At 34.9% G+C, this 57,671-nt stretch carries 40 protein-coding genes, 2 tRNA genes, 3 rRNA genes and 11 pseudogenes (1 of these 56 running past the window's edge); 44 read left to right on the top strand and 12 right to left on the bottom strand.

Translation table 11 applies throughout. The annotated features are described in order from the left end of the window. The 8 genes and pseudogenes from ACQ9BO_RS00280 to ACQ9BO_RS00245 form a co-directional block, all read left to right on the top strand. A pseudogene (locus tag ACQ9BO_RS00280) lies at window positions 1-476 on the top strand (ribonucleoside-diphosphate reductase subunit alpha) (it extends 1,918 nt beyond the left edge of the window). Between the two features lie 154 nt (window positions 477-630). After that, window positions 631-924, top strand: coding sequence for a hypothetical protein (locus ACQ9BO_RS00275; protein ID WP_431243200.1), 294 nt, complete (start codon window positions 631-633; stop codon window positions 922-924). Between the two features lie 323 nt (window positions 925-1,247). After that, window positions 1,248-2,615, top strand: a complete 1,368-nt coding sequence (locus ACQ9BO_RS00270) for a DUF1800 domain-containing protein (protein WP_431243199.1) — start codon at window positions 1,248-1,250, stop codon at window positions 2,613-2,615. Window positions 2,616-2,696: 81 nt separating this feature from the next. Beyond that, entirely contained in the window at window positions 2,697-3,794 is a 1,098-nt protein-coding gene (locus ACQ9BO_RS00265) for a DUF1501 domain-containing protein (protein ID WP_431243198.1), read from the top strand. Between the two features lie 508 nt (window positions 3,795-4,302). Beyond that, window positions 4,303-5,143: pseudogene (locus ACQ9BO_RS00260) on the top strand (prephenate dehydratase). A gap of 176 nt (window positions 5,144-5,319) precedes the next feature. After that, window positions 5,320-6,467 (top strand): annotated as a pseudogene (locus tag ACQ9BO_RS00255) (pyridoxal phosphate-dependent aminotransferase). Between the two features lie 120 nt (window positions 6,468-6,587). Then, the gene (locus tag ACQ9BO_RS00250; protein WP_431243197.1) at window positions 6,588-7,448 is read left to right on the top strand and encodes a prephenate dehydrogenase; all 861 of its coding nucleotides are present in this window, start codon (window positions 6,588-6,590) and stop codon (window positions 7,446-7,448) included. Between the two features lie 12 nt (window positions 7,449-7,460). Next, window positions 7,461-8,544 (top strand): annotated as a pseudogene (locus ACQ9BO_RS00245) (chorismate mutase). 264 nt (window positions 8,545-8,808) lie between these two features. Here ACQ9BO_RS00245 and ACQ9BO_RS00240 read toward each other — a convergent pair. Then, window positions 8,809-9,858 carry a sialidase family protein gene (locus tag ACQ9BO_RS00240; RefSeq protein ID WP_431243196.1) on the bottom strand — a complete coding sequence of 350 codons (1,050 nt, stop codon included), beginning with the start codon at window positions 9,856-9,858 and terminating at the stop codon, window positions 8,809-8,811. 480 nt (window positions 9,859-10,338) lie between these two features. Here ACQ9BO_RS00240 and ACQ9BO_RS00235 point away from each other — a divergent pair, with 480 nt between their 5' ends. The 17 genes and pseudogenes from ACQ9BO_RS00235 (at window position 10,339) to ACQ9BO_RS00155 (ending at window position 26,909) form a co-directional block, all read left to right on the top strand. Next, on the top strand, window positions 10,339-12,021 hold the full coding sequence (locus ACQ9BO_RS00235) for a VIT domain-containing protein (protein ID WP_431243195.1): 1,683 nt from the start codon (window positions 10,339-10,341) through the stop codon (window positions 12,019-12,021). Next, on the top strand, window positions 11,976-12,521 hold the full coding sequence (locus ACQ9BO_RS00230; RefSeq protein ID WP_431243194.1) for a carboxypeptidase-like regulatory domain-containing protein: 546 nt from the start codon (window positions 11,976-11,978) through the stop codon (window positions 12,519-12,521). The genes ACQ9BO_RS00235 and ACQ9BO_RS00230 overlap by 46 nt, the downstream gene beginning before the upstream one ends. A 125-nt stretch (window positions 12,522-12,646) precedes the next feature. Next, window positions 12,647-13,687, top strand: coding sequence for a hypothetical protein (locus ACQ9BO_RS00225; RefSeq protein WP_431243193.1), 1,041 nt, complete (start codon window positions 12,647-12,649; stop codon window positions 13,685-13,687). Between the two features lie 138 nt (window positions 13,688-13,825). After that, window positions 13,826-14,803, top strand: coding sequence for a ribosome small subunit-dependent GTPase A (gene rsgA, locus ACQ9BO_RS00220; RefSeq protein WP_431243192.1), 978 nt, complete (start codon window positions 13,826-13,828; stop codon window positions 14,801-14,803). A gap of 179 nt (window positions 14,804-14,982) precedes the next feature. Further along, a pseudogene (gene dtd / locus ACQ9BO_RS00215) lies at window positions 14,983-15,434 on the top strand (D-aminoacyl-tRNA deacylase). 63 nt (window positions 15,435-15,497) lie between these two features. Further along, the gene (locus tag ACQ9BO_RS00210) at window positions 15,498-16,112 is read left to right on the top strand and encodes a DUF3857 domain-containing protein (RefSeq protein ID WP_431243191.1); all 615 of its coding nucleotides are present in this window, start codon (window positions 15,498-15,500) and stop codon (window positions 16,110-16,112) included. Between the two features lie 20 nt (window positions 16,113-16,132). Then, entirely contained in the window at window positions 16,133-16,408 is a 276-nt protein-coding gene (locus ACQ9BO_RS00205) for a hypothetical protein (RefSeq protein WP_431243190.1), read from the top strand. A gap of 32 nt (window positions 16,409-16,440) precedes the next feature. Further along, a complete protein-coding gene (locus ACQ9BO_RS00200; RefSeq protein ID WP_431243189.1) occupies window positions 16,441-17,403 on the top strand; it encodes a DUF3858 domain-containing protein in 963 nt (320 codons plus the stop codon). Window positions 17,404-17,430: 27 nt separating this feature from the next. Continuing rightward, window positions 17,431-19,443, top strand: coding sequence for a DUF3857 domain-containing protein (locus ACQ9BO_RS00195; protein WP_431243188.1), 2,013 nt, complete (start codon window positions 17,431-17,433; stop codon window positions 19,441-19,443). A 3-nt stretch (window positions 19,444-19,446) separates the two neighbouring features. Further along, window positions 19,447-21,438 (top strand): DUF3857 domain-containing protein, encoded by a 1,992-nt coding sequence (locus ACQ9BO_RS00190; protein ID WP_431243187.1) that lies wholly within the window; start codon window positions 19,447-19,449, stop codon window positions 21,436-21,438. 2 nt (window positions 21,439-21,440) lie between these two features. Continuing rightward, a complete protein-coding gene (locus ACQ9BO_RS00185) occupies window positions 21,441-21,767 on the top strand; it encodes a nucleotide pyrophosphohydrolase (protein WP_268847921.1) in 327 nt (108 codons plus the stop codon). Between the two features lie 98 nt (window positions 21,768-21,865). Then, window positions 21,866-23,094 (top strand): annotated as a pseudogene (locus ACQ9BO_RS00180) (3-phosphoshikimate 1-carboxyvinyltransferase). Window positions 23,095-23,439: 345 nt separating this feature from the next. Beyond that, a pseudogene (locus ACQ9BO_RS00175) lies at window positions 23,440-23,801 on the top strand (S-adenosylmethionine:tRNA ribosyltransferase-isomerase). Beyond that, window positions 23,776-24,489 carry a tRNA preQ1(34) S-adenosylmethionine ribosyltransferase-isomerase QueA gene (gene queA, locus ACQ9BO_RS00170; protein WP_431243186.1) on the top strand — a complete coding sequence of 238 codons (714 nt, stop codon included), beginning with the start codon at window positions 23,776-23,778 and terminating at the stop codon, window positions 24,487-24,489. The pseudogene ACQ9BO_RS00175 and the gene queA overlap by 26 nt, the downstream one beginning before the upstream one ends. Window positions 24,490-24,796: 307 nt before the next feature. Further along, the gene (gene kynU, locus ACQ9BO_RS00165; RefSeq protein WP_431243185.1) at window positions 24,797-26,062 is read left to right on the top strand and encodes a kynureninase; all 1,266 of its coding nucleotides are present in this window, start codon (window positions 24,797-24,799) and stop codon (window positions 26,060-26,062) included. A gap of 422 nt (window positions 26,063-26,484) precedes the next feature. Then, window positions 26,485-26,766 (top strand): hypothetical protein, encoded by a 282-nt coding sequence (locus ACQ9BO_RS00160; RefSeq protein WP_431243184.1) that lies wholly within the window; start codon window positions 26,485-26,487, stop codon window positions 26,764-26,766. Continuing rightward, window positions 26,766-26,909 carry a hypothetical protein gene (locus tag ACQ9BO_RS00155; RefSeq protein ID WP_431245042.1) on the top strand — a complete coding sequence of 48 codons (144 nt, stop codon included), beginning with the start codon at window positions 26,766-26,768 and terminating at the stop codon, window positions 26,907-26,909. Before ACQ9BO_RS00160 ends, ACQ9BO_RS00155 begins: the two co-directional genes overlap by 1 nt. 50 nt (window positions 26,910-26,959) lie before the next feature. Here the strand turns inward: ACQ9BO_RS00155 and ACQ9BO_RS00150 are convergent, their stop codons facing one another. From ACQ9BO_RS00150 to ACQ9BO_RS00140, 3 genes are all read right to left on the bottom strand, one after another. Next, a complete protein-coding gene (locus tag ACQ9BO_RS00150; RefSeq protein WP_431243183.1) occupies window positions 26,960-28,768 on the bottom strand; it encodes a hypothetical protein in 1,809 nt (602 codons plus the stop codon). Window positions 28,769-29,171: 403 nt separating this feature from the next. Beyond that, complete coding sequence (locus ACQ9BO_RS00145) at window positions 29,172-30,131, bottom strand: hypothetical protein (RefSeq protein ID WP_431243182.1); 960 nt, start codon at window positions 30,129-30,131, stop codon at window positions 29,172-29,174. A gap of 10 nt (window positions 30,132-30,141) precedes the next feature. Continuing rightward, the gene (locus ACQ9BO_RS00140) at window positions 30,142-30,729 is read right to left on the bottom strand and encodes a hypothetical protein (RefSeq protein WP_431243181.1); all 588 of its coding nucleotides are present in this window, start codon (window positions 30,727-30,729) and stop codon (window positions 30,142-30,144) included. Window positions 30,730-30,846: 117 nt separating this feature from the next. On the opposite strand from ACQ9BO_RS00140, the pseudogene ACQ9BO_RS00135 reads away from it, so the two are divergent. Then, window positions 30,847-33,233: pseudogene (locus ACQ9BO_RS00135) on the top strand (penicillin acylase family protein). 107 nt (window positions 33,234-33,340) lie between these two features. Here the strand turns inward: ACQ9BO_RS00135 and ACQ9BO_RS00130 are convergent. The 5 genes from ACQ9BO_RS00130 to ACQ9BO_RS00110 all read right to left on the bottom strand — a co-directional run bounded on the left by ACQ9BO_RS00130 (window position 33,341) and on the right by ACQ9BO_RS00110 (window position 38,144). After that, entirely contained in the window at window positions 33,341-33,790 is a 450-nt protein-coding gene (locus tag ACQ9BO_RS00130) for a hypothetical protein (protein WP_431243180.1), read from the bottom strand. Between the two features lie 167 nt (window positions 33,791-33,957). Next, the gene (locus ACQ9BO_RS00125) at window positions 33,958-35,388 is read right to left on the bottom strand and encodes a serine hydrolase (RefSeq protein WP_431243179.1); all 1,431 of its coding nucleotides are present in this window, start codon (window positions 35,386-35,388) and stop codon (window positions 33,958-33,960) included. A 142-nt stretch (window positions 35,389-35,530) separates the two neighbouring features. After that, complete coding sequence (locus ACQ9BO_RS00120) at window positions 35,531-36,607, bottom strand: serine hydrolase domain-containing protein (protein WP_431243178.1); 1,077 nt, start codon at window positions 36,605-36,607, stop codon at window positions 35,531-35,533. Window positions 36,608-36,685: 78 nt separating this feature from the next. Next, window positions 36,686-37,480 carry a helix-turn-helix domain-containing protein gene (locus tag ACQ9BO_RS00115; protein ID WP_431243177.1) on the bottom strand — a complete coding sequence of 265 codons (795 nt, stop codon included), beginning with the start codon at window positions 37,478-37,480 and terminating at the stop codon, window positions 36,686-36,688. A gap of 70 nt (window positions 37,481-37,550) precedes the next feature. Beyond that, window positions 37,551-38,144, bottom strand: coding sequence for a GNAT family N-acetyltransferase (locus tag ACQ9BO_RS00110; protein WP_431243176.1), 594 nt, complete (start codon window positions 38,142-38,144; stop codon window positions 37,551-37,553). 276 nt (window positions 38,145-38,420) lie between these two features. Between ACQ9BO_RS00110 and ACQ9BO_RS00105 the strand changes: the two genes are divergently transcribed. Next, complete coding sequence (locus ACQ9BO_RS00105; protein ID WP_431243175.1) at window positions 38,421-39,764, top strand: FAD-dependent oxidoreductase; 1,344 nt, start codon at window positions 38,421-38,423, stop codon at window positions 39,762-39,764. A 70-nt stretch (window positions 39,765-39,834) separates the two neighbouring features. On the opposite strand, the gene ACQ9BO_RS00100 is transcribed toward ACQ9BO_RS00105, so the two are convergent. Then, window positions 39,835-41,352 (bottom strand): helicase HerA-like domain-containing protein, encoded by a 1,518-nt coding sequence (locus ACQ9BO_RS00100; RefSeq protein WP_431243174.1) that lies wholly within the window; start codon window positions 41,350-41,352, stop codon window positions 39,835-39,837. 377 nt (window positions 41,353-41,729) lie between these two features. Here ACQ9BO_RS00100 and ACQ9BO_RS00095 point away from each other — a divergent pair. The 9 genes and pseudogenes from ACQ9BO_RS00095 to ACQ9BO_RS00055 all read left to right on the top strand — a co-directional run bounded on the left by ACQ9BO_RS00095 (window position 41,730) and on the right by ACQ9BO_RS00055 (window position 48,232). Next, window positions 41,730-42,555 (top strand): annotated as a pseudogene (locus tag ACQ9BO_RS00095) (MotA/TolQ/ExbB proton channel family protein). A gap of 62 nt (window positions 42,556-42,617) precedes the next feature. Next, complete coding sequence (locus ACQ9BO_RS00090) at window positions 42,618-43,244, top strand: ExbD/TolR family protein (protein WP_431243173.1); 627 nt, start codon at window positions 42,618-42,620, stop codon at window positions 43,242-43,244. A 19-nt stretch (window positions 43,245-43,263) separates the two neighbouring features. Then, entirely contained in the window at window positions 43,264-43,824 is a 561-nt protein-coding gene (locus ACQ9BO_RS00085) for an ExbD/TolR family protein (protein ID WP_132987600.1), read from the top strand. A 38-nt stretch (window positions 43,825-43,862) separates the two neighbouring features. After that, window positions 43,863-44,662, top strand: a pseudogene (locus ACQ9BO_RS00080) (energy transducer TonB). Continuing rightward, window positions 44,662-44,892: a hypothetical protein gene (locus ACQ9BO_RS00075; protein WP_053472547.1), complete on the top strand. Its 231-nt coding sequence runs from the start codon at window positions 44,662-44,664 to the stop codon at window positions 44,890-44,892. The pseudogene ACQ9BO_RS00080 and the gene ACQ9BO_RS00075 overlap by 1 nt, the downstream one beginning before the upstream one ends. A 97-nt stretch (window positions 44,893-44,989) precedes the next feature. After that, window positions 44,990-45,814 carry a PstS family phosphate ABC transporter substrate-binding protein gene (locus ACQ9BO_RS00070; RefSeq protein ID WP_431243172.1) on the top strand — a complete coding sequence of 275 codons (825 nt, stop codon included), beginning with the start codon at window positions 44,990-44,992 and terminating at the stop codon, window positions 45,812-45,814. A 16-nt stretch (window positions 45,815-45,830) separates the two neighbouring features. Beyond that, window positions 45,831-47,042, top strand: coding sequence for a tetratricopeptide repeat protein (locus ACQ9BO_RS00065; protein ID WP_431243171.1), 1,212 nt, complete (start codon window positions 45,831-45,833; stop codon window positions 47,040-47,042). A gap of 138 nt (window positions 47,043-47,180) precedes the next feature. Then, window positions 47,181-47,501: a hypothetical protein gene (locus ACQ9BO_RS00060; RefSeq protein WP_431243170.1), complete on the top strand. Its 321-nt coding sequence runs from the start codon at window positions 47,181-47,183 to the stop codon at window positions 47,499-47,501. Window positions 47,502-47,601: 100 nt separating this feature from the next. Beyond that, window positions 47,602-48,232 (top strand): annotated as a pseudogene (locus tag ACQ9BO_RS00055) (7-carboxy-7-deazaguanine synthase QueE). A gap of 76 nt (window positions 48,233-48,308) precedes the next feature. Here ACQ9BO_RS00055 and ACQ9BO_RS00050 read toward each other — a convergent pair. Continuing rightward, window positions 48,309-48,854, bottom strand: coding sequence for a YfiT family bacillithiol transferase (locus ACQ9BO_RS00050; protein WP_431243169.1), 546 nt, complete (start codon window positions 48,852-48,854; stop codon window positions 48,309-48,311). Between the two features lie 4 nt (window positions 48,855-48,858). Then, complete coding sequence (locus ACQ9BO_RS00045) at window positions 48,859-49,566, bottom strand: class I SAM-dependent methyltransferase (RefSeq protein ID WP_431243168.1); 708 nt, start codon at window positions 49,564-49,566, stop codon at window positions 48,859-48,861. A gap of 74 nt (window positions 49,567-49,640) precedes the next feature. Here ACQ9BO_RS00045 and ACQ9BO_RS00040 point away from each other — a divergent pair, with 74 nt between their 5' ends. The 8 genes from ACQ9BO_RS00040 (at window position 49,641) to rrf (ending at window position 57,657) form a co-directional block, all read left to right on the top strand. Continuing rightward, window positions 49,641-50,135 carry a YkgJ family cysteine cluster protein gene (locus ACQ9BO_RS00040; protein WP_431243167.1) on the top strand — a complete coding sequence of 165 codons (495 nt, stop codon included), beginning with the start codon at window positions 49,641-49,643 and terminating at the stop codon, window positions 50,133-50,135. A gap of 111 nt (window positions 50,136-50,246) precedes the next feature. Then, the gene (locus tag ACQ9BO_RS00035) at window positions 50,247-51,482 is read left to right on the top strand and encodes an ABC transporter permease (RefSeq protein ID WP_431243166.1); all 1,236 of its coding nucleotides are present in this window, start codon (window positions 50,247-50,249) and stop codon (window positions 51,480-51,482) included. A 115-nt stretch (window positions 51,483-51,597) separates the two neighbouring features. After that, entirely contained in the window at window positions 51,598-51,894 is a 297-nt protein-coding gene (locus tag ACQ9BO_RS00030; RefSeq protein ID WP_431243165.1) for a hypothetical protein, read from the top strand. 601 nt (window positions 51,895-52,495) lie between these two features. Beyond that, window positions 52,496-54,010 (top strand): 16S ribosomal RNA (locus ACQ9BO_RS00025). A gap of 126 nt (window positions 54,011-54,136) precedes the next feature. Continuing rightward, window positions 54,137-54,210: transfer RNA gene (locus tag ACQ9BO_RS00020), tRNA-Ile, on the top strand. 81 nt (window positions 54,211-54,291) lie between these two features. After that, a tRNA-Ala gene (locus tag ACQ9BO_RS00015) sits at window positions 54,292-54,365 on the top strand. A 127-nt stretch (window positions 54,366-54,492) separates the two neighbouring features. Further along, window positions 54,493-57,374: ribosomal RNA gene (locus ACQ9BO_RS00010) — 23S ribosomal RNA — on the top strand. Between the two features lie 172 nt (window positions 57,375-57,546). Further along, window positions 57,547-57,657, top strand: a 5S ribosomal RNA gene (gene rrf, locus ACQ9BO_RS00005). The 16S, 23S and 5S rRNA genes sit together here with 2 tRNA genes alongside, the layout of an rRNA operon. The last annotated feature ends 14 nt before the right edge of the window (window positions 57,658-57,671 follow it).

The following is a 57,671-nucleotide window of genomic DNA, read 5'->3' as shown; positions in this document are numbered from 1 at the left end:
AACATTTACTAGAAGACTTAGTAAAACTAGGTTTATGGAACGAGTCATTGAAACAAGAAATTATGCGTCATAACGGATCTGTTCAAAATATTGATATTATTCCGCAAGACTTAAAAGATCTTTACAAAACAGTTTGGGAAATGTCGATGAAAGATATTATTGATATGTCTCGTCAGAGAGGATATTTCATAGACCAATCTCAATCATTGAACTTGTTCATGCAAGATGCAAACTATTCTAAATTGACTTCAATGCATTTCTATGCTTGGCAGTCTGGTTTAAAAACAGGAATGTACTACTTAAGAACAAAAGCGGCTGTAGATGCGATTAAATTCACATTAAACAACGATAAAAAAGAAGAAACGGCTCCGTCATTAGTTCAGGAAACTGAATCAATCAGTGTTGAGGATTATAAAGCGATGCTTTTAAAAGCACAAGCGGCAGATCCTGAGGATTGTGAGATGTGTGGGTCTTAGTTCCTTTTTTAGAAGAAAGAAAATAGAATAAAGAAACAAGATTTGTTTCTACGTTATAGAAAGCAGTTATTGTAATGGTAACTGCTTTTTTTTTTCAAAAAGAAATGTTTTTTAATTGGGATTATAAAATAAATAATAAAAGGATAAATTATAAATGAAAGAAATAAATAAATCGCCTTTGCCTTATTTAGGATTTGATGAAGAGTTTAATAGTTATAAAGTTTTTTTTGAGTCAATATTTAAGGAAAAGTGTGAAAATATAATTCAAAAAAAGAATCTTGAAAATTTTACTATTGAATGTAAATTAAGTAACGTAAATGAGCCTTTCATAATAAAAGCAGAGAAAGAGTTTTGTGTAATTGTTTTGAATTTTAAACAATTTCCTAATGAGGATGATTTTGTAGAAGTAGTTAGTAATGTTTTAAACAAGGCATTCTCGTACGATTAAGTGCGGTTACATAAAAGAAAGAATTCGCATATGAATTTCTTATAATATAGCCCGTGGTTTCAACCACGGGAACACAATGCATTTCCCCAATCCGTTTCCCGTGGTTGAAACCACTGGTTATATTCGATTATGATTATTCAATATTGTGAAAATAATATTTCCAAAAAAATCACGTTTAGATTATTACCAAAGATTTTTAAAACTTAGTATTCCACTTAACTAAGTAATATAGAGACTTTCTCTAAATTAAACCTTTACGAGAAAGCAAAGTCTTATTGTAATAATTTCTGAATTATGAAAAAAGCAATCTTTGGTCACTGCGATTGGGTTTTTCTGGAAAAGAATCTGATAAAATTGAAAAACTAGGATTAGAGAAATTTCTAAAACATTCCTATGATTCAAAATTTGATAAACAACTTCCTGCTTTTTTAGAAGACGATCCCAAAACACTTATCGAATTAAAAGAATTTAAGCAAGCCATAAAAGATGCTGATTCTGACGCAAAAAAGAAAATTCTCAAAAAAGAAATTTATTCGGCCATTGAATTAAGAAGATGGTGGATTAATAAAATGCGAACAGATGAATTTCCGCTTCGCGAAAATATGGTTGTTTTTTGGCACAATCACTTTGTTTCAACTTCGCAAAAAGTAAAAGTCAATTATTGGATTTATCAGCACAATATGATTTTGCGTGAGCATGCTTTTGGCAATTTTAAAGAATTGACCAAACAAATCATCAAATCAAATGCGATGATAAAGTATTTAGACAATGTCGACAATAAAAAAGGCAAATACAACGAAAATTTAAGCAGGGAATTATTAGAATTATTTACTATCGGAATTGGAAACTATTCTGAAAGCGATATCAAAAACGGTGCAAAAGCTTTAGCTGGATTAAATTATGGAGATGAAGGTGGCGTTTATAGAAAACTTCCAGAAGATAACAGCGATAAAACCTATTTCGGAAAAACAGGAAACTGGAAAGCAGACGATCTTGTTGATATTATTTTCGAACAGAAAAATACGCCTTATCTCATTACTAGGAAAATTCTAAAATGGTTTATTTATGATAATCCGCCCGAAGATTTAGTGACGTATTATGGAGATTATTTCCGAAAGAAAAACTTCGAAATCCAACCTTTGCTGACAAAAATTTTTACCGAAGAATATGCCAAAGAGAATTCAGGAAACAAAATCAAAGATCCATTAGTGTATATTATTCAGTTGATTGATGAATTGGAAGTAAAAGATTTTGACGATGCGATGATAGCGCTTTTTCTACGCCAACAAGGCATGGATTTGTACAATCAAGTAAATGTAAAAGGATGGGACGGTGGAAACTCTTGGCTGACTTCGCAAATTTATTTACAGCGAAATAATACATCTGATTTGCTTTGCGACGGAAGAAGTATTTCAAAGAAAGTATTAAACACAATGTCGGGAGAAGATGAGAAGCTAAAAGTAGAATTCGACAAAATTGATGTGAAAATTGATTTTGATTCTAATGGAAATAATAAAACAATCATTACTGAATTGTCAAACCGATTATTATTTGAGGTAAACGAGTCGATGCAAAAAGACATGGAAAATTTACTCAAATACGATTTTGACCCAAAAGAAGAACACGCCAATTTCGCCGTAATCCGATTGTTTAATTACATTACCAAATTGCCCGAATATCAATTAATTTAGAAAATAAGGAATCATGAATAGAAGAAGTTTTCTAACATTGACAGGAACTTTTACAGGCGGAATGCTTGTATTGCCTGATTTTTGCACGCTTTTGGTTCGCAAACCAATTTAGTTGTTGGCGAACAATGCATCGTTTTTGTACAATTGAACGGAGGTAATGACGGACTCAATACTTTTATTCCGTATGATGATCCTTTGTATTATGATTACCGAACGAAAATTGCATTAAATAAAGATTTGGTTATCGGAAAAAATAAAGGAATGGCGTTTCATCCTTCCTTAAAAGATTTTGCCCAAATGCAACAAAACGGAGATTTAACCGTAATTCAGAATGTGGGTTATCCGGAACCGATTCGTTCGCATTTTAGAAGTCAGGAAATTTGGCAGACGGCAACTGATTCAAATAAATATATAAATGAAGGCTGGCTCGGAAGATTTTTGGATTTGCAATGCAATGGACATCAGGCAACGGCGGGAATAAATTTAGATTCGATTGATAATTTGGCTTTAAAAGGAGTAGAACCTAATTTTATAACGGTAAAAGATCCGAATCGGTTTAAAGTCAAATCAAAAGAAGAAAATGTGACTTTATCTCAGAATCCGCATTTGGATTTTGTCCGAAAAATTGCCAATTCGGTTACAGAAGGTTCAGATGAAATTCAGAAAGCTTTAGCAAAATCAAAAACAGAAATCAGTTATCCAAAAACAGAATTATCGAAAAATTTAGAATGGATTGCAAGACTTATAAAAGGAAATCTAAATTCAAAAGTATATTACACATCGCTTAACGGATTTGATACGCACGATAATCAGCTTTCGATTCACGAGCGAAAATTGACAGATTTAAACGATTCATTATTTAGTTTTTATTCTGATCTAAAACAGTCACAATTATTGCAGAATGTCACAGTTGTAGTTTTTTCAGAATTTGGACCAAGAGTAAAAGACAACGGCAATGGAACCGATCACGGAACTGCGGCGCCAATGTTCATTATTGGAGGAAATAATAAAGGAACGATTTTAGGAAAAAATCCAAATCTCGCAGACTTAGATAACGGCGATTTAAAATATGAAATAGATTTTAGAAGTGTGTATGCTTCTTTATTAAAAGAGAAAATGAATTTCGATTATTCTAAAATAGGGATTTCGAATAAACCGGTTTCAGGATTGTTTTCTTAATAAAATCTTATGAATTGCCTCCGGCTTTAGCTGGAGGTGTTAGAAAAGAGTAAGATTGGGCTTTAGCCAAATAACTTCAAAGATTTTGGCTAAAGCCAGGAAAATACCAAGCCCTAAACCTCCACCTAAAGCTGGAGGCAATTCAGTCAAAATAAAAATAGTAGTAAAAAAACTTAGCGCCTTAGCCTCTCAGTACCTCATTATAAATATCTCATTTTAAGCCGATTTTTTTATATTATCATACAAAACCTGCTAAATTTGTTAAGAAATCCCTTTTTGTTTCATAAAATGCAATCTTTTTTTTGGTGCACTAAAAATAATTTATACATTCGCAGAGAATTTAAAACAAAACACAAACAAAATGGCAAGTAACCGTTTTTATTTTAGCAACAATTTTTATTTCTTCTTTAGTAGAAGTCAGGATTGTGCTATGGTTATTTGAGATAAAATTTAAGACAAATAAAACTAATATACAATCCTGATGCAAATCAGGATTTTTTTTGACTATATGACAACGAAAATTGCAATACAAGGTATAAAAGGATCATTTCATCATCAGGTTGTGAAAGAGTATTTCTCTGAAAATGTGGATATTGATGAATGTTTGTCTTTTGAAGAATTGATCGACAGCCTTATTGCCGGAAAATCTGATCAGGCGGTTATGGCGATCGAAAATTCAATTGCAGGGCCAATTATTCCGAATTATGCTTTGATTGATAAGAATAATTTACACATAATCGGAGAGCATTATTTAAACATTCAGCAAAATTTAATGGCTTTAAAAGGTCAGAAAATTGAAGATATAAAAGAAGTTCATTCGCACCCAATGGCACTTTTACAGTGTATGGATTTCCTGAAACAATATCCAAACATCAAATTGGTTGAGGATAAAGATACAGCCGAAACAGCAAGAAGAATTCAGGAAAAACAATTGACTGGAATTGCGGCAATTGCGAGTGTAACCGCTTCTGAAATGTACGATCTGGATATTATTGCATCATCGATTCAAACGATCAAAAATAATATGACTCGTTTCGTAATCATCAAAAAGCAAAATTCATTTTTGCCAGAAAGCGAAATCAACAGAGCCTCTGTAAAATTTGAATTAGATCATAAAAGAGGAAGTTTAGCGACTGGTTTTAAATGTAATGAGCGACTGCAAACTGAATTTGACAAAAATCCAGTCGCTTCCAAAAATCGAAACGCCTTGGAAATATTCATTTTTCGTAGATGTGACATTTGAGAAATACGAAGATTTCGCAAAAGCCAAAACGTTATTAAACATTATGGCAGAGTATTTTAAAGTGTTGGGAGAATATAAAAACACAAAACCTTTGACTGAGGTATAAAGTTGATTTTAGATTGAAGATTAACGAATTAAGATTTTAGATTGTCAGGCTGAGCGAAGTCGAAGCCCAGATTCCAATTGGAAAGCCCTTCGACTTCGCTCAGGGTGACAAGTCAAAAAAGAAAAGCATAAAGCTTACGGCCTAAAGCCTAAAGCAAAATATAAAGCAATAAAACAATGATTACAACAGCAAAACGATTAGACACAGTTGAAGAATACTACTTCTCATCAAAACTAAGAGAAGTTCGTCAGTTGATGTCTGAAGGAAAACCGATCATCAACATGGGAATTGGAAGCCCTGATTTGAGTCCGTCAAAAGCAGTAATTGAAGCAGTCGTCATGAAGCAATTCAAGACGAAAACGGGCATGGTTATCAAAGCTATCAGGGATTACCAGAAATGAGGCAGGCGATGGCGGATTTCTATCGTGATCAGTTTGGTGTTGAAGTGAATCCGAATAATGAGATTTTACCTCTTATGGGTTCAAAAGAAGGAATTATGCACATTTCGTTAGCATTTTTAAATGAAGGCGATCATGTTTTAATTCCGAATCCAGGTTATCCAACTTATACTTCGGTAACCAATTTGGTTCAGGCGGTTCCGGTTTATTATGATTTGAAAGAAGAAAATGGATGGGAACCAGATTTTGAAGCTTTAGAAAAACTAGACCTTTCGAAAGTAAAAATTATGTGGCTGGGATATCCACACATGCCGACAGGAGCTAGAGGAAGTTTAGCGTTATTTGAAAAATTGGTTGCTTTTGCTAAAAAACACAATATATTATTAATCAACGACAATCCGTATAGTTTTGTTTTGAATGATAATCCGATGAGTTTATTGCAGGTTAGCGGCGCGAAAGAGGTGGCTTTAGAATTGAATTCGCTAAGTAAAACTTTCAATATGGCAGGCTGGAGAGTCGGAATGGTTTTAGGAAATCCTGAAATTATCGATGCGGTTTTAAAAGTAAAAAGCAACATGGACAGCGGCATGTATTACGGAATCCAGAAAGGTGCAATCGCCGCGTTAAAATGTGATAAATCTTGGTTCGAAGACCAAAACAAAATTTACAGACGCCGTAGAGAATTGACGGAAAAATTAGCAGAAAAGCTAAACTGTAAAGTATATAAAGAAGGAGTTGGTTTGTTTGTTTGGGCAAAACTTCCGGAAGGAATCGAATCTTCAGAAAAGTTCATTGACGAAATATTATATGAGAAACATATTTTCATCACGCCGGGAACGATTTTCGGAAGCAACGGCGAAGGATATATCAGATTCTCATTGTGTGTGAAAGAAGAAAAAGTACAAGAAGCGATCGGCCGATTTTAGATTTTAGAATGTAGATTTTAGATTTCAGACTTTGCGAACCTTGCGTGAATTCTTTGCGGACTTTGCGGTTAAATTAAGGTTGGAATTTGGAATTTTAAAATTGGAAATTAAAGAAAAAGTATGAAAGTATACGTAATAGGAATAGGATTAATAGGCGGTTCGATGGTGCTGGACATCAAAGAGAAACATCCTGATTCGAAGATTTTTGGAATCGACAGCAACGAAAAACATTTGCAGGAAGCCATTGATTTAGGAGTTATCGACGAAGCAGGAAGTTTTGAAAATTTGGCTGATGCCGATTTTGTGATTGTTTCGGTTCCGGTAGATGTGGCGCTGACGGTTTTGCCAAAAGTTCTGGATTCGGTTGGAGATAAAACGATTGTTTTTGAAGTTGGATCGACTAAAAAACCAATTTGTGATGCAGTAGCCAATCACCCAAAAAGAAGAAATTTTATCGCTACACACCCAATTGCGGGAACGGAGTTTTCAGGACCTTCGGCGGCGATAAAAGGTTTGTTTAAAGGAAAAACAAATATTATTTGCGAAGTGGAAAAAACCACTTTTAAATTGCAGGAAAAGGCATTAAAGCTTTTCAGCGAAATAGGAATGAGGATTCGATATATGGACCCGACTTCGCACGATAAACACATTGCTTATGTTTCGCATTTGTCGCACATCAGTTCGTTTATGCTCGGGAAAACGGTAATGAACAAAGAAAAAGACGAACAAGATATTTTTGATATGGCGGGAAGTGGATTTGAAAGTACCGTTCGTTTAGCCAAAAGTTCGCCAGCAATGTGGACACCGATTTTTAAGCAGAATAAAGAACATGTTCTGGAAACATTAGAAGAATATATTTCAAATCTCAGTAGGTTTAGGGATTTGTTGAAAGAAGAAGATTATAATGCCATTTTTCATGAAATGGAAAGCACAAATAAAATAAAAGAAATACTAAACGGATTAACAACAACTAAAAAGTAAATTAGAATTAAGATGGAAAATAAGAAAGAAATGAGAAAGTGGTTAGAAGATTTCAATTTAAATCACCCACTTGTGATAGCTGGACCATGTAGTGCAGAAACTGAAGATCAAGTATTGAAAATCGCTCACGAATTAAAAGATTCAAAAGTAAGTGTTTTCAGAGCAGGAATCTGGAAACCAAGAACACGTCCAGGAGGATTTGAAGGTGTTGGAGAAATTGGATTAAAATGGTTACAAAAAGCAAAAGCTGAAACTGGTTTATTAATGGGAACTGAAGTTGCAACTGCGGCGCACTGTAAACTAGCTTTAGAACACGATATCGACGTATTATGGGTTGGAGCACGTACAACGGCAAACCCTTTCGCAGTTCAGGAAATTGCTGATACTTTAAAAGGAACTGATAAAATCGTTTTGGTTAAAAACCCTGTAAACCCAGATTTAGCTTTATGGTTAGGTGGTGTTGAGCGTTTGCACATGGCTGGAATCGAGAAATTAGGAGTTATTCACAGAGGTTTCTCTACTTACGAAAAAACAAAATACAGAAACATTCCAGAGTGGCAGATTGCTATCGAATTGCAAAATAAATTCCCTGATTTGCCATTAATCATCGATCCATCTCACATTACTGGAGATCGTAAAATGATTTTCGAAGTAACGCAAGAGGCTTTAGACTTGAACTACGATGGTATGATCATCGAAACGCACATCGATCCAGACAACGCTTGGTCTGATGCTCGCACAACAAGTTACTCCAGATGCTTTGAAACAAATCATAAAAGATTTGACTATCAGAAAAACGGATGATACTACAGATGAGTACAGCCAAAAAATGAAAAAACTAAGAGCTAACATCGATGTTTTGGATGCTAACTTATTAGAATTGTTAGGAAAACGTATGAAAGTAGCTGACGAAATTGGTCAAGTGAAAAAAGACGCTAACGTTGCGATTCTTCAAAACAACCGTTGGAACGAAATCTTAGGAAAAATGATTTTAGAAGGTGAGAAAAAAGGTCTTACTGAAGAATTCGTTTTAAGAATGTTCAAAGCGATTCACCAAGAAAGTATTGGACACCAAGAGAAAATTTTCAACGCATAATTTTCTTTAAAACATATAAGTGATATAATATAATTTAAGTCAAAATATAATTTGTTTTTAATTTTTGTTATATCACACATTTAAAAGTAGATTGTTTTTTTATATTAAATCCCCATTGCTTTCGGGCTTTGGGGATTTTTTTGTGCTTTTTAAATAGAAAATAAATCAGCTGATCTGCAAAATCAGCGAGAATAATTAATCGCCCGCAAATTTTACACTGCACATTAAGATGGATACGATTTTAGAGTTCTAATATTGTACTGATCAATTTAAATCGAATGCAGTATGCTTTATGTACTTTCTATCATAAGTATATAAAACATGTATTTTTTTATCGGTAGTCTGAATGATTGCCGGGTAACTGAATTCGCCTTTTTCCTGTTTTTCGAGATCAAATAATTTTTTCCAGTTCAGACCATCTTTTGAATATTCTACATCCAAAATATTTCTTCCGTTAAACCAGTCTTTTCCTTGCGGTAATGGATTATTTACCAATAAAAAAAGGTTTTTATTTATGGTCAAAGCATCTATTCCTGAATTGGAATTAATCACATTGATTGTATTGGTTCTAATCCAGCTTTTTCCGTTATCTCCAGACCAGCTAGAAACTATTTTATTGTGTTTGCTTCGGGATAACATCTGAATATCTGTTGTATTGTGAATTAAAAATGTCGGCTGAATGACATTAAAGTTCTGATTGTTTTCTACGGCAATTTTCTTCCAAGAATCTGTTGCTTCTGTATATTCTTCAACATGGATTCTCCATTCGTCAGTAGTAACACTTTCTGTACTGCTCCCACATAAAATTATGCCTGGAGTAGTTTCGATTGGTTTATTACGAATTGGCCCGTAAATTCCTTCTGGAAGATATTTTGGTTCTCCCCAAGTTGTTCCATTATCTTTGGAAACAATCATAGCACCAAACCATTCTCTCGGGTTTTTTCCTACTTTGTAAAACAAATACAAATTCTGACTTTTAGCTTTAAAAAGAACCGGATTCCAGCAAGGCAATGTATCGGCACCTTTTATTAAGGGCTGAATCAATTCTTTTGGCACCGACCATTTTTTATCTTTATAAGCTGAAATATAAATTCCGACATCTTTTGCTCCTTCATGTTTTCCTCCGAACCAAGTCGCTAAAATCTCATTTGGCCTGTATTCCACTAAAGTTGATGCGTGGCTGGCTTTCGTTACGGGTGGATCTGCAATATAACTGCTTTCTATATTAATTGCTTTTGTCTGTGCTTTCAATCCGTTGAAAATAAGAAAGATTGCCAATAAAGTTGTTATAGCACATTTTGTTTTTGATGTCATTTTATTCTTTTTTTCAGATGTTAAATGATGGATTTAAAAATCTGCATCATTTAATTATTATTTACTCGTTTACTCGCTGAATATAATTAAATAATTTGATTTTTGATATGATTTATAAGGTCTATAAAGATAAATTTATTGCTATATTGAGTTCAGATTAAACTGATAAAAATAAAATAATTATCTTCCCAACCTTTTGTTGTTTTTTGTTCTCTATAACAATATGAACCTTAATTTTTGTATCATGAAATTAAAATTGTTTTCGTCTGCGCCACGAATTTTTCAAATGAATTTGAATGTATTTCTTTTCTTTCTGGTTTTTATTGGAACAAAAACTTTTGCACAAAGTCCTGAGCTTACCGTGAAAGGTGAAGAAGCAGAAAAAGTGCGAATGAACAAGCTTTTTGTCAATGTAAAAGTGGTAGGAAACATCGCTTATACTACTGCTGAAATGCATTTTTTAATTCGGGTACACGCCAAATGGAAGCGGAACTTATTTTTCCGTTGCCAGAAAATGTTTCGGTTTCTAGATATGCGATTGATATAAACGGGAAATTACGCGAGGCCGTTCCAGTGAATAAAAATAAAGGAAAACAGGTTTTTGAAGCAATCGAACATCGTCGCGTTGATCCGGGATTGTTGGAGAAAGTCGACGGAAATAATTTTAAAACTAGAATTTATCCATTAATGCCAAATGGAGAAAGAACTGTTGTTATTGGTTATGAAGAAGAACTTTCGGCATTTGATAAAGATAATTTGACTTATCAGTTGGTAAGTCGATTTCCGAAAAAATTAGATCAGTTTGAAATCAATGTTTCGGTTTTAGGAGCTGAGTCAGCACCCATTGTAGCGGAGAGTTCAGAGAAAGAGATTGCGTTTTCAAAATGGAATCAATCTTTTCAAGCTTCTATTAAAAAAGAAAATTATCAGCCTGAGGAAAAAATAGTTCTTAAAATTCCAATTCAACAAAATATTCCAAGTGTTGTAATGCAAAACGCTGGCGGTCAATATTATTTTTATGGAAATGCTTTTGTTGAAGGAAATAAAAGCGCTAAAAAAACACCGGCTTCAATTGGTTTAATTTGGGATAATTCTTTGAGTTGCCAGAATCGTGATTTAAAAAAGGAATTGAATTTGCTGAATAGTTATTTTCAGAAGATAAAAAACACAAAAGTTACACTTTACTTTTTGAATTACACTTTTGAAAAACAACAGGAATATATTATTTCTAATGGAAATTGGGATGCATTAAAATCAGTTTTAGAAAAGACAAGATACGATGGCGGAACTCGTTATTCACAATTGAACTTTACGGCTCAGGATGAATATTTGTTTTTTACAGACGGATTATCATCTTTGAGTGAAAAACTTCTGCCAAAAACTAAAAAGCCAATTTATACGATCACATCTTCAGTTTCTGCTGATTTTGCTTTTCTGAATTTTTCGTCAACCAAAACTGGCGGTAATTTCATCAATTTAAATCAGATAAATGATGAAACTGCATTGGATAAATTAACGAATACCAATTTGAAGTTTTTAGGAATAAAAGAGAATTTGACAGTGACTGATTTATTTCCGATGGAAGGAACTTCGGTTTCTGGGAATTTCAGTTTTTCAGGAATTTCTTTAAATCCAAAAAATGAAATTACGTTATTATTTGGCTATAGTAATGAAGTTGTTTCAGAAAAGAAAATTACGCTTGATGCGACTGTTCAAAATTCTTCAGATATAAATATTGAAAAACTTTGGGCGCAGAAAAAAATCGCCAATCTTGAATTGCAATACGCTAAAAACGCTGATGAAATTGAACTTCTTGGGAAGAAATTCGGAATTGTAACCAAAAATACTTCGTTGATTGTTCTGGAAAATGTGAGAGATTACATCATGTATGATATTTTGCCACCAACGGAATTACGTGCTGAATTTGATCAAATCAAAAAACAGGAACGTGATGCAACTTTAGCTCAGCAAAAGAACAATTGGGAAAGTATTGAAAGTTATTTTAATGGATTAGATGTTTGGTGGGAAAAAATATTAAGTATTCAGGCCCTAAAAAAGTGGCAAAATCAAAAAATAGCAACATACAAAGATCAAATAATAATGTTACTGAGCCAGTTTTGCAAAGAAACACAAATGTTGTCGCTGGATTTGTTTCAGGTTTAATATTGGATCAAACAGGTCAACTATTGCCTGGTGCAAATGTTGTTTTAAAAGGAACAAGAACAAGAACCCAGACGGATTTTGATGGCAAATTTACTATACAGGCTCCAGCGAACAGTGAACTTGAAATTAGTTATATTGGTTTTGAATCTACTCAAATAAATGTGGGTAGAAATAATATGGTTACGATACATTTAAGAGAAAGCGCTAACAGATTACAAGAAGTTGTTACAGTAGGTTATGAAACCATAAAAGGAGATCCTGATGCCACTTTAACAATAGATGAACCAGTTGGTCGAGGAACGGCTGTCACTGTTGAGGAAGATAACAATGTTTATAAAATGGCTCCTCAAGATAATGCTACGCCAGTAGTTACTGAATTAAAAGACAAAAAAGTTGGCAGTGAAATTATAGAAGTTGCGGAGGGAACTCAAAGGAAAAGAGATCTTGTTGGTATTTCTGCTGGAAGCGCGGAAAAAATAAAGATGCTGTACAGGATTTAAAACCCGAAGTTGCAGGTCAGGTTGCAAAAACTATCCAAAGTGATACAAATTTAGATCGAGGATATTTAGACGATGACTCGAAAAAGTCTTTAATTATAGTTGATGGTCAGTTTTATGAAGGCGAATTGACCGATTTAAAATCAGATGATTTTGAAACAGTAGAGGTTGTGAAAGATAAGTCGAGAATTTCTGCTTATGGAAGTAGAGGAGCATATGGAGTTATTATTATTACGACGAAAAAGAAGTCTTCAAATAGTGGTGTTGTTCAAACAAAAAGTTGGAATCCAGATCGATTGTATTTAAAGGCGCTGGCTTCGGCATCAAAAGAAAAACAATATGATTTGTATTTCGAATTAAGAAAAGCACAAGAGAGAAACCCAAGTTTTTATTTTGATGTAGCACACTTTTTCTACAATCAAGGTGACGTTAAAAAAGCATTGCTGATTCTTAGTAATATTGCCGATTTAGGTTTAGAGAATCATCAACTTTATAAAACTTTGACTTATACTTTGCGTCAGTGGAAAGATTATGATGATGCCGTTTTTACCGCAAAACAAGTTGCAAATTGGAGAGAACACGAACCACAGAGTTTAAGGGATTATGCTTTAACTCTAGAAGATGCCGGAAAATACCAAGAGGCATTTAATGAATTAGTAAAATCACTTGAAGTGAATTATTACGGAGAAATGAGCGGGCAATATGAAGGTGTAGAAGATATTGTTTTAATGGATATTAACAGATTGATGATTGAACATCCGGGATTGAAAACAGGAAAATTAGACAAAAAGTATATGGCAAAAATGCCAGTTGATATCAGAATTATCATGAACTGGAACCAAATGGATGTTGATTTGGATTTGCATGTAATTGAACCAACAAATGAAGAATGTTATTACAGCCACACTTCTACACAAATTGGAGGAAGATTTTCTAAAGATTTTACAGAAGGTTACGGACCAGAGCAATATATAATTCGAAATGCGGTAAAAGGGAAATATCAAATCAAAACTAATTTCTTTGGCGAAACAACACTGACAGAAAACGGCCCGGCAACAATTTTGGTGGAAATTTATACAACAAAAGCTGGAAAAACATCAAGAACATTGAAAACAATTCAGTTAGGAAAAGTAAAAGAAAATGATGTTTTAGCTGAAATTATTTGGTAAAATTCAGAAATCCAAAGCTTAGATTTCAATTTTAAAAGGCGAAGTTGCGTTGTTCAATTCTAAAAACGTAATTTTGCCTTTTATTTTTTAGGTTTAAAAGCAATCTAAAATCTAAAATCAGAAATCTAAAGTATAAGAATGACAGGAACCGTTTATAAATCTACAGGAAGCTGGTACACCGTAAAATCTGAAAATGGAGATTTTATTGAATGCCGTATGAAAGGGAAATTTAGAATTAAAGGTATAAAAAGTACCAACCCAATTGCTGTAGGCGATATTGTGGATTATGAATTGGAGGAAACTTCAGATGCCGTTACAGGAATGATTCATAATATTCACGAAAGAAAAAATTATATCGTTCGTAAATCGGTTAACTTGTCTAAGCAGATTCATATTATTGCCTCGAATATCGATCAGGTTTTTTTATTGGTCACAATCGATAATCCGCCAACAACTACAAGTTTTATAGATCGTTTTTTGGTTACTGCCGAAGCATACGGAATTGAAGCGATTCTTATTTTCAATAAAATTGATACCCTAAATGATCAGACTTTAGACGATCAACTTTATCTGCAAGACATTTATTCTGAAATAGGATATAAATGTCTCCGAATTTCATCTACAGAAAATAAAGGTGTTGATAAACTGAAAGAAATGATGATTGGCAAAGTAAGCATGTTTTCCGGACATTCAGGAGTTGGAAAATCAACTTTGGTAAATGCGATGGAACCAAGTCTGCATTTAAAAACTACCGTGATTTCAGAACAAAGCAAACAAGGTCAGCATACTACTACTTTTGCCGAAATGTATGATTTGTCTTTTGATGCCAGAATTATCGATACGCCAGGAATCAAAGGTTTTGGAATTGTAGATATGGAACCGCAAGAAATCAGTGGTTATTTTCCGGAATTTTTCAAATTAAAAGATCAATGCAAGTTTAACAATTGTTTACATAAAGAAGAACCGCATTGCGCTATAAAAGCGACTTTGGAAAAAGACGAAATCGCATGGTCACGCTATAATAGTTATCTGAAAATCCTCGAAGGCGACGAAGAGCATTATCGTACCGATACTTATGGTGAAGATCGAGCGACGAGTGATGAAACACGTAAATAATTATTAATTGTGAATGGTTAATTGTTAATTATTGCTCGAAGAGAAAATAAAATTTTGTAAAATTCCAATCCAATTTGTAGAGATGCACTGCAGTGCATCTAACGTCTTGAAATTAAAATCTGTTTAATCCGTGTAATCTGTGGCTAATTAATTATGTCGCATTTAGATCAAAATAAAAAATGAAAGTTGTAATTCAAAGAGTTTCCGAAGCGTCAGTAACAGTTGACGGTCAAAAAACAGCCGATATTCAAAAAGGTTTATTGGTTTTAGTCGGAATTGAAGATACCGATACTCAGGAAGATATTGATTGGCTTGCCGGGAAAATCATTAAAATGAGAATTTTTGGCGATGAAAATGATGTCATGAATTGCTCCGTTCAAGATATTGATGGCGAAATTATTGCCGTTAGCCAGTTTACACTTCACGCTTCTACAAAAAAGGAAACCGCCCATCTTATATAAAAGCCGCAAAACCAGATTTCGCAATTCCTATGTATGAAAAATTCGTTTCGGCATTGGAAAAGGAATTTAATAAAAAAATCCAAACCGGAATTTTTGGTGCCGATATGAAAGTCAGTCTCTTAAATGATGGTCCCGTAACGATTGTTATGGACAGCAAAAATCGAGAGTAAAAAAATATAAACAAATGTTAAGAATTTCTGAAAATAATATATATTTGGAGAAATTACTTACTAATGAAAAACCCCTTTTTTGCGTTATTTTTATTCTTAACCACGCTTAATTTTTATGCTCAAAAAGCAAACTATACTGTTGCTACAATTCCAGATAGCTTAAAACAAAATGCAAATGCAGTTGTACGATTAGACCAAATGGATGTGAACATTGTTTCGCAACGAAGCATGATCGTCAAAAAGCAAAGAGTGGTAACTGTTTTAAACGACAAGGGACTTTCTGATATTGAAGCTTATGAGCACTACGACAAAACGACTTCAATAAATAGTATCGAAGCGATTGTTTATGATGCGGCTGGCAATGAAATCAAAAAAATAAAGCGAAAAGATTTTAGAGATCAAAGTGCAGTAAGCGGCAGTACGCTTTTCTCAGATAACCGAGTGGTTTATCTAAATTATACACCAGTTTCATATCCGTTTACGATTGCTTATAATTGTGAAACAGAAACTTCAAACACCGCTTTTTTACCGCGATGGTATTTTATAAGTGATTACAATGAAAGCGTTGAAAAATGTGTTCTAAATGTTGCTTTTCCAAGTGATTTAGGTTTTAAGAAAAAGGAATTTCAGTTTGCTGGATTTAATATAAAAAAACAGAGGAAACTGCTACAAAACTGAGCTATGTTGCATCGAATATTTTGGCACAAAAAGCCGAAGATTTGAGTCCCTCTCCTGGAGATTTATTTCCAAAAATCATAATGGGTTTAGAGAAATTTCATTTAGAAGGTGTTGACGGAACTGCAACAACTTGGGAAGCATTTGGAAAATGGTACGGAGAAAAGATTCTTGCTGGAACTACAACTTTGCCAGAAGAAACCAAAGCAAAAATGAAAGCACTTGTAGGGGATGAAAAAGATCCAATCAAGAAAGCAAAAATCATTTATGATTATGTCCAAAAAAATCACGTTATGTAAACATTGCAATTGGTATTGGCGGTTGGAAACCGATGCAGGCAAGCGATGTTGATCGTTTAGGATATGGAGATTGTAAAGCTTTGTCTAACTATACAAAAGCACTTTTGCAGGCAGTTGATGTGCCTTCATACAATACCATTTTATATGGCGACCGTTATAAATCTAATATTCAGTCTGATTTTGTTTCAATGCAGGGAAATCATATGATTTTGGCAATTCCAAATGGTGATAATTATACTTGGTTGGAATGTACAAGTCAAGATGATCCTTTTGGATATCAAGGAACTTTTACAGATGATCGTGATGTTTTAGTAGTAAAGCCAGAAGGTGGCCAAATCGTTCGAACAAAAGTATATGATGACAAAGGAAATGCCCAAAAAGATAAAGGAATTTACACCATTGATGAAAACGGAAATTTTTCAGGTTCAATTTCAATTGTGTCTGAAGGCTCTCAATACAATGAGAAATTTAGAATCGAGAATTATCAGCCAACAGAAAAAGAAGCGCATTATAAAGAATATTGGGATAATATCAATAATTTAAAATTAGGCAAAATCGCATTTTCAAACGATAAGGAGAATATTCGTTTTACCGAAGATGTACAACTAAGCGCAATAAATTATGCTTCTATTTCTGCAAACAAAATGATTTTTGCTCTGGATGTTTTCAATCAAAATAATCAAAGTGTGAAGCGCATCAGAAACAGAAAAAATCCATTTGAAATTCAGCGTGGCTATTTGGATTCTGATGAAATTGAAGTGAATCTTCCAGCTGGTTTTTCGATCGAGTTTCTTCCTGCTAATTATGAATTGAAAGGGAAATTTGGAGAATACAAAACCGAAATAATCAAAAAAGATAATAATAAGCTAGTCTATAAACGAAGCATGTTTTTAAACAAAGGGAAATATTCAAACAAAGAATATGATGAATATCGCCTTTTTATGGAACAGGTTTCAAAAAATGATAACGCCAAAATAATATTGACCAAAAACTAATCATAAACCAACCAAAGAATTACCAAAATGAAACCAATTAAATTTTTTAGTCTTGCAATCACGTTATTGCTTTTTTCAAAAATAACAGCTCAAGAATTCAAACTAGGAAAAGTAACTGTTGCAGAATTAGAGCAAAAAGTACATCCGAAAGACTCGGCGACTCCAGCGGCTATTTTGTACAAAAAAGGAAAAGCAAGAATTGAGTACGATCAAACTGATGGTTTTGTTACTGTTACAGATGTCGAAGCCAGAATTAAAATTTATAAAAAAGAAGGTTACGATTGGGCAAATAAGGCAGTTTGGTATTATAAACAGTCTAATTTTACTGAAAAAGTATATTTTTCAGATGCTTACACCTACAATTTAGTAAATGGAAAAATTGAGAAAACGAAGCTTAAAACAGAAGGCACATTTGACGAAGTTTTGAATAAATACAGATCTCAAAAGAAAATTACGATGCCTAATGTAAAGGAAGGTTCAGTAATTGAATACAAATATACCATCAAAAGTCCAAGTGATCGATCTATCAGAGAATGGGAATTTCAAGAAACTATTCCAGTAAATTACTCTGAGTTTATGACAGCTATTCCAGAGTATTATGTTTTTAATTCCAGACAAAAAGGATATGTTTTTCCTAAAATGACGGTTGAAAAAAGCCCAAAATCGATCATTTTTACAAATAAAGAAAGGTCTCAGGGGCAAGTTTCTACAACGACATTTAGTACAGATAAAATTGATTATACTGAAACAAGAACGACTTATGTAGCACAAGATTTTCCAGCAATTAAAGAGGAAGCTTTTGTTAACAATATGGATAATTATGTTTCAAGTATTCAGCATGAATTATCGATGACAAAGTTTCCAAATTCACAAATGAAGATGTATTCTACAGATTGGAATTCAGTTGCAAAAACCATTTATGATTACGAAAGTTTTGGCCCAGAATTAAATAAAACAGGTTATTATGAAGATGATTTAAAAGCCCTTTTAGCTGGAAAAAATACACCAGAAGAAAAAATATGGGTTATTTTAAATCACGTGAAATCTAATGTGAAATGGAATGGATATAGAGGTTATGACTGTGACAATGGAGTTAAAAAAGCGTATAAAGAAAAAACGGGAAATATTGGTGATATTAATTTGATGTTGACTTCAATGCTTCGTTACTCAGGTTTGGAGGCAAATCCCGTTTTGGTAAGTACACGTGAAAACGGAATAGCATTATTTCCTAACAGAACAGCTTTTGATTATGTAATTGCGGCGGTTGAAACACCAACAGGTTATTTGTTATTAGATGCATCTGATAAATTTTCGACACCAAATATTCTTCCTTTCAGGACTATAAATTGGACCGGAAGATTAATTCGTAAAGATGGCACTTCTGAAGAAATTGAGTTGACACCAAAAAAACTTTCAAATGATGTTGTTTTTATGAGTTATAGTATTGATGCCGAAGGGAAAATATCAGGAAAAACCAGAAGACAATGTTCAGATCACATGGCGCTACTAACTAGAGAAAAAATAGATGGTGTTAAACAAGAGGATTATCTGGAAAAATTAGAAAACAAAAACGGAAAAATTGAAATCAACGATTACACCCGAACAAATGAAAAAGAAATTTTACTGCCTACTATAGAAACCTATTCATTTACAGGAAATGATTTGTGCGAAATAATTGGAGGCAAGATTTATGTTAGTCCGATGTTATTTTTTACCAATGATAAAAATCCGTTTAAACAGGAAGTTCGAGAATATCCTGTAGATTTTGGATTCCCACAATTGGAGAAATACAGTATCAATATCCAAATTCCGGATGGATTTACGGTTGAAACTTTGCCTACTTCAGCGGCGATAAATATGGAAGACAATGCAGGAAGCTTTAAATTTGTTGTAGCTCAAAATGGCAATAGTATACAATTCTCTATTGCAAGCCAAATTAATGATGCCATTTTTTCTGCAGAAAAATATGAAATGTTGAAAGAATATTTTAAAGGAATGATTGCAAAAGAAACTGAAAAAATTGTTTTAAAAAGAATTTAAAAAATGAGGTTTTCAAGTTTAACGTTTACCATTTTATTTTTACTCATTTCGTTAAAAGGACAATCTCAAAGTTACGAACTTGGGAAAGTTACAATTGCTGAACTGCAGGAAAAATCAAATCCAAAAGATACAGCGACTCCGGCCGCTATTTTGTTTAAAAAGGGAAGAACTTTTTTTACTTATAACAAAGATGTTGGTTTTTCGGCCAATCATGTTTACGAGTTTAAAATCAAAATTTACAAAAAAGAAGGCCTTAAATGGGCGGATCAAAAAGTGCGTTTTTATATTGGTTATGAAAATTTAAACGAAGATCGTTTGGAGTTTTCAAACGCGATTACGTATAATTTGGAAAATGGCACAATTGTAAAGACAAAACTAGACAATCAAGGAGCTTTTAAGAAAAAAGTCAATAAATTTTGGAAAGAAAAAACAATAACGCTCCCTAATGTAAAAGTGGGTTCAGTTATTGAATACAAATATGTTTTGAAATCGGAGAATATTGTAAAGTTGCCTGATTTTGAAATTCAATATGATATTCCTGTAAATTATGTCGAATATAAAACAGAGATTCCAGAATACTTTATTTATAAACCAATTCTAATTGGAAATTATCCTATAGAATCTGTTGCGAAATTAGAAGGAAGAAGTCAGAGTTATGAGAACGAACATAATCAATCGACTATACTTTCTTTTAAGCAAATCAGTACTTTATATAAAGGAAAGGATGTTCCGGCATTGAAAGATGAACCTTATGTAAATAATGTCGATAATTATAGAGGTTGTATTCAGTTTGAAATCGAGCGCGTTCGTTATCCGGATAAACCAGATAAAGATTATGCACTTACTTGGGAAGGTGTTGCAACGAATATCTTTAAAAATGAACATTTCGGAAAAGAACTTAATCAGAAAGATTTCTTGGTCGATGATGTCAAAAGATTATTGACTGGGGTTGAATCGCAGAATGATCGAATGAATATCATTTTCAAATATGTTCAGAATAAAATGCATTGGAATGAAGAAAATGATTATTATACTGATAAAGGAATTGCAAAAGCCTACACAGATCAAACTGGAAATGTAGCCGAAATTAATTTCATTTTAATCAATATGCTAAAACTAGGCGGTATTGATGCAAATCCGGTTTTAGTTAGCACAATCGAAAATGGCGTTCCAGTTTATCCAACGAGAACAGGCTTCAATTATGTAATTGCAGGCGCGCTCATAGACGGAAAACTAGTTTTGCTAGACGCGACCCGTAAATACACATGTCCAAACATATTACCATTGAATGTTTTAAACTGGAAAGGAAGGTTAATTAAAATTGATGGATCTTCGCAAGAAATCAATTTAGACCCCACTGCATTGTCTAAAGAATTTTCGACTGTTTTTGGCAAAATAAATGAAACCGGCAAAGTTGACGGTAAAATGAGAATTCAAAGAACAGATTATGAAGCTTATAATTTCAGATCAAAACATTCAGAACAAAATCAGGAAAATTATCTTGAAAAGTATGAAGAAGAACTGGGAGATTTAAAAATCGCCAATTATAAAATTGAGAACGCGAAGGTTAATTTTTCAGATCCAGTAATAGAAACTTTTGATTTTGCATCTGATAATGTTGTTGAAACTATTGGAAAACAAATGTTTATTAATCCGCTTTTGTTTTTTACTCGATCTAAAAACCCTTTTACTCAGGAAACAAGGCAGATGGGAATTTATTTTGGATATCCTACACAGGAAAAAATTAGTTTGAGTCTCGAAATTCCAACTGGATACATAATAGAATCGATGCCAAAACCAATTCGTATTACATCACAAAACAAAGAAATCACATATACTTTAAATATTTCAAACCTCGAAAATAAAATTCAAATTAGCTGTATCAAAGAAATAAACAATAGTATTTTTGCGGCTGGCGATTATGATGGATTAAAAAACCTTTTCCAACAAGTCATTGCCAGCCAAAATGAAAAAATTGTCCTTAAAAAAATATAGCAATGAATTTGAAAAATGCACAACTTGATGTTGATACTTGGATAAAAGAACACGGTGTTCGTTACTTTAACGAATTGACCAATATGGCACAACTTACAGAAGAAGTTGGAGAAGTTGCCCGAATTATTGCACGTCGTTACGGCGAACAATCTGAAAAAGAAAGCGATAAAAACAAAGATTTAGGTGAAGAATTAGCCGATGTTGTTTTCGTAGTTTTATGTTTGGCGAATCAAACGGGAATCGATTTGCAGGTCGCTTTTGACAAAAAAATGGATTTAAAATCGGTTAGAGATAAAGATCGTCACAAAAACAATGATAAATTGAAATAATTGTGAAATTTCAACGTGAATTTTGATTTACGAACGAGGAGTGGTAAATTGCGCACTCGAATTATATTTCTAATAATTCGCAACTTATAATCAAAATCATGAATTTAAAATTAACGACGAATTCACCATTCACAATTGATGATTCGCAACTAAATATTACTGGTTCAAAAAGCGAAACGAACCGTTTGTTATTACTAAAAGCATTATTTCCAAATATTACTTTAGCCAATACTTCAAATTCTGATGATAGCGAAGTTATGCAAAAAGCATTAATTGGCAATGACGAAATTGTAGACATTCATCACGCGGGAACTGCAATGCGTTTTCTTACTGCTTATTTTGCAGTAAATGAAGGAAGAGAAGTGGTAATGACAGGTTCTAGCAGAATGCAGGAACGTCCAATCAAAATTTTGGTTGATACTTTAAGACAATTGGGAGTTGAGATCTCTTATGAAAAAGAAGAAGGTTATCCGCCAATCAGAATAAAAGGAAAAAAGTTACGGCTTCAAAAGTAAACTTGGCGACAAATGTTAGTAGCCAATATATTTCAGCACTTTTGCTTGTAGCTTCTAAATTAGATAATGGTTTAGAATTGACATTAGAAGGAGAAATTACTTCAATTCCTTATATCAAAATGACTTTGGCATTGTTGACTGATTTGGATATCAAAACAAGTTTTGAAGGAAACGTAATTAAAGTTTTCCCTAAAGAATCTGTCGAATCAAAAGAAATGGTGGTAGAATCGGATTGGAGTTCGGCTTCTTATTTCTTTAGTTTAGTGGCTTTATCTGAATCTGCAAAAATTACTTTGAGCAGTTATAAAGAAAACAGCCTTCAGGGAGATTCAGAATTAGTTTCTCTTTATGAAAAAATGGGTGTGAAAACGACTTTCCAAAATAACAAAATGACTTTGGAAAAAGTAGCAGGATTCAATTATCAAGACGTAAATTTTGAATTGAACAATACTCCAGATATTGCTCAAACAATTGTTGTGACATGTTTAGGTCTAGGAATTGGATGCCACTTAACTGGTCTTCATACTTTAAAAATTAAAGAAACAGACAGATTGGAAGCGTTAAGAATTGAATTGACAAAATTAGGCGCAAATATTTCGGTAACCAATGACAGTTTGACTTTAGTGAAATCTGATAATATCAATCACGACGTAAAAATCGGAACATATAACGATCACCGTATGGCAATGGCATTTGCTCCATTGGCAATCAAAGTACCAATTATTATAGAAGATGCTGGAGTAGTTTCTAAATCATATCCAGATTTCTGGAATGATTTAAAAGCATTGAACTTTCAAATCTCAGAATTGTAATTTTTTTGAACCATATAAGAAATATAAGTTCATTTAAATTAAAGCATAATAAAACATAGCCTCTGGTTTCAACCAGAGGTTTTTTTATGCATATCTAAAAGCAAACCCGACAGGTTTTCAAAACCTGTCGGGTTTAATAAAAAAACAGTTAATATGAACTTATATAATTGATATGGTTTGAAAAATACATTTTTAATGGTTCGTGAAACCTCACAAAATCAAGGACTTTTGAAAATAAACGTCAAAACACTTGACAACGCCTATTTCACAATCGTATATTTGCAAGCGATTTAAAATTTTGGATAAAAAAATCTAAGATTGATATTTTAAAATCTAACTTCAAATATGAAATTATCACACTTCAATTTCAATTTACCGAAAGAACTTTTGGCTGAATTTCCAGCAGAAAACAGAGATGAGTCTCGCTTAATGGTAATTGACCGTAAAAAAACACGATCGAACATAAAATGTTTAAAGACGTTATCAACTATTTTGATGACGGAGACGTTTTAATTCTTAATAATACAAAAGTTTTCCCTGCGCGTTTGTATGGAAACAAAGAAAAAACGGGAGCTAGAATTGAGGTTTTCTTATTAAGAGAATTAAATTCTGAGCAACGCCTTTGGGATGTTTTAGTAGATCCTGCTAGAAAAATCCGTATTGGTAACAAACTTTATTTTGGTGACGACGATCTCGTTAGTTGCTGAGGTAATTGACAATACAACTTCTCGTGGTAGAACTTTACGTTTCTTATACGATGGTTCTTATGAAGAATTCAGAAATAAATTGACTGAACTTGGAGAAACTCCAATTCCTAAATACATCAACAGAGATGTTACTCCAGAAGATGCTGAAAGATACCAAACTATCTACGCAAAAGAAGAAGGAGCTGTAGCGGCGCCAACTGCTGGTTTACACTTCTCAAAACACCTTTTGAAAAAATTAGAAATCAAAGGAGTAAATTTTGCTGAGGTAACTTTACACGTAGGTTTAGGAACTTTTAATCCAGTTGAGGTTGAAGACTTGTCTAAACACAAAATGGATTCTGAGGAATTGATCATTACTCAGGCGACTTGTGATATTGTAAACGAAGGAAAAGCAAAGAAAAAACGTATTTGTGCTGTAGGGACAACTTCTATGCGTGCAATCGAAAGTTCTGTTTCTTCGGCTAATACTTTAAATCCTTACGAAGGGTGGACAAATAAATTTATTTTCCCTCCTCACGATTTTAGTATTGCAAACTGTATGATCACAAACTTCCATACACCAAAATCAACATTATTGATGATGATTTCTGCTTTCTGTGGACACGATTTAATGAAAAAAGCATACGAAGAAGCAATCAAAGAAGGATACAAATTCTATTCTTACGGAGATGCGATGTTAATATTATAATCTGATATATTTTCAGATTCAAACCCGACAGTTTTTCAAAACCTGTCGGGTTTTCTGTTTTTAATGGTTTCAAGTTTCTCCCGAAGCTTCGGGATCAAGTTTGACGTTCGATGTGAAATTTAAACGCAAAGTTCGCAAAGTTTTTTGCTCAGTTTGTGTTTGCCAAGTGCATAAGAACGCAAAGCTTTGCGAACTTTGCGGTTGAACCTCACTAGTATATCAACATTAAACTTGATCCCGAAGCTTCGGGAGAAACTTCAAACAAAATAAACAAAAATTGTTATTTTAGCATCCAAAACAAAAAACAATGACTTTTCAAAATACACGCGAATTTGCACGAGGGCTAGATTCGAAAGACGCATTAAACCATTATCAAGATCAATTCATTTTTCCAAAAGTGAATGACAAACGAGTAATTTATTTTACTGGAAATTCTTTAGGATTACAGCCAAAAAGTACCAAAGCTTATATTGATGAAGTAATGAATGATTGGGCAGAACTGGCAGTTGAAGGTCATTTTTATGCTGAAAAACCTTGGTGGGATTATCAGGAAAGATTTTCTGAACCGTTAAGCAAAATTGTAGGTGCGCTTCCGTCTGAAGTCACGGTAATGAATACTTTGACTGTGAATCTTCATTTGTTAATGGTTTCGTTTTATCAACCAAAAGGAAAACGTTACAAAATTATCTGCGAAGAAAAAGCTTTTCCATCAGATCAATATATGTTTCAGAGTCAAGTAAATTTTCACGGATACAAACCTGAAGATGCCATTGTAGAAATTAAACGCAGAGAAGGAGAACATAATATTCGTCTAGAAGATGTTTTGGCAAAAATTGAAGAAGTAGGAGATGAGCTTGCTTTGGTTTTAATTGGCGGAGTAAATTATTACACGGGACAAGTTTTTGATATTAAAACAATAACTGTCGCCGGACAAAAAGTGGGAGCAAAAGTAGGTTGGGATTTGGCACACGTCGCTGGAAATATCAAATTAGAACTTCACGATTGGAATGTAGATTTTGTCGCTTGGTGCAGTTATAAATATATGAACTCAGGACCAGGAAATGCTTCGGGATGCTTTGTTCATGAAAAACATCATAATTCAGATTTACCAAGATTTGCCGGATGGTGGGGACATAACAAAGAGCGCCGTTTTAAAATGGAGCCAAATTTTGATCCTGTTCACGGAGCAGACGGATGGCAGATTAGCAATCTACCGGTTCTTTCATTAGCGCCTTATTTGGCTTCTGTAGAAATGTTTGCTGAGGTTGGAATGGATGCTTTGATTGCAAAACGTGATCATATTACATCTTATCTAGAATTTATTCTACATGAAATTGATAAAGAAGTAGAAAGTACTTTTGAAATTATCACACCTTCAAATCCTGAAGAAAGAGCTTCGCAATTATCTGTTTTCCTTCACGGACAAGGACGAAGTTTGTTTGATTATTTAATGAAAAATGGTGTAATAACGGATTGGCGCGAACCAAACGTTATTCGTCTTGCGCCAGTTCCTTTGTATTCTTCATATGAAGATATGTACGACTTCGGGCAAATCTTGAAAAAGGAATTTTAGGGAAGTAAAAAATAATCTCGCAATTCCGATAATCATCAAGGTCAGATTAGCCAAGTTTTTTTAGCCACAGATTAAACGGATTAAGAGGATTTTTGAATTGCCTCCAGCTTTAGCTGGATGGGTAATTATAAAATAGATAAAGGCTTTAGCCGAACTGTAAAGGTTTGGCTAAAGCCTTTCTAATTAGCATTCACTTTTCCATCCAGCTAAAGCTGGAGGCTACTCAATTAAAAATGAAAAAAATAATTCGATAAATCTGTGTGAAATAATTTCTGCACATTTTGTAAAATCATTTTAATCCGTTTAATCTGTGGCTTTAAATAAAAATCTTCTAATAATATAAACTTTCCGAAAAATTCTGTAATAAGCATTATAGCAGATATTCCGTATTTTGTAGTGTATAATTTTAAAAAACTACAATCATGAAAGGCTTATATATTTTATTAGCAACAATAATTTTTACTTCTTGCCAGAATCAGAGCAAAGAAGATTTAAATAAAGCCAAACAAGCCAGTATTGATTCAATGAAAGTTGAAATTAACAAGCGACGTGTTATCGATTCAATGAAGACTGAAATGGCTAAAGTAGAAGAGAAACAGAAAGCAGAAGCTCAAAAAGTTGTAGTGGTTCATCAAAATGATGGAACAGCAACTGCAACGCCGGCAAAAAGAAAGGTTGGAGTTCAACTGCTAAAGGAGCTGTAATTGGTGCTGGAGTTGGTGCGACAACCGGAGCAATTGTCAGCAAGAAAAAAGGTGAAGGTGCTATTATTGGTGGTTTGGCCGGTGCTGGAGTAGGAGCTGGAACTGGTGCCATAATCGATAGCAACAAGAAAAAGAAAGAATAGTTTTACATAAAGAAACGCCGATTTAAACATTTTAAATCGGCGTTTTGTTTTTAGGCTAATTGCAATGTCGGAATGTGAATTGCGTTTAATTCTGATTTATAAAAGTCGAATTGCTTTTTGATTTTTGCTTCGTCGGTTTTGAAATAAAAAGTCTCCGAAAACAGGTTTTGATAATACTCAATTCCTTCCAAAATATTTGCTTTAAAGGAATTCCATTTTTTTAGCTGATTCGCTGTAACTTCTCCAGAAATGGTTTCGATTTCATTTCTAAAATAATCCACATACATTTTCAATTCTTTCACAAACATATTTGGGCGATCTGTTCTTAAAACTGATTTTCCTTGATAAATATGTTGAACCATTTCTTTCAGAGAAACTTCTTGATCGAAATACGCTAAATTTGGTCCCGGACAAATAACCACACCTTGCGCCTGACCTTTTATTTTAATATCATTTTCCAAATACGAAGCATTTGCCAAACCGACACATAAGCATGATTTTTCCGTAATCTTGATTTTGCTTTTTTCGAATTCTGAATTGGTTAAAGAATCTTTTTTTAATTCTAATTCTTCTAGTTTTATATCTTGATATTTTTTTGAAGCAGTACAAATTCCATGCGGATCATATTCTTTGCTTAAAGCTAAAAATTTCTTCGGACAAGAACTTCCGGCTTTATTTTCGTGAATTCTTTTTTGTTTTAAAAATTCATTTGTTGTGCCTTTCAAAGTATTAAACGGAACTCCCAAAGGCGAAATGTTGCTCAAGTAAAAATCTTCTTCTTTAGCATTCATCAATAAATTACGAGTTTCTTTATCTACAGAAGTTGCTTCTGGAACTAATAAAAACGGAGAACCCCAACCAACAGAATCTACTTGATATTTGTCTAGTAAAAATTCATGTTCTTCGGCAGTTCCTACGCCACCTTGAACTGTAATTTTCAATTCAAGTGGGTTTTCTGGAAAACGCTGATTTTTTACTTGTAAAGCCTTAGTCATTAATTCATGGGCAGATTGTACCAATTGCTCTTTTTTCTGCTTGAATTCTTCTAAAATAGTACCTAATAAGAGTCCGTCAGTTGCAAAAGCATGTCCGCCACAGTTTAATCCAGATTCGATACGGTATTCTGAAACCCAAAGTCCTTTTTTAGCAAGGAAATTTCCTTGAATCATTGCCGATCTGAAATCACTAACTTTTAAAATGATTTTCTTTTTCAGCTCGTTATTTTCATTGGGAAAAAAATCTTTAAAGTTTTCAAAATAACCAAACAATCTCGGATTCATTCCAGCTGAAAGGACAACAGAGGATTCCAGATTGCTATTTGCAAAACCTCTCAGCGCCGCATGCGCATCGTTGAATTCAATTGGAAGCTGTTCGTTTTTGATAAAATTATCTTTGTCAAGCTTCGTCATGATATTCACATCGATTTCTCCAGGAAAAAGTTGCGATTCGATATAGTGCTGAATGTTTTCTTTGAAAGCAATTCCGTCATCTAATAAATTTTGAAATCCTTTTTTGATGTCAGAAGTATTTGGCAACATCGACATGAAATTTTCGAGAGCCGTTTTGCTTTCAGCCAATTCAGTTTTAAAACTTTCGAATTTTTCTTTTACAATTTTATCGACTAAATTCAAATAAGATGTAATTCTTTCAGCACGATAATCATGAAATTTCTGAGTGATTTCTTCGTATGGGATATTGAATTTAGTGCTATAAAAGTTACGCATCTTTTCAATCAAGTCGTCATCAGCAAGTGCAATAACTGACGAAATCCCGTATTGCGCTACACGAATTGGACTGTCTATTGTATATGCAAGACCCATTACAGGAATGTGAAAAGTGTGTATAGGTGTTTTTGCCATTTGTCTTCAGATTAAAATAAAGGCAAATATTGAAAAAAGGATTTTCCTAAAACCTGATAATTGTCAGGTTTGTGGGTAAAGTTTTTATAGCCACGAATTCGCGAATTTTATTTAAAATAAATGCGTAAAAAAATAATACTACGAATTATAAATTAAATATAGCCCGTGGTTTCAACCATGGGGAACGTATTGTGAGAATGTGTTATGGAAATTCTTTGTAGAAATACATTGCGATCCTGCGGTTGAAACCGCAGGCTATGTTGACAAACTATATCAGCATGTTTTCCTCCACGACCTGAGCGTTAGCGAACAGGCGAAGCAATTACACCAATTTACACTAATTTCTTTTTCTAATTTTACCATATATTAAATCATTTTAATCCTTTAATCTGTGGCAAAAAAACTATATCAAAATCTTCTTCAAAGACTCGGCAATACTTCGCCATAAAAAATTGTAGAATGATTTTTCCTGAATTCTTTCGACTTCAACATCGGCAGTTTTGGCTTGGTCTTTTGAGTCGTTTTTGACTAATAAATTCGCGATTGCCGATTTAAGTTTGGCTTCTTTTTCAGGATTTTTCTTTTTGTACAATTTGACTTTTAGGTCGTCATAATCTAATGAAGCATTTCCTTTTGAAACATTATCATTTCCGTAAAAATTGAATCGGTATTTATTAAAAACTCCGCTGAAAGAAGCATTCATATAGGGCTTACTGAATTGCCCCATTGCTTGAACATCAAAATTTGAAATTACGCCCTGAATATGAAATGCATCTGTTTTGTCTAAAACATTAAAACTCCAATCAACACTTAAAGGAGAATTTTTCATGAAAAGGGTTTTTACTTTGATTTTAACATCATTTGTTTTTTTCAAACCAAAACCACTTTTCAAATTTGTCGCCTGCAAATTAAATCGATCAAAAGTCAAAACTCCTGGACCTTTAGAAAAATCTATTTCTTCTTCATAAACTAATTTTGATTTCAAAACTTGCAAAGTATCAATCTGAAGCGGAAATTTCAGGTTTCGTAGCAAATGATTATACAAATACTTTTTGCTTAAATCATCTTTTGGTATTTTGTCGCGATAAATATTAGCGACAAAATGATGGATTACAAGAGAGTTTGCTTTAAAGAAAAAGCGATCGTTTTTAAATCCCCAATTCATTTTTGCAATTTGTGCCGAATCAAATTTCAGGGTATAAATGTCTTTTTCCTTTTCTAAACGCTTAACAAAATTTCGTCGGTTGAATTGCGGAAGATTAGAAAAATTATTGATTTTTAGAAAATTCTTTTCAGTGCTTATTTTGTCGATATTGATATGATAAAAAGCGTTTGGTCTATAAAATAAACTGTCAATTACCAATGCATAACTTTTATATTGCGGCCGGAATTTTTTCTTTTAAAGTGGCGTCGGTTATTAAAATGCCTTCTAGTTTGAGAAGAATTTTTTTAATGCTGAAAATTGGTTTTTGTGTATCTAAAGAAACCACATCGACGGTTCCGTCATTTAAGTAAATATTTGAAACGCCGACGATTTTTTGAAAAGGTTCGACTATTTCGTTTTTAATGCTTTTGCTGTTGTTGATGAGTTTTTCGCCTTTTTTATATAAAATCACCCGAGGCCTGTTTATGATAATACTTTCGGCTTGGATAATATCATGAAAAGCTAAATCCCAAATATTAAAATGTTTAATCGTTATAGATTCTATTTTTGAAAAAAGTCCATTTTTGCTGTCTTTCGGCTGGTTTTTCGGACTAACTAATAATGTCTGAGCGTAAATATTCCTGGAGAAAAGTGAAACTTCAATTTTTTCGTAATTAATATTATAAACCGTTTTGTTTTTTTCATGAACAATAATGGGAAGCTGTTTTTTTATCCAATAATTCAGCCCAATATTAGCAAAAATTACGAGCAGAAAAAGAGAAATTATTCCAATTGCTATTTTTTTATAGATCGACATTTATAGTATTAATTTTAAATACATAAATTTAGACTTTAAAAAAGAAGAATATTTACATTATTTGCCAATTTGGTTACATCATTTTAAAGACTTTATTATTTATACTTTTTCAAAAATATGAGAAGATTTAAAAAAATTCTGCTGGTTTTAGTACTCTTGATTGTGGTTTTGGGAATTGGTTTGTGCGCCTACATTTTTCATTTGAAACCGAAATATGAAGGTGAATTGGAATTGGAAAATCTTCAGAAGGAAACGACCGTATATTTTGATGATTTTGGGGTACCTCACATTTATGCTGATTCTGAAAAAGATGCTATGACAGCTTTAGGCTACGTCCATGCGCAAGAGAGATTATGGCAAATGGAATTGCTTCGCAGAATTGCGCCAGGACGTTTGTCTGAAATTTTCGGATCAGTGGCGCTTAAAAACGATAAATTTTTCGCTGGAATTGGCATCGAGGAAGCTTCGGCGAAAGCCATTGCCAAATTGGATAAAAATAGTGAAAGCTATAAATTGACTCAGGCTTACTTAGATGGAATCAATCAATATTTAGATGAAGGTGTAACGCCAATCGAATTTACTTTGGTTGGTGTAAAAAAACAAAAATTTACGATTCAAGACGTTTACAATATCTTCGGTTACATGTCTTTCAGTTTTGCGATGGCGCAAAAAACAGATCCATTGTTGACTGATATTCGAAATAAATATGGCGTTGAATATTTGAAAGATTTAGGAATTGAAGGAGAATTCAATACAACTCAGCTTAAAAGTTCAAAAAAGATGTTGAGGAATACACAGAGATTTCAAAATCAGTCGCTTCTTTGTTAGATAAATCGCCAATTCCGCCATTTATTGGAAGCAATAGTTGGGTTGTAGGACCTCATAAAACCAAAAGCGGAAAAGTGATTTTTGCCAATGATCCGCATATTGGTTTTTCGCAACCGGGAACTTGGTATGAAGCACACATTATGACACCGAAACACGAATTGTATGGTTGTTATTTGGCAGGAACTCCGTTTCCGTTATTGGCACATAATCGCGATTATGCTTATGGTTTGACGATGTTTGAAAATGACGATATTGATTTTTATCAAGAAAAAATAATCCAAACAATTCGGATCAATATCAAACACCAACTGGTTTTGCAAATTATGAAGTGAGAACGAAAACCATAAAAGTTAAAGATACTTCTGATGTTGTATTGACGGTTAAGTCAACTCGTCACGGACCAATAATGAATGATGTTTTGGATCGTTTGGGCAAGAAAAATCCAATCGCAATGTCGTGGACATTCACTCGAGAGCCAATTCAGATTTTGGACGCTGTTTATGGACTTTCGCATGCAAAAAGCAAAGACGATTTTAGAAAAGCAGTTCAATTGGTTGCCGCGCCGGGATTGAATGTAATGTATGGTGATGCTAAAGGAAATGTAGCGTGGTGGGCAACTGGAAAATTATATAAACACGACAAAGGCGTAAATACCTTTTTGATTTTGGATGGCGCTAGCGGAAAAGATGATATTAAAGAATATTTAGATTTTTCGAAGAATCCATCGGCTGAGAATCCAGAATGGGGTTATGTTTATTCGGCGAATAATCAGCCAGAAGCGATTGACGGTTATTTGTATCCGGGTTATTATTTGCCAGAAGATCGAGCGAAAAGAATTTCAAGTTTAATGAATGCTAAATCAGATTGGGATAAGGAAGCAATCAGCAAAATGATTTATGACAATACTTCGCCAATTGCGCCAGAAACTGCTCAAAAATTGATTTCGATTTTAGATAACAAAACATTTTCTGCAGAAGAAAAACAAGCAATTGAAGTTTTAAAATCATGGAAAGGAACCACAAATCTTGAAGATGTTGCGCCAACAATTTACAATAAATGGATTTATTTGTATTTAAAAAATACTTTTGAAGATGAAATGGGGAAAGACAATTTCGATTTGTTTTTGGGAACTCATATCGGCAAACAAGTTATTGCGAGACAAGTTTCAAATGAAAATTCGGTTTGGTGGGATAATATCAATACCAAAAATGTAAAAGAAACCAGAAAAGATATTATTTCAAAATCGTTTCATGACGCGATTTCGGCACTTCAAAAACAATTAGGAACGTCAATTTCCGATTGGAATTGGGGCAAAGTTCACACTGTAGAACACGAACATCCGCTTGGAAAAATTGCGAGCACTTCGTAAATTATTTAATGTCGGCCCTTTTGAATCTCCAGGATCAAATGAAGTAATTAATAATTTATTTTTTGGTTTTAACGATGAAGGCAAATATTATGTAAAAGGCGGTCCTTCGACAAGAAGAATCGTCGATTTCTCAGACATCGAAAACAGCTGGAGCATTTTGCCAACTGGACAATCAGGAAATCCATTCAGCAAACATTACCACGACCAAGCAGAAATGTATAATGAAGGCAAATTCAGAAAAATGAAATTGAATAAAGACGAGATTATAAAAACGTCAACAAAACTAGTTTTGAAACCTAAAAAGTAGCTTCAAGTTTAAGGTTTCAAGTTTCAAGTTATAGCAAAAGGTTCAAAAGTTTTAGTTTTTAAAACCTTTGAACCTTTATTACTTTGTTACTTTGTCACTTTGAGCCTTTACTTAGAAATATACTTCCCCTTAACAATATCATTTGCAAAAATGTTCAAATTATTTACAAGCGCTTTATTGGCAAGCATTACATTTTTGGTTTGATAGGCAGTATCTTTTTCGTACGCTTTCAGCGGCGTTTCTAATTCAACTTCATCATAAAAAGCGAAAGAATTATAAATAGCATCTCTGAAATTTTTATAATTGATGCTTTGGGTAATTTCCATTGCTTTTTGTTCGTTCCAGCCTTCTTTGGCGGAAGCCTCATTAATCTTGGTTAAGCAAAAATCAATTACATACGTTTTATAATGAGTGGCTTCGACAATTTTATCTACAATGATTTTGTTTTGTTGCGTTGGCATCGGCGGTGGTGGCGGATTGTTTTGTGATAAACATTTTGAAGAAATAAACAAACATAACAATGCAGTCAAAAAACTGTACTTTTTTAGATTTTTCATAGGTTATTTAATTGTTTTTGGGACGGCTAAAATAGTATTTTTTATGATAAATCATCCCGTTTGAATGTTACAAGTTATAACAAAAAACTCCGATAAAGCGACTTTTGAAGTTGCTTTATCGGAGTTTTTAAGGATTTATGATTTCGTTTATTTTTTCGAAAGTTCAGCTAAAACTTTTTTCCGCCTTCATTAGTTGGATCAAGTTCAACCGATTTGGTATAATTTTCAATTGCCAGTTTTTTATCGCCGTCAGCTAAATAAGCTTCACCTAGACTGTCATAAGTATTTCCTGATTTAGGAAAAGCCTCTACATTGATTTTGAAAATCTCAATAGCTTCCTTTTTCTTCCCAGTTTGCAATAATTGATATCCAACTCTATTCATGTCGCCTTCTTTTATTATGGTGTAAGTTGGATCATTTTTTAATTTTTTGTAAGCTTCGTTACCACCGGCAACTCCTTTTTGCGAATAAGCATCTAACAAATCAAGCGCCAATGATTTTTTTGGCTGATCATAGGCTTGTTTGTATAAAATAGCTCTGATTGAATTATTCATTTCGCCTAAAACAGTTCCGCCCGTATTGTTTAACAAAACTACCAGATTTTTATCGGCAGGAATTCTAGAAATTATAGTATTGAACCCGTTGATTCCTCCGCCGTGTTCTGTAATTTTTACTTTTTTGTCGCCAACCGAAACTTCTTCAACAGCCCATCCATATCCATAAGAATCGTCCCAAGCTTTAATATAAGGTTTGAATAACAATTCCATTGATTTTTCTGAAAGTAATTTATTTGTATAAAGTGCCTGATCCCACAAATACAAATCTTCAACCGTTGAATATAAAGATCCGGCCGCATAAGGAATGCTCATGTCGATATAAGCGGCATTGACAATTTTCTTTCCTTCTTTTTCATATCCAGTCGCTCTGTTTTTTATAATAAGATCGCTGTGGTCATAACCAGAATTGACCATTTTAAGAGGAGTAAAAATGGTTTCTTGTAAATATTGCTCATACGTTTTGCCAGTGATTTTTTCAATAATATAACCCAATAAAAAGTAACCAGAATTACTGTAATTAAATTTCTCGCCCGGCGTAAATTCAAGTGGCAATGCCGAAAATGTCTTTACAAATTCTTCAGGAGTATAAGGATTTTTGGCTTTGTCTTTAAAGAAATTTGGAGCGTTCGTATAATTCGGAATTCCTGACGTGTGTGTCAATAGGTGATGAATGGTTATTTTGTTTCCATTTTCTTTTGGATAATCAGGAAGATAAGTTGTGATTGGAACATCTAATTTTATTTTTCCTTCTTCGGCCAATTTTACAATCAAAAGCGCCGTGAATTGTTTTGTAATTGATCCTAATCTAAATTTTGTATCAGGCTGATTTGGAACATTCCATTCAAAATTTGCTGAACCAAAACCTTTTTTAAAAATTATTTTTCCGTTTTCTGCAACGAGAGCAGATCCATTAAATTGGCCATATTCGTTATACTTTTTTAAAAGCTGTTCAATTTCTTTGGCTTTGTCTTGCGCAAAAGTCGTAATGGTAAAAAGAAGTAATGTTGCACTTAGGAGAATTGGTTTGATTGATTTTTTCATAATGATTGATGATTATCGTTTTAAGATTAAGAAATGATTTGTTTTTTGATTGATGATTGAAACGTCGTAACAATTAGATATTCAGTAACTTGTTTTAAAATTACCAATTAAATTTATTCGTTCTAAAGGTTAGACGATCGATTTACGATTTGGTTTCAATCTCAATCAATTTTTTTCCATTTTCTCCTAAAAAATATTTAATTAGCTTAAAGTAAACTTTATATCCGTCATCTACATTAGTAAAAATAAGTAGTCCTTGTTTCGTTTTTGGAAGCAGAAAAAGCGGCGTCTGCACGCCTTGATCAGCACCGCCATGTGATAAAGCATAATTCTCGTTTCCTAAATCATAAATTTCAAAACCAAGACCAAAATATTTATCTTTTTTAGTCGTAACCTGATGTGAATTCATTTCCTCATACACTTTTTTGCTCAAACCATCGCCATTTATAACACTGCATAAAAATGTTCCATAATCCTGAATTGTGGTCAATAAATCATCGGCGGCATTTGCGGTTTTGTTTTTCGTTGGTTCATAAGCATTTCCGTTTTTGTCATAATTGACAGCATATCTTGAAAGGTCAACTTTATCATTCCAAATAAATTGAGTGTCATTCATTTTCAGTGGTTGAAAAATTAATTCCGAAGCCATTTGATCTAAAGTTTTGCCAAATTTCTTCTCCAGAGCTTTCCTCAAATATTCCATTCCTTCGCCAGAATATTGATATTGAGTTCCGGGTTTGAATTTAAAATCGAGTTTGCCGGATTTATTCATGTATCTCCAGTTTGGAAAACCAGTTTGATGACTCAAAACAATTCGTGTCGTCAATAATTTATAATTTGGGTCATTTGCAATATCAGGATCAATCCAGTATTTGTATAATGGTTCGTCTAAATCCCATTTTCCTTGGCTTACTAATTTTAGCGTTGTAATTGCTGTAACTGGTTTTGTTAATGAAGCTACATTCCAAATGGTATTATAAGGCGCTGGAGAATCTCTTTTAAGATTTCCAAAAACTCTAATTTGCTTCAGTTTTCCTTCCGAAATAACTCCGAGGCCTAAAGTCGGAACATTGTTTTCCTTTAACCATTTTTCTGTTTCTTGGTCATTGTCAAAAATACCTTGTTTTTGTTCCTGAGAAAAAACCGTTTGATTGCAGAATAATGCGATTCCTAATAGAATGATTTTTAGCTGGAAAGCAATAAAATAAAAGATTTTCATTTTGATAATTGATTGATGATTAATGATTTTGCAAGAATACTGCAATCAAAATTATGAAAATTGTACAAAAGCGAAATCTTATCTTTTTTGAGAAAGAAAATATGAATTGGGATTAAATGTCTTTGGACTTGCTTTTGTTACGTCTTTGAACTTTCTGATAAAATGAGATTGATCAAAATATTTGTTGTAGAGCGCAATATCGGTTAAACTCATTTTTTCTAAATCGGCATTAATCATTTGATCGACAGATTTTCTGAATTTCAAAATCTGAATGTATTTTTTGATGGTGAGTCCGGTTGTTGCTTTAAATTTAATTTGAAGAAGACGTTGCGAAGAGTTTAATTTTTTGGCAATTTCCGAAACCGAAATTTCTTCTTCCTGAATTCGGATTATTTCACAGATTTTTTCGATTGTATTTTGATTCAACTTTGAATTGTTCAATTCTTCAAAGTAATAATTTACCTTTTCTAATAGAGTTGCGATATCAAAATCAATCTGAATTTGAAAAGGCAATTCTGCTGAATCAACTTTAAGTATTGAATCTGTAAAATTGCTCAAATCATACGTAGGAAACATCGAAAGCGTCCAGGCATGAAGCTGAATAATGGTGACTTTAGTTTTGGGTTGCATATTGACCAAAACTTTATTGGTCATTTGCGAACAAAAATAAATGCCTTCGTTCATTTCATATTTCTGTTTGCTGGTATGAACTTCAATCGCATTTCCAGAAACTATTGCAAGATTGAAACAGCCGTTTGGCAAAACGAGTTTGTTTTCAATCTGACTTTCGCCGATGCTGTTATCCAGACACCAAATTTTATTGACGAACCTTTCTGTTTTTTGAGAGACATAATGTTCTGAGTAGAGGTTCATCTTGGTTTGTCTATAATAAGGATTAGCGTTTTGAAATCGAAGACTAAATTACAGTTTTCTATATCATTGTTTAAAGAAATTCCCCAAAATAATCTCGCTTAGTATTTTCCCATTCCTCCAAAATAATACTATAATAAACATCATCTTTACTTTTTCCTTCTGAATCAACATAATTGTTTCTAAAAATGCCTTCTTTTAAAGCACCCAGTTTTTCAATAGCTCTTTGCGATCTTAAATTTTCAATATCGGCACTAAATTGGATTCTTCTAAATTGAATTTTCTCAAAACCAAAATTCAACAGCTCAAATTTGCAAGCTTTGTTTAATCCCGTTCCCTGAAAATCTTTTCCGTACCATGTCCAGCCAATTTCACATTTTTGGCTCGAATGATTTAAGTAGCCATAGCTTGTACTTCCGGCAACTCTGTTTGTGGCTTTATCTATAATTAAGAAAGGATAACAAATTCCGTCCGCTTTCTGTTTCAACGTGTTTTGAATATAATTTTCGAAATCCTGATCATTTCGAATGTACATTCCCATATACTTCCAGATTTCATCATCAAAAATGATTTCTTTGAGTTCTATATTTCTCGTGCTTTCAAATGGAATTAAAAGGACTTTTTCATTTTCCAGAATAATATTTGTTTTTAGAATTTCGCTGTTCATGAGTTTTTATTTTAGAGTAGATCAAGAAACAAAAGTAATTGTTTAATTTTCGTGAATAAATTGGGTAAAATAACATTTTGTTTTATTTGAAACAAAATAAAAAGCTAATCGTGACTTCATTTTATTTGATTATATATTAAAAGGTATAAGTTGGGTTTTAAATATTCCATAATTGAAAAGCTTTCAGTAAATCTCTAGCAACAAATAATTGCTTTATTTTAAGGGTTATCTATAATTATTACTTATTTTTACGACCCAATATTAGAATTTCCCTCGATGCAAACTTCACTAAAAATTGCTGTAGTTGGTTCTGGACTTGTAGGATCACTTTTGGCAATTTATCTTAAAAAAGCAGGCCACACCGTTCATGTTTATGATCGCAGTCCCGATATTAGAAAAATAAATTTCTCTGGCCGTTCGATAAACCTGGCGATGTCCAATCGCGGATGGAAGGCACTTGATGCTGTTGGTGTTGGTGATTCGGTTCGTGAAATTGCGATTCCTATGGACAAGCGCGCTATTCATTTGGTTGACAAATTGAATTTTCAGAATTACGGTCAGGAAGGAGAATCGATTTATTCGATTTCGAGAGGAAAGCTGAACAGAAAAATGATCGACTTAGCAGAAGGAGCGGGAGCCGAATTTCATTTTGAACAGAAAATCTGGGATGTAACACTAAGCGATGCAACGCTTCATATTGGTGAAACCGAAAGAGGCGAGTGGGAGGAAAGAAAATACGACATGGTTTTTGGCGCCGATGGAGCTTTTTCGAGAATTCGCCACAGAATGCAACGCCAAAGCATGTTCAATTATTCACAAGAATTTTTGAATATGGGCTACAAAGAATTGAATATACCAGCAAATGCTGACGGAACACATAAATTAGATAAAAATTCTTTTCATATTTGGCCAAGAGGCGAATATATGTTAATTGCGCTTCCAAATCTTGACGGAAGTTTTACTTGTACCTTATTTATGCCTTTTGAGGGTGAAAACTCCTTTGAATCATTGACGGATCGTGAAATGGTGGAAGATTTCTTCGAGAAAAATTTCCCAGATTCAATCGAAGTAATTCCTGAATTGGCAAATGATTTCTTTAAAAATCCAACAAGTACTTTGGTAACCATGAAATGTTTTCCTTGGACTTATGAAGATAAAATTGCGTTGATCGGAGACGCTTGTCATGCTATTGTTCCTTTTTACGGACAAGGAATGAATGCAGGTTTTGAAGATATTACGGTTTTGAGCGAAATGATTGAAAAGTACCAAGACGATTGGAAAAAAATCTTTTCAGAATATCAAATTTCAAGAAAGCCAAATGCAGATGCAATTGCAGAGCTTTCGTATCGAAATTTTATGGAAATGAGCACAAAAACAGCAGATGAAAAATTCTTGTTGCAAAAGAAAATAGAAAAGGTTTTTTCAGATAAACATCCAGACAAATGGATTCCGCTTTACAGCCGAGTAACTTTTAGTGATCGCCCTTATGCCGAAGCTTTGGCAATTGGAGATTATCAAAACGGAATCATGGAAGAAGTGCTCCGAATGGAAAATATTGAAAATATCTGGAATACTCCGGAAGTTGAGAATAAAATTCTTGAGTTGCTACAAAAGGCGTAATTACAATATCAATTACAATGTCAATGTCAAAAATTAATTTTATTGACATTGTAATTGATTTTTGATATTGCTATTTTTTGAAAATTTTAGTCAAAACGCCAAAAACGCCTCTTATAAAGGTAGCGCTCGTCACAACTTTCAAAACAGATTTGGTCACAACTTCTGTAGTGCTTGGCTCTGATTTTGATGATTTTGCTGGAGCTTGTTCTTCTTGCTGTGCGACTGTTTCTGCCGCTTGTGCAAGTTTTTTGTTTAGGATTTCGTAAGCACTTTCACGGTCAATTTCTTCAGCATATTTTTTTACCAATTTTGATTTTCCGTTAATTTCTTCAATTTCCTCATCCGATAAAATATCCATTCTGCTCATTGGCGCGCGCATCATGGTTGCGACTAACGGAGTAGGAACTCCTTTTTCGTTTAACGCAGTAACTAATGCTTCTCCAATTCCTAAGCTTGTCAGCAATTCATCGGTTTTATAATATTCTGATGTTGGGTAATTATCAGCTGTTTTTTTAATTGCTTGGCGGTCGTTCGCGGTAAAAGCTCTAAGAGCATGCTGAATTTTCAATCCTAATTGCGCCAAAACACCACTCGGAACATCCATTGGGTTTTGCGTAACAAAATACACACCAATTCCTTTTGAGCGAATCAATTTTACAATTGTTTCGATTTGTTCCAATAATACTTTGCTGGCTTCATTAAAAATCAAGTGAGCCTCATCAATAAAGATGACTAATTCAGGTTGTTCAGCATCTCCTTTTTCAGGCATTTTTTGGTAAATCTCAGCCAAAAGACTCAACATAAAAGTGGAGAATAATTTTGGTTTGTCCTGAATATCCGTCAAGCGGATGATATTTACGTAGCCTTTCCCGTTTTCGTCAATTCGCATTAAATCATCGGTTTCAAAAGACAGTTCGCCAAAAAACAAATCACCTCCTTGTTGTTCCAATTCGATGATCTTTCTTAAAATTGTTCCGGTCGTTGCTGTTGAAATTTTACCATAACTGGCGGCAATTTCATCTTTACCTTCTTCGGTAATATAATTAATAACTTTTTTAATGTCTTTTAAATCTAATAAAGGCATTTGTGTGTCATCGCAATATTTAAAGATTACTGCAACAACACCGGCCTGAGTGTCGTTTAAATCTAAAATTCTAGAAAATAGAACTGGGCCAAATTCAGAAACCGTTGCGCGCAAACGAACTCCGTTCTGTTTTGATAAAGACATTAATTCAACAGGAAACGAAGCTACATTATAAGGTATGTTCATTTTGGCATGGCGTTCAGTTATAAAGCTCTGTTCTTTTCCTTCTTTTGCAATACCACTGAAATCACCTTTTATATCCATCATCAACACAGGAATTCCCACATTTGATAATTGCTCAGAAAAAACCTGAATTGTCTTTGTTTTTCCTGTTCCCGTCGCCCCAGCTATAAGTCCATGGCGATTAAGGGTTTTGAGAGGGATTTTTACATGAGCTTCAGCAATAGCTTCTCCATCCAGAATTGCGCTTCCCAAAGTAATGCTGTCGCCTTTAGAAAGATAACCGTTATTTATGTCTTGAATGAAATTATCTTTTTTATTCATGTTTTATTTGTAATTTATATGATTATGAAAGTTTTGCTTCGTTTTTAACAATTTAACTGTATTTTTTTTAGTAAGAAAAAGCTTTTTTTGATTGAAAAATGTATAAAAAAAAATTCGCGACTTTTTAAGAAGATTTCAATGGATTAATTGAATATTTACTAAAACGTTGTAATTTTTTTACTATTCGACCTTTTTTTTGTTTTATCAAAAAAATGATGCAGGCAATTTAATGAGATATTTTTTAAATTGACGTTAAATTTCCTTCAATAAAATTAAAAAAAGTTTTTTTATTTAAACTAAACGTATAAATTTGCTCCTCTACAAGTTAAATATAACTAAAAAATAAAAATTATTTAAAACTATTAAAATTAAAAAAAATGGCAAACGTTAAAGTTAAAAAAGAAAGCACTTCAAATGGGGGAGGAATGATTTCAGGAATCATTATTGCAGGCATGTGTTTTTGTTGGTTGGTGTATTTGGAAATTCGTTATGGGGGATTCAGCTAACTTTGAAGGAGGGAATCCAGAAACAGGTCACCCAATCAATACTTTAGGTATGGTTTACAAAGGAGGTTTCATTGTACCTGTATTATTAGGTATGCTTTTAATGGTTGTTGTTTTTTCTATTGAGAGATTTATCGTTATCGGTAAAGCCGCTGGTAAAGCTAACTTAGACAAATTCATGAAAAGTGTTCAAGGAAGCATTAAAGAAGGAAACATCGAGGTCGCTATCGCTTCATGTGACAAACAACAAGGTTCAGTTGCAAACGCAATTAAATCTGCTTTGATTAAATATCAAGACGTTAAAAAAGAAGGTTTCAACAGTGAAGAGGCTTCAGAAGTAATCCACAAAGAAATCGAAGAGGCTACTTCATTAGAAATGCCAATGTTGGAAAAAAATATGACTATTATCTCTACTTTAGTATCTTTAGGTACATTAGGAGGATTATTAGGAACAGTATCAGGTATGATTAAAGCGTTTGGTGCGTTAGCTTCTGCTGGAACTCCTGACCAAGTCGCTCTTGCAACAGGTATCTCTGAGGCACTTATCAACACTGCAACAGGTATCTCTACTTCTATCTTTGCAATTGTTTCTTACAACTTCTTTACTGCTAAAATTGACGATTTGACTTACTCTATCGATGAGGCTGGTACTACAATCGTTAATACTTACAGAAAATTCAGAGGAAGTTTAAAACAATAATTAATTTTTGATATATAAAATAATTAAGATTTAATTATATCAAAAAAATAAAATAAGAGATAATGGCTAAAATTAAAATGAAAAAGAAGTCGACATCGACAGATATGACTGCCATGTGTGATGTTGCGTTCCTTTTGCTTACGTTCTTTATCTTGACTGCTACTGCTAAAGTTCCTGAAGCGCTTCCTGTAGATATGCCTGCTTCTACTGTAGAACATAAATTACCAGATTCTAATTTGGCAATTATTACAATAGGAAAAGGAAAAGACGGGAAAAGCAAAGTTTTCTTCGATATCAAAGGAAGAGAGATTCGTAAAAAAACTCTTGAAGGTATGGGAGCAAAATTAGGTGTAACTTTTTCAGAAGATGACAAAGCTAAATTTGCATTAATGGATGATTTTGGTGTTCCATTGGCAAACTTGAAGCAAATCATCGATATGAAAGCAACTGATAGAACTAAAGCAAATCAGCCAGGTATTCCAATCGATTCTTTGGATAATCAATTAAAAGAGTGGCTTTTGGTTTCAAGAAGAGCTACAATTGACCTTGAAGATAAAGAGTTAGAGATTGCAATCAAAGGAGATGCTAAAGAACAATATCCTCAAATCAAAAAGATTATGGATATTTTACAAGAGCAAAAAATCAATTCCTTTAACTTAGTTACAGGTACAAGAGGAAAAGACTTTTAATTAAAAAAGATACACTAAAATGGCTGAATTAAATACTGGCGACAGTGGTGGCGGAAAAGGTGGCAAGGTAAGAAGTAAAAAGCAAAATTCGAAAGTCGATTTAACGGCGATGGTGGATTTGGCATTCTTATTGATCACGTTCTTTATGTTAACCACATCGTTGTCAAAACCTAAAGCAATGGATTTGTCATTGCCAGATAAAGATGATGATCCAAATAAACCAAAAGTTGACACTAAAGTAGATGAAAATCGTACTATGACAGTAATGTTGGGTGCCGATAATAAAATGGTTTACTACATGGGATTGTTAGCTTCTCCTAAGGTTGGTCCTAAGGATATAGCTTACGGAAAAGATGGTATCCGTAGAGAATTGTTAAAACAAAAACAAAACGTTTTAGCGTATTCTGCGGCTTTGGGGAAACCTAAAAACGGAATCATTGTCATCATTAAACCAACTAAGAAATCAAATTATCGTAATTTGGTTGATATCTTAGATGAGATGGCTATCACTGGAGTTGAAACTTACGCAATTGTTCCTGAGTTCACACCAGAGGAAACAAAGGTTATAGATAAACAATAAGAGTAATCTTGAGTTTTGTCAACTAAAAATCTAGAAAAATGAAATTAGATATTATAAAAAATCAATGGCTTGATATCGTATTCGAAGGTCGTAATAAGATATACGGTGCATATGAGTTGAGAAAATCGAACAACAAAACTACGGTAAGAGCTCTTATCATTGGTTCGATCATTTTTAGCTTTGCTGTAGCAACACCTCTTATTGCGAGTTATTTGCCAGATTCTGGTGAAGATGATACGAATAATGATATCAAGATCGTAACAGCGAAAATTCCTGTTAAGAAAAAGAGGAGGTAAAACCTAATGAACCGCCACCACCACCACCACCACCAAAAGTGGATCAAGTGAAGTTTGTGAAGCCGGTTGTTGCTAAAGCAGAAGAGGTTACCGAAGATCCACCAAAAATTGAAGATCTTAAAGATAAGAAGGTTGGTGCTGAAACTATTAAAGGAGATCCAGATGCAGTTTTAACTGTTGAGGAGCCGGTGGGTACTGGAACTGCCGCAGTAGTTGAAGAAGACAACCAAGTATATAACACAGCTGGTATCGAAGTAAAACCAGATTTCCCTGGAGGAATTGAGAAATTCTACAAATTCGTAGGAAACAATTACAAAACTCCAGAAGAAGAAGGTTTAAAAGGTAAAGTTTACGTTACGTTTGTAGTTGAAAAAGACGGTTCATTAACCGACATTAAAGTTTTAAGGGATATCGGTTACGGTACAGGAGCAGAAGCAATTCGTGTTCTTAAAAAATGTCCAAAATGGACTCCTGGCGAGCAAAATGGTAAAAAAGTTAGGGTATTATACTCTCTTCCTATTACTATTCAATCTGCAGAATAATGTTAAAAGATATGCTTAATAATATTCAGAAGAAATCGCTCAAAGAGCGATTTCTTCTTGTTTTAGGAATACTGTTTTTTTTGATATATCTTGTGCTGGGTTTAATGATCATGTTTTGGGAGAAATTGCCATTAAATATGGAGCCAAAATATAGATACGCTTTCGGCGGATTGTTGATTGTGTATTCGGCTATACGTTTTCTGAGATTAATTAATTCAAATACAGAGTAATGATGTTAAAGTATACTAAAGTTGCGGGAGTAGTTCTTTTTGTCTTTTTGTTTGCCATGTGCAACCAAAAAGCAAGAACGATACTAAAGAAACAATTTTGAAAGGATCTCTTGATATTACGGTTGATGAAACTGTAAAACCTATCGTTGATGATCAAGTTGCAGTTTTTGAGGGCACTTATTATGATGCTAAAATTCATGTAAAACCTAAATCTGAGGCGGAGGTTATTAATGATTTAGTAAATCAGAAAGCTAAAGTTGTTGTAACTGCTCGAACTTTAACTAATGAAGAGTTAAAAAGATTCGAGAAAAGCAAGATTAATCCTAGAATTACTCCTTTTGCTGTTGATGCAGTCGCTTTTATTTCAAGTAAAAGTAATAATGATACATTAATTGCGTTGAAAAGTGTGATTGATTTTATGCAAGGAAAACCAGACTCGAAGATCAAAGGTCTTGTGTTTGATAATCCGAACTCTAGTACTGTTCGTTATATGAAAGAATTAGCTAAAATTAAAGATATTCCAAAAAATGGAGTTTTTTCTTTTAATACTAACGATGAAGTTATTAAATTCGTTTCTGAAAATGAAGGCATGATTGGAGTAATTGGTGTGAATTGGCTTTCGCAACCTTCACAAAATATGACTAATTATATTAGTAAAGTCAATATCATGGGGGTTAAAGGGACGAAAGATAATGAATACCATTATCCAAGTCAAACTGAGCTTATGGAAGGGAAATATCCTTTGGCACGTGATTTGTTTATTATAAATTGCCAGGGCTATTCTGGATTAGGTATGGGTTTTTCTTCTTTTATTGCTGGTGAAATTGGCCAAAGAATTGTTTTAAAATCGAGCTTAATGCCGGTTAAAACTCCGAGTAGAAAACTTCAAATAAGAAGTGAAATTATTAAAGATAAAGAATAAATTAATTACGATAAAGATGAATAAATTTAAAATTTTTAGTCTTGCTTTAGTTGCGACAGCTTCTGTTGCACAAGCGCAAGATATTAAAGAAGCTAAAAAAGCTATTGATGCTGAACAGTTTCAAAAAGCAAAATCTTTGCTTAAGTCAATCATAAAAGCAAAACCTTCAGACGGTGAAGCTAATTTTGTTTTAGGAAATATCTATTTAAACCAAAGCGTTATCGATTCGGCTAAAATTTATTACTTAAATGGAATTGAAGCTTCGGATAGAAAAAACCTAAATTATATTGGTTTGGGTCAAATCGATCTTGATAATAAAAATGCAATACTAGCGCAAGCTAACTTTGGTCTAGCGACTAAAGATATGAAGCGTAAAGATGTTGATGAGTATATCTACATCGGTAGAGCTTATATGAATTCAGTTAATCCTGATTATAACAGCGCAATTACAAGTTTAAAACGTGCATTGGCGATCGAGCCTCAAAATGCTACAGCTTTATTGGCAATTGGTGATGCTTATTATGGAGCAAACAATCAAAATGATGCATATAAAGCATATCGTGATGCGTTTACTGCCGATCCAACACTTTTAAGAGCAAAAATGCAATTAGGTGTTTTATTGAAAGGTGCTAAATCTTATGATGAAGCGATTAAAGCTTTCAATGAAGTTATTGCTTTAAATGCAAATTATGGTCCTGTTTACAGAGAATTGGCTGAAACATATTACAAATGGGCTAGAAATAAACCTTCTACTTCTAAAACTAATTTGCAAAACGCAATCACTAATTATGAGAAATATTTGAGTTTAACAGATTACTCTTTAGATTCAAAAATGCGTCACGCAGATTTCTTGATCTTAGTTAAAGATTATAAGAGTTTAGAAACTGTTGCTAACAAAATGATTGCTGAGGATAAAGTTAATCCTAGAATTTACAGATATTTAGGGTATTCTGCTTATGAAAATGGAAACATTGATGTTGCTCTTAAATCTTTAGAAGATTATATAAAAGTTCCTACCAACAAAATTATCGCTAAAGATTATTTGTATTTAGGATTTGCTAAAATCAAAAAAGGAACTGCGGCTGATGGTTCAGTGGAAGCTTCTGCTTTTGATGCAGGTTTGACAGATATTAAAAAAGCTGTTGCAATGGAGCCTTTGGCAGTTGAGGATCTTGGTGATTTTGGAAAAGAATTGTTTACTAAAAAACAATACAACCAAGTGCTATGACTATTTATGAGTTGAGTACCACTAACACGGAGCAAAAAAATTACTTGAACGATAATGTTTATTTAGGTATTTCACTTTACTATGCAAATGCTAACAAAGCGGCTGGAACTGCTGATGCTACTGCTTTAGGTAAAGCGGATGCTCGCTTTTGATAGAGTACTTGTTGCTTCTCCATCTTATGATGAGGCTTACTTATACAAAGGAAGAATCAACAACTTATTGGAGAAAGATGATTTGATTATCAAAAACTACGAAGAGTATATTACTAAAACGACTGCAAAAGGTGCTGAAGAAATGGCAAAACCTGCAACAGTTAAAAAAATTGTTGAAGCTTACAATAGTATTGGTGCGGCTTATGCTAATACAGACAAAGCTAAAGCAGTTGAATATTTCAATAAATCTTTAGTTTTAGATCCTGCTAATAAATATGCATCTGATTCTGTAAAAGCATTAAAATAAGATAAGTTTTTATAACTAATTAAAAAACCGATAGTTCATTGAGCTATCGGTTTTTTTGTTACGTATTTAAATGACTATCTTTGCACTTTAAAATTGAATAATGTTATCAAAGGAAATACAGTTAGAAGTTAATAAAGGAGCAATGTTGCCTTTAATGGAAGAATTTTACACCATTCAAGGAGAAGGTTTTCATACTGGAACAGCGGCGTATTTTATTAGAATTGGAGGATGTGATGTAGGTTGTCACTGGTGTGATGTGAAAGAAAGCTGGAATGCTGAATTGCATCCGCCTACGAAAACTGATTTAATTGTAAAGAATGCTTCGGCTTATGCTGACACTGCTGTAATAACAGGTGGGGAACCTCTGACTTGGGATATGACTTTGCTTACACAGCAGTTAAAGGATAAAAATCTAAAAGTTCATATAGAAACTTCAGGTGCATACCCGCTTAGTGGAACATGGGATTGGATTTGTCTTTCTCCAAAAAAATAAACTTCCGACGCAAACTGTTTATGACAATGCACACGAGCTAAAAGTAATTATTTACAATAAGCATGATTTTATTTTTGCGGAGGAACAAGCTGAATTGGTAAATGATAATGCAATTTTATTTTTGCGGCCGGAATGGAGTAAAAAAGAAGAAATGACTCCATTGATTGTTGATTATGTAATGAATAATCCAAAATGGCGTGTTTCACTTCAGACACATAAGTATTTAAATATACCATAAAACAAAAAATCTCTTCAACTGAAGAGATTTTTTATTTTATGCCATTTGCATTTCTATTTTTTGAGAAGAATTTAGTTTAATCCCAATTTTTTGATTTCTTAAGAGTGGTAATGTGCGCTAAATGGTGATTGGAATGCCAGGCATACATTCCGATGATTCGTTTTAATTTCAATTCTAGATTGCTTTCAGGATGAATAAAAGATTTTTCTAAATCATCTGATGATAAATTTTGCATAATATAAACTAATCTGGAATGAAGGCCAGTTAATAAAGTTAAGCTAGCCTCAATTGGCATTGTTTTGTTGTCTGGCAACTCGCTCCATAATACTTCATCATAAGCTTTTATAACCGGATTATTTTCGGTCAAAGTCCATTTAATCCTGATAAAGCAATTCATATGGCTTTCAGCGCAATGATGAATTACTTGTCTTATTGTCCATCCACCCGGGCGATAAGGAGTATTTAGTTGCTCGTCGCTTAAATTAATGGTTTCTTTTTTTAGCTTTTCAGGAAATGCGACGAGTTCGCTAATCTTCTCATTGAGATATTCAGTTGTGTAAGATTCAGGAATTACAAATTTTCCTATTGGGTATTTTAATTTTTCTAAGGTTGATTCTTCCATAGTTTTATAATGATAGTTTAGCTAAATAATCATAATGTTCGCCTTCTAAAATTAGCTCACACTGCAATCCATTTGCGTTTGCCGCATTTTGAAGTGTATTGTAATCCAAATAAAGCCAATTAAAAGTTTCTTCTTTTTCGCCTTTGTACGAGATGGTGAAAGTTAATTCTCCATAATAATCATTGTCAGACGGAATCCATTTTCCTCCATCCTCATCTTCATCAAACATATAAATGATATCGGAGCTGTCTATCAAAATTTGACCACCCGGATTTAATAATGATTTTAATTTTGACAAATATTGATTGCAATTTTCGAGCTTCCCAAAAATTCCCGTACCATTCATTAATAGCAGAATGGTGTCAAATTTATTACCCTCAAAGTCTAAGAGATTTTGAATTTTGGCATTTTTTAAACCTCTTAATTTACAAGTCTCAATTGCTTTTTCTGATATATCGATCGATGTTACGTCAAGATTTCTCTCATTTTGCAACGAGAGACTATGACTTCCAGCGCCACAGCCAACATCTAAAATTTTACCGAAAGATAATTGAAGTGCTTTTTGCTCTAATTTTGGCATTTCATTATCGGAGCGAAATAAATATGCAACACTCATTTCGTCTTCCTCAGAAATTGAAGTTTCGGTAATAATATTCTCGGGTGAATTATTTGTTTGGAAATCGAACATCGCTTTCCCAAAAAGATCTTTCATCGTATTTTAATTCAAAGATTAGGGTTTCAAGTTTAAAGTTGTTTAATTTTGCAGTTCAACTTTAAATTTTAAACTTGAAACAAATTTTAAATAACTTAAATAAGTTAGCCAAAGATAAGCATATCGAAAATAAAAAGTATTTTGATAGGCTTAAAAAGAAACAGCCTAAGAATTTGGATTATATCATGCAGGATTTGCATGATGCCGAATTTAAGAAAACAGATTGTCTGCAATGCGCAAATTGTTGCAAGACGACAGGGCCACTATTTACTTTGGCTGATATCGAAAGAATCTCTAAATCATTCAGGCAAAAACCACAGCAATTCATTGATCAATATTTGCGAATTGATGAGGATAAAGACTATGTTTTAAAAAGCGTTCCTTGTACTTTTTTGGATAGCGAAAATTACTGTATGATTTATGATGTTCGTCCAAAGGCATGTCGCGAGTTCCCGCATACAGACCGTAAGAAGTTTCATCAGATATCAGATTTGACATTGAAAAATGTTGCCATATGTCCAGCGACTTATAATATTGTGGAAGAAATGAAAAAGAAACTTCCGTTATAAGGTGTCTAAAAACTGCTAATTGTTTTTTAAAGCAATTCTATTCTGGTTTTTTAAATGTATTTTTGAATTGAAGAAAATACAAATCGTAAATATCAAAACAAAATCAATAAATTGAATTTAGAATATTTTATAGCCAAGAGACTTATTACTGCAAAAGATTATAAAAGCAGTATCTCGGCGCCTATCATAAAAATTGCCATTTCGGCTATTGCAATTGGAATTATTATGATGTTGGTTTCAGTAGCAACTGGAATTGGATTACAACAAAAAATCCGAGATAAAATTTCGGCTTTTAACGGGCAGGTCATTATATCGAATTTTGACAATAATAATTCTGAAGCAACATTAACTCCAATTTCCAAAAAACAAGATTTTTATCCCAATTTCAAATCGGTTCCAGATGTAAAACACATCCAGGCAATTGCTACTAAAGCTGGAATTATTAGAACTCAAAATGCTTTTGAAGGAATCATTTTTAAAGGAGTAGGAGCAGATTATGATTGGAACAGTATAAAAGAATATCTTGTTGAAGGGAAATTGCCTGATTTTTCGAAATCATTAAATGAAGAAGTCATTATTTCCAGATTTCTTGCAGACCGACTTAATTTGAAACTGGGAGATAGTTTTAATACTTTTTTTATAAAAGAAGAACAAGGAAAAATGCCTAACAGCCGCCGATTTAAAATTGCGGGTATTTTTAGTTCAGGTTTTCAGGATTTTGATGCAACTTTTATAATAGGTGATATTCGACACATCCAGCGAATCAACAAATGGGCACCCGATCAAATTGGTGCTTTTGAAGTTTTCGTGAAAGATTTTACTAAAATTAAGCAAACAGGCAATCAGATTTACGAGCAGACGCCGTCAGGACTAGATACTAAGACTATAATTGAAAAGTATAGTTATATTTTTGATTGGTTACAGCTTTTTGATTTTAATATAGTGGTGATTTTAGGAGTTATGATTTTGGTTGCGACTATAAATATGGTAGTGGCACTTTTAGTTCTAATTTTAGAACGCACACAAATGATCGGAATTTTGAAATCACTTGGCGCAAACAATTGGACTGTCCGAAAAATATTTTTATATAATGCATTCTATTTAATAGTAAGAGGGCTGTTTTGGGGTAATCTTATCGGAATCTCAATTTTATTAATCCAGCGGCAATTTGGGGTTGTTCATTTAAACCCCGAAAACTATTATGTAAATCAAGCGCCAGTATATTTAAATTGGGGTTATGTAATTGCGTTAAATCTATTGACAATAATAATTTGTTTTTTAGTATTGCTGATACCATCCTATATAATAACCAAGATATCTCCAGTCAAAGCAATTCGTTTTGATTAATTGTTATAATACAAGTTTTCCAACCCGACAGATTTCTAGAACCTGTCGGGTTTGTTTTTTATACACATATATATGATAGTAATGTTTTTTTGCCAGAGCAAAGCCAAAGCTTGTTTTGGGATTTAGAAAATTTGGGATTTTTGGTTTTAATCAGGAGCTTTATCCCCCTATCCGCTCCAATCTTTTGCTTTTTAAAGAAAAAAGCAAAAGGATTTCCTCCCGATGCCTCGGGACTATCGGGGCTATGGCACCGGTTTTCAGTAGAAATCCAGAGGGAAGAGAAGATTTGGGGCAAAAAGAGAGCCTGAAAGACAGAAAACCTGGCGCCTTGTCGCCTTTTTGGGGTCAAAATCGCCAAATGCTTGCGCTTAAGAAGGCTGTTTTCTTATCTAAAAAGCGGGCGAAAGATTGAAAATCCTGCAAAAGCTGGATGTGAAAACCCGATAAAATCATGAAAACCGCACCGAAATTCAGAAAAAGGCTACGGTTTGTCAAAAAAGTTGTTTTGTAAAGAATGTGTTATCAGCGAGTTAGGAGAAAAATAAAAAAAAGACCGAAAAAACATTTGGAAAAGCCTTGCACAACTGGAAAAAGGTGCTACTTTTGCACCCGCAACAGCGAAAACGTTCACAGAAATACTGGCAGGCAATACGGACCAAGCGGGAAGAGATTCCTGAAAAAAAGTTCAAAAAAAGCTTGCAGGTTTTGAAAAAGCGTTCTACATTTGCACCCCGCAAAACACGGAAAGTTCCTTGAGAGATTGAAAGAAAAATGAGAAAATGGAAGCGAAAAAAAGTTTCAAAATTTTTCAAGTTTTTCTTGCGAGAAACAAAAAGAAGTTTTAGTTTTGCACCCGCTTTGAGAGACAAGCGGAATACAAGAAATTACGTTCGTAGACATATTGAATTGACAGCCGTTCCGATGAGAATCGGAACAAACAGAATAAGAGTAACGGAATCGGAAGATCCGAATATAACCACTAGATAAGCGTCGAATATACATTATTAAAATATACGATGAAGAGTTTGATCCTGGCTCAGGATGAACGCTAGCGGCAGGCTTAACACATGCAAGTCGAGGGGTAGAAGTCTTCGGATTTTGAGACCGGCGCACGGGTGCGTAACGCGTATGCAATCTGCCTTCCACAGAGGGATAGCCCAGAGAAATTTGGATTAATACCTCATAGCATCGTTTTCCGGCATCGGGAAGCGATTAAAGTCACAACGGTGGAAGATGAGCATGCGTCCCATTAGCTAGTTGGCAAGGTAACGGCTTACCAAGGCGACGATGGGTAGGGGTCCTGAGAGGGAGATCCCCCACACTGGTACTGAGACACGGACCAGACTCCTACGGGAGGCGACAGTGAGGAATATTGGTCAATGGGCGCAAGCCTGAACCAGCCATGCCGCGTGCAGGATGACGGTCCTATGGATTGTAAACTGCTTTTGTACGGGAAGAAACACTCCTACGTGTAGGAGCTTGACGGTACCGTAAGAATAAGGATCGGCTAACTCCGTGCCAGCGTGCAGCGGTAATACGGAGGATCCAAGCGTTATCCGGAATCATTGGGTTTAAAGGGTCTGTAGGCGGTCTTGTAAGTCAGTGGTGAAAGCCCATCGCTCAACGGTGGAACGGCCATTGATACTGCAGGACTTGAATTACTGGGAAGCAACTAGAATATGTAGTGTAGCGGTGAAATGCTTAGAGATTACATGGAATACCAATTGCGAAGGCAGGTTGCTACCAGTGGATTGACGCTGATGGACGAAAGCGTGGGTAGCGAACAGGATTAGATACCCTGGTAGTCCACGCCGTAAACGATGGATACTAGCTGTTGGGGGCGACCTCAGTGGCTAAGCGAAAGTGATAAGTATCCCACCTGGGGAGTACGAACGCAAGTTTGAAACTCAAAGGAATTGACGGGGGCCCGCACAAGCGGTGGAGCATGTGGTTTAATTCGATGATACGCGAGGAACCTTACCAAGGCTTAAATGCAGACTGACCGTTTTGGAAACAGAACTTTCGCAAGACAGTCTACAAGGTGTCGCATGGTTGTCGTCAGCTCGTGCCGTGAGGTGTCAGGTTAAGTCCTATAACGAGCGCAACCCCTGTTGTTAGTTGCCAGCGAGTCATGTCGGGAACTCTAGCAAGACTGCCAGTGCAAACTGTGAGGAAGGTGGGGATGACGTCAAATCATCACGGCCCTTACGCCTTGGGCTACACACGTGCTACAATGGCCGGTACAGAGAGCGACCACCCCGCGAGGGGGAGCGAATCTACAAAGCCGGTCACAGTTCGGATCGGAGTCTGCAACTCGACTCCGTGAAGCTGGAATCGCTAGTAATCGGATATCAGCCATGATCCGGTGAATACGTTCCCGGGCCTTGTACACACCGCCCGTCAAGCCATGGAAGCTGGGGGTGCCTGAAGTCGGTGACCGCAAGGAGTCGCCTAGGGTAAAACTGGTAACTAGGGCTAAGTCGTAACAAGGTAGCCGTACCGGAAGGTGCGGCTGGAACACCTCCTTTCTAGAGCCTTGAGTGTTGGCCGCAGCGCACATCAGGGAAAAAGATGCGAACCGGATGGTTTGGGATTCAAGACTGCGCTACTCTTGCTGTCGATTTAAAAAAAATGATAAAACTTAAGAAAAACAGAGTCTCGTAGCTCAGCTGGTTAGAGTACTACACTGATAATGTAGGGGTCGGCAGTTCGAGTCTGCCCGGGACTACTATTTGACTTGAGCAAAGGAAATTTTAGAAGTTGAGTGTTAATGAGCATACCTCATAACTAATAACTCATGACTAGAAATGGGGGATTAGCTCAGCTGGCTAGAGCGCCTGCCTTGCACGCAGGAGGTCAACGGTTCGACTCCGTTATTCTCCACAATCCCGATGGATCGGGAAAAAGTTCATTGACATATTGAGATAAGAAAAATACAAAAAGTAGAAAGCGTTTCTGCCAGCGATGGCGGAAACAAAAAAACGGTCTCGTTTTGAAAACGAGATTGGTACAATAAGCAAAACAAGGGCGCATGGGGAATGCCTAGGCTCTCAGAGGCGAAGAAGGACGTGATAAGTCGCGAAAAGTCGCGGGGACTGGCACACACAGATCGATCCGCAGATATCCGAATGGGGCAACCCGCTATGCTGAAGGCATAGCACACCGATAGGTGGGCAAACCCGCTGAACTGAAACATCTAAGTAGGCGGAGGAGAAGAAAACAAAAGTGATTCCGTAAGTAGTGGCGAGCGAACGCGGATTAGCCCAAACCAGGCATGTTGCGGCATATCTGGGGTTGTAGGACCGCGACATTTCATGCACAAGGAACCGGAAGCTTCTGGAAAGGAGCGCCATAGAGGGTGACAGCCCCGTATGGGCAACGAGTGTAATGGATAGCGGTATCCTGAGTAGGGCGGGGCACGTGAAACCCTGTCTGAATTCGGCGGGACCATCCGCTAAGGCTAAATACTCCTGAGAGACCGATAGTGAACCAGTACCGTGAGGGAAAGGTGAAAAGAACCGTGAATAACGGAGTGAAATAGATCCTGAAACCATGCGCCTACAAGCGGTCGGAGCCCTTAAGTGGGGTGACGGCGTGCCTTTTGCATAATGAGCCTACGAGTTAACGTTGCCGGCAAGGATAAGTGGTTAAGCCATGGATCCGCGGCGAAAGCGAGTCTGAATAGGGCGCTTTAGTCGGCAGTGTTAGACGCGAAACCGTGTGATCTACCCATGGGCAGGTTGAAGCTGTGGTAACACACAGTGGAGGACCGAACCGGTTGACGTTGAAAAGTCTTCGGATGACCTGTGGGTAGGGGTGAAAGGCCAATCAAACTCGGAAATAGCTCGTACTCCCCGAAATGCATTTAGGTGCGGCGCTGATGATAGTTATATAGAGGTAGAGCTACTGATTGGATGCGGGGGCTTCACCGCCTACCAATTCCTGACAAACTCCGAATGCTATATAATGTTTCACAGCAGTGAGGGCTTGGGTGCTAAGGTCCAAGTCCGAGAGGGAAAGAACCCAGACCATCAGCTAAGGTCCCCAAATATATGCTAAGTTGAAAGAACGAGGTTTGTCTGCCCAGACAGCTAGGATGTTGGCTTGGAAGCGACCATTCATTTAAAGAGTGCGTAACAGCTCACTAGTCGAGCGGACGAGCATGGATAATAATCGGGCATAAGCATATTACCGAAGCTATGGATTTTGCGGCAATGCAAAGTGGTAGGGGAGCATTCCGACAGGGCTGAAGGTGTGTCGCAAGGCATGCTGGACCGGTCGGAAAAGAAAATGTAGGCATAAGTAACGATAATGCGGGCGAGAAACCCGCACACCGAAAAACTAAGGTTTCCACAGCTATGCTAATCAGCTGTGGGTTAGTCTGGTCCTAAGGCGAACCCGAAAGGGACAGTCGATGGCCGACGGGTTAATATTCCCGTACTACTAATTACTGTGATGGGGTGACGGAGTGATGAAAGCGCCGCGAACTGACGGAATAGTTCGTTGAAGTACCTAGCTATATTCTCTATAGGCAAATCCGTAGAGAATGGTGAAATACGATAGTACTCGGAGTCTTCGGACAAAGAGATAGTGCGCCTAAGGGCTTCCAAGAAAAACCTCTAAACTTCAGGTAATTAGTACCAGTACCGCAAACCGACACAGGTAGTTGAGGAGAGAATCCTAAGGTGCTCGAGAGATTCATGGCTAAGGAATTAGGCAAAATAGACCTGTAACTTCGGGAGAAAGGTCGCCCTGCCCACGGCGGGGCCGCAGTGAAGAGGTCCAGGCGACTGTTTATCAAAAACACAGGGCTCTGCAAAATCGCAAGATGAAGTATAGGGCCTGACACCTGCCCGGTGCTGGAAGGTTAAGAGGAGATGTTATCTTCGGAGAAGCATTGAATTGAAGCCCCAGTAAACGGCGGCCGTAACTATAACGGTCCTAAGGTAGCGAAATTCCTTGTCGGGTAAGTTCCGACCTGCACGAATGGTGTAACGATCTGGACACTGTCTCAGCCATGAGCTCGGTGAAATTGTAGTAACGGTGAAGATGCCGTTTACCCGCAGTGGGACGAAAAGACCCTGTGCACCTTTACTATAGCTTAGTATTGACCTTGGATAAATGATGTGTAGGATAGGTTGGAGACTATGAGGCGGCGTCGCCAGGCGTTGTGGAGTCATTGTTGAAATACAACCCTTTGTTTATCTGAGGCCTAACCCCGCGTCGCGGGGGACATTGCTTGGTGGGTAGTTTGACTGGGGTGGTCGCCTCCAAAAGAGTAACGGAGGCTTCTAAAGGTTCCCTCAGCACGCTTGGTAACCGTGCGCAGAGTGCAATGGCATAAGGGAGCTTGACTGAGAGACATACAGGTCGATCAGGTACGAAAGTAGAGCATAGTGATCCGGTGGTTCCGCATGGAAGGGCCATCGCTCAAAGGATAAAAGGTACGCCGGGGATAACAGGCTGATCTCCCCCAAGAGCTCATATCGACGGGGGGTTTGGCACCTCGATGTCGGCTCGTCACATCCTGGGGCTGGAGAAGGTCCCAAGGGTTGGGCTGTTCGCCCATTAAAGTGGCACGCGAGCTGGGTTCAGAACGTCGTGAGACAGTTCGGTCTCTATCTACTGCGGGCGTTAGAAATTTGAGTGGATCTGATTCTAGTACGAGAGGACCGAATTGGACCAACCTCTAGTGTATCTGTTGTCCCGCCAGGGGCACCGCAGAGTAGCTACGTTGGGAAGGGATAAGCGCTGAAAGCATATAAGCGCGAAACCCACCACAAGATGAGATTTCTTTTAAGGATCGTGGAAGATGACCACGTTGATAGGCTACAGATGTAAAGGCGACAATGTCACAGTCGAGTAGTACTAATAATCCGTAAGCTTATGTACATCCCTTTTCCCTCCGAGCAATCGGAGGGAGAGAACTTTCTATAATGGATATTGTTTCTTTGTCTCAGTATGTTAAGATATTAGCTCGCGCAAGAGCAGTGACTAGTAAAAAGTAACTAGTGATTAGTCCAAAGCTAATTGCTAATCACTAAAAGCTAATCACTTAAAACCTTAAGGTGGTTATTGCGCATGGGGCTCACCTCTTCCCATCCCGAACAGAGAAGTTAAGCCCGCCTGCGCAGATGGTACTGCATCATTGTGGGAGAGTATGTCGTCGCCTTTCTTTTGAAAACCCTT

The organism is Flavobacterium sp. P21 (assembly GCF_050632225.1).
GTDB lineage: Bacteria > Bacteroidota > Bacteroidia > Flavobacteriales > Flavobacteriaceae > Flavobacterium.
Note: the sequence above shows the minus strand (reverse complement) of the source record. Positions and strands in the feature narration are given on the sequence as shown.

Excerpts from the sequence above, each read along its gene's own strand:
- ACQ9BO_RS00235 (WP_431243195.1), top strand. The coding sequence starts at position 10,339 with ATGGAAGCGGAACTTATTTTTCCGTTGCCAGAAAATGTTTCGGTTTCT.
- ACQ9BO_RS00275 (WP_431243200.1), top strand. The coding sequence starts at position 631 with ATGAAAGAAATAAATAAATCGCCTTTGCCTTATTTAGGATTTGATGAA.
- ACQ9BO_RS00160 (WP_431243184.1), top strand. The coding sequence starts at position 26,485 with ATGAAAGGCTTATATATTTTATTAGCAACAATAATTTTTACTTCTTGC.
- ACQ9BO_RS00075 (WP_053472547.1), top strand. The coding sequence starts at position 44,662 with ATGTTAAAAGATATGCTTAATAATATTCAGAAGAAATCGCTCAAAGAG.
- ACQ9BO_RS00045 (WP_431243168.1), bottom strand. The coding sequence starts at position 49,566 with ATGAAAGATCTTTTTGGGAAAGCGATGTTCGATTTCCAAACAAATAAT.
- ACQ9BO_RS00105 (WP_431243175.1), top strand. The coding sequence starts at position 38,421 with ATGCAAACTTCACTAAAAATTGCTGTAGTTGGTTCTGGACTTGTAGGA.
- ACQ9BO_RS00120 (WP_431243178.1), bottom strand. The coding sequence starts at position 36,607 with ATGAAAATCTTTTATTTTATTGCTTTCCAGCTAAAAATCATTCTATTA.
- ACQ9BO_RS00050 (WP_431243169.1), bottom strand. The coding sequence starts at position 48,854 with ATGGAAGAATCAACCTTAGAAAAATTAAAATACCCAATAGGAAAATTT.
- ACQ9BO_RS00250 (WP_431243197.1), top strand. The coding sequence starts at position 6,588 with ATGAAAGTATACGTAATAGGAATAGGATTAATAGGCGGTTCGATGGTG.
- rsgA (WP_431243192.1), top strand. The coding sequence starts at position 13,826 with ATGACAGGAACCGTTTATAAATCTACAGGAAGCTGGTACACCGTAAAA.
- ACQ9BO_RS00150 (WP_431243183.1), bottom strand. The coding sequence starts at position 28,768 with ATGGCAAAAACACCTATACACACTTTTCACATTCCTGTAATGGGTCTT.
- ACQ9BO_RS00100 (WP_431243174.1), bottom strand. The coding sequence starts at position 41,352 with ATGAATAAAAAAGATAATTTCATTCAAGACATAAATAACGGTTATCTT.
- ACQ9BO_RS00060 (WP_431243170.1), top strand. The coding sequence starts at position 47,181 with ATGCTCGCTTTTGATAGAGTACTTGTTGCTTCTCCATCTTATGATGAG.
- ACQ9BO_RS00190 (WP_431243187.1), top strand. The coding sequence starts at position 19,447 with ATGAGGTTTTCAAGTTTAACGTTTACCATTTTATTTTTACTCATTTCG.
- ACQ9BO_RS00065 (WP_431243171.1), top strand. The coding sequence starts at position 45,831 with ATGAATAAATTTAAAATTTTTAGTCTTGCTTTAGTTGCGACAGCTTCT.
- ACQ9BO_RS00090 (WP_431243173.1), top strand. The coding sequence starts at position 42,618 with ATGGCTAAAATTAAAATGAAAAAGAAGTCGACATCGACAGATATGACT.
- ACQ9BO_RS00085 (WP_132987600.1), top strand. The coding sequence starts at position 43,264 with ATGGCTGAATTAAATACTGGCGACAGTGGTGGCGGAAAAGGTGGCAAG.
- ACQ9BO_RS00200 (WP_431243189.1), top strand. The coding sequence starts at position 16,441 with ATGCAGGCAAGCGATGTTGATCGTTTAGGATATGGAGATTGTAAAGCT.
- ACQ9BO_RS00185 (WP_268847921.1), top strand. The coding sequence starts at position 21,441 with ATGAATTTGAAAAATGCACAACTTGATGTTGATACTTGGATAAAAGAA.
- ACQ9BO_RS00125 (WP_431243179.1), bottom strand. The coding sequence starts at position 35,388 with ATGAAAAAATCAATCAAACCAATTCTCCTAAGTGCAACATTACTTCTT.
- kynU (WP_431243185.1), top strand. The coding sequence starts at position 24,797 with ATGACTTTTCAAAATACACGCGAATTTGCACGAGGGCTAGATTCGAAA.
- ACQ9BO_RS00115 (WP_431243177.1), bottom strand. The coding sequence starts at position 37,480 with ATGAACCTCTACTCAGAACATTATGTCTCTCAAAAAACAGAAAGGTTC.
- ACQ9BO_RS00210 (WP_431243191.1), top strand. The coding sequence starts at position 15,498 with ATGAAAAACCCCTTTTTTGCGTTATTTTTATTCTTAACCACGCTTAAT.
- ACQ9BO_RS00195 (WP_431243188.1), top strand. The coding sequence starts at position 17,431 with ATGAAACCAATTAAATTTTTTAGTCTTGCAATCACGTTATTGCTTTTT.
- ACQ9BO_RS00140 (WP_431243181.1), bottom strand. The coding sequence starts at position 30,729 with ATGTCGATCTATAAAAAAATAGCAATTGGAATAATTTCTCTTTTTCTG.
- ACQ9BO_RS00130 (WP_431243180.1), bottom strand. The coding sequence starts at position 33,790 with ATGAAAAATCTAAAAAAGTACAGTTTTTTGACTGCATTGTTATGTTTG.
- ACQ9BO_RS00110 (WP_431243176.1), bottom strand. The coding sequence starts at position 38,144 with ATGAACAGCGAAATTCTAAAAACAAATATTATTCTGGAAAATGAAAAA.
- ACQ9BO_RS00240 (WP_431243196.1), bottom strand. The coding sequence starts at position 9,858 with ATGACATCAAAAACAAAATGTGCTATAACAACTTTATTGGCAATCTTT.